This is a genomic window from Blautia pseudococcoides (assembly GCF_001689125.2).
GTDB lineage: Bacteria > Bacillota > Clostridia > Lachnospirales > Lachnospiraceae > Blautia > Blautia pseudococcoides.
Genome location: NZ_CP015405.2, coordinates 2,335,001 through 2,392,671, shown reverse-complemented (window position 1 = coordinate 2,392,671; position 57,671 = coordinate 2,335,001). Strand labels below are relative to the sequence as shown.

Below are 57,671 nucleotides of genomic sequence, written 5' to 3'. Positions count from 1 at the left end.
ATTCAAAATTAAGAAAAAGTACAGAACAATATTATTACGATTGGAAACAGAGATATAAAGATTTAAGTATCTACACAGAGAATACGAAACTAAATAATTATGAATATAAAGATAAAAGTATCGGGTTTATCGGTTCAGGAGTATCTATCCTGCATGCAGCAGAAGCATTTGCTAATGCTAGTATTTTTAAACTGGGAATGACAAATCCATTGCCAGAAAAAAAGATTAGAGAGTTTTGTAATAATGTATCTAAGGTATACATAGTGGAAGAATCACATCCAATTTTGGAAGAAAAAATCAAAGCAATGGGAGTTGATGTTACTGGAAGTGAATTGTTTAAAAGAAAAACAGCTCCTTTTTATATCACGCCGACTAATATATATGAAGCAATAAATAATGTTGATCTAATGCCAATAAAACATAAGTTTATGCTGCCAATGCAGTTGCCAGCTAATTGTCCGGGATGTCCACACTCGTTTCTTTTTGAGTCATTAAAAGAATTAGGAATTAAAGTGATGGGAGACAGTGGGTGTTATGCTTTGAATCTATATCCTCCCGCTAATTCAATGGAAATGTTTTTGTGCATGGGATCTTCGGTTAATATGGCACATGGAATCGAGAAATCATTTGGAAAAAGTAATTGTGTTGCAGTTATGGGGGATGGCGTTTTTTATCATTCTGGAATAAATGGTATTTTAAACCTTATTTATAATAATGGTACATCAACAGTTATAATTGCGGATAATGATTGTATTGCCATGACAGGGGGACAAAATACGTTAGCATCAAAATGCTCAATTGAAAAATTGTGTGAAGCAATTGGAATTAATCGAATTAAGATTATTGATCCATACGATATGGAAGATATGAAAAAAACTATACTAGATGAAATTGAAGTAGATGAGCCATCTATAATTATCAGCAGACATCCATGTATACAAAAAGTTAAAATGAAATCCCATAATTACTTTTATATTGACAAAGAACAATGTAAGGGGTGCCTTAAATGTACACAGGTTGGTTGTCTGGCAATTGCTCAAAAAAATGGAAAGATGTCGATAAATAAACAACTCTGTGTGGGATGTGGACTTTGCTTAGAGGTATGCAAATGTACTGCAATCAAGAAAGGTAGCATGTGATATGAAGAATAACGAAAATATTATAGTATTGGGACAAGGCGGGCAAGGAGTATTAAAGGCTTCAAAATTATTATCTGAATATTACGCTCGGATAGGAAAAGAGGTTAAAACATCAACACTTATCGGTCTGGGAGTTAGGGGAGGAGGCGTGTACAGTCATGTTAAAGCTGGCGAACGGATTGTTTCACCATTGATAATGGCAGGTAAGTGCGACATGATCATTGGATTAGAACAATTAGAGACGCTCAGATGTCTTGATTATTTGAAAACGAATGGTTATTTGGTAGTGAATGATTTGTATATACCACCTACTACAGTAAGCAATGGTTTGGAAAAGAATTTTGAAGGAGACTTTAATGCGATTTTTAGACAACACAGTGAAAATTTTCATCTGTTTAGTGGAGAGCAGATAATAGAGAAAATGGATAATAAACCTGTGTTGAATTCATTTTTCCTAGGCGTTGCTGCGCGGATATTAAAACACGATGAAAAAATATGGTTGCAGGTCTTAGATGAAAATTTATCTATTAAGTATGTAGATATGAATATGAAGGCTTTTATGTTAGGTCTTGATTATGGTCAGGGAGGAAATAATGAAGTATAACGCAACAATTACATCGATAGGTTCATATGTTCCTGAGAGTGTTCTTACAAATGAATACCTTGAAAAAAACTATGACACAACAAAAGAGTGGATTGACACTAAAATTGGTGCAGATAACAGGCACATAGCAGCACCGGGGGAGGCAGCTTCTGATTTAGCATATAAAGCAGCAAGTAAATGTCTAGAAAAAACAGATGGAAAGATTGATTGTATTATTGTATCTACAACATCTCCAGATTATAAATGGATATCAACAGCATCTATTGTTGCTAATAGATTGGGGTTGAAAAATATTTCGGCGTTTGATGTTCGGGAGGGTTGTTCTGGATGTTTACATGCATTAGATAATGCATTTACTCTTATAGAATCTGGCACATATAGGAGAATTCTTGTTATTGCATCAGAAGTATTATCGAGATTTATGGATTACACAGACAGAACTATGCCAGCTTTCTTTGGAGATGGAGCGGGGGCAGTTATTGTTGAAAGATGTGATAGTCATAGACAGGGATTTGAATATTCTTATCTAGATTGTGATGACAGTATCTATGATTCCTTAATAATTAAAACAGGTGCAAGTTCGCAATATTACCGTAAGGATAACTATTTAAATGGTGATATTTATTGGTACATGAATGGAAAAGACATTTTTAATTATGCGGTAAAATCTTTTAAAAAGTTAGTTGAGAAAATAAGCAATGACACCAATATTTCACTTTCGGATATTGATAAATTTATTGTTCATCAGGCTAATAAGAATATTATTGAAGAAAACTTTAAAATTCATAGTATTTCAATAGAAAAAACTAATTTTACAATACAAAAATTTGGTAATACAGGTTCATCTTCCGTTTTTTTATGTCTTGATGATGCAGTGAAAAGAAATTTTATCGTCAGCGGAGACCGTGTAGCACTTTTCTCATTTGGTGCCGGTGGAAATTTCGGAGTTATAGTTCTGGTATGGGATGGAAAAGGAGGATGTTCATGAAAAAATTTATGATGGGTTATGAAGCAATTGCTCAGGCTTGTGTTGAAAATAACGTGAAGTTTGCAGCAGGTTTTCCAGGTTACCCATGTATTGAGATTATTGAATGTATAAGTAAAGAAAATAATGTTTATTGTGAATGGTCAGCTAATGAAAAAGTTGCCTTCGATGCGGCAGTTGGTGCCTCATATGCAGGAAAACGCGCTGTGCTTTCTATGAAAACGGTAGGATTAAATGTTGCTGCAGATTCTTTTTATGCTGTAACAGGAAGCAGAATTAATGGTGGTATGGTAATTTTTATTTGTGATGATATTGGACGTTTAGCTGCTGATGATATGTGTGATTCTAGGGAATATGCATTGAATGCAGAAATTCCTCTATTTTCACCAGGAGATGCACAAGAGGCATACGATTATCTAAAATTCGCTTTTATTATCAGTGAACATTATGAGGTGCCGGTTTTCTATCGTTTGTCATCTGTTGTTACCCATACGGGGATGGCAGTAAATATAGCAGACCATAGTCCAAAATTGTGTGATAAATCATTTGGTACATATAGATATTTCCCTAAGACAATTACCGGCTCAATTGCAGAAATGAATAAAGATAGTAAGTTATATAAATCTTTCGCAGATGCAGCAATTGATATTTCTAAAAGAAAAGAAAACATACTGAATTTTATCAATAATTTTGTACTAAATAGAGTGGAGTATAATTCAAAAGATATAGGATTTATTTGTACAGGTACAGCATATAACTACACAAAAGAGGTATTTCCAGAAGCATCTTTTTTAAGACTTGACGTTTTATGGCCTTTAGAACTTGATAAAATTCGTAACTTTTTTGATAACGTAAAAGATGTTTTTGTTATCGAGGATGGTAAATGTCTGATTGAATCGCGTCTCAGATCGCTAGGTTGTTCCGTGAAAAATAAAAATATGTTTGAACGAAAAGCAGAGATCTATAGGCTTAGTCCTACATATATTAAAAATGAAATTTATAAATACTATGGTAAACCCATAGATGAAAATATTCCGAATGATGATCTGCCCTATAGATTGCCAGTAAACTGTGCAGGGTGTCCTCATAGAAATGTTTTTTATGTTCTTAAAAAATTGGGGGTTAAGGTTTTAGGTGATAGTGGATGCTTCACATTAAATTTATTCCCACCTATAGCAAATATACATTGTTTTGTTTGTATGGGTTCTGGCATGGGATTGGGACATGGATTCTCAAAAGGAAATAAAGGGGGAGAACGTGTTGTTGCTGTATGTGGTGATGGGGGATTTTTACATTCTGGTATAAACAGTCTAATGAATGTATGTCAAAATGATGGCAAAGGAGTTTACATCATATTAGATAATCATGGATTGGCTATGACCGGTGGACACAATACCCCAGGAACCGGAAAAAATATTAACGGGGAAACTGTTAAACCTTTCAGCATTGAACGATTTTGTGAGGCATTAAAAATTGATTGCACTATCCTTGATCCATATGACTTAAATTTAACTGAAAAGGTGATTGAAGACAAATTGTCTATGGATACACCACAAATAATTATTATGAGACATGCTTGTGCAAGGCGTTATCCAAGAGAAGCAAAATATACGTTATCTATAAATTATAACAAATGTAATGGATGTGGTAAATGTTTAGAAATGAATTGTCTCGCCATGTCACGAAATGAATATTCTTCACAAATTAAACCAGTCCTTAATCAAAAAATGTGTGTATCATGTGGCATATGTGAGGCGGTCTGTGATCAAAAAGCCTTTTATAAGGAGGAAACAAGATGAAAAATGATGGAGTGAATATTTTCCTGACAGGTGCAGGAAACCATCCCGTTATGTTGGCAGGAAATTTAATTTCAAGAGCAGCATTTTATGAAGGATATGTTGCTAAAAACACTTCCGTAATCGCTTTAGGAGTTATAGGTGGTGCTGTTGTAAGTCAGGTTAGATTTGGAGAAAAAATTCTATCACCACTATTTTGCAATGGGGAAGGGGATTATATGATTGCATTTGATAAGTTGGAGGCACTTCGTAATTGTAATCAGTTAAAAAAGAATGGAACAGTAATTGTTGCAAATGAGATCGTACCAGTCACAAGCGTATCTGGATTAATTGAGAATCCTATCACGATAGAAGAAATCAGCGAAAAGCTCAAAGCTTCTAGACGAACAATTCTAGATATACCAATAGAGGATAGTATAACCTCAGGTATTGATGGACAAATGTCTTTGATTGGGATTTTGTCCAATAGAATTAGTATCAGTATTGATTCTTGGGAGAAAGCATTTGAAGACATATTTCCTGAAGATATTTTAGAAATCAAAAGAAAGGGGTTTGAACATGGAAGGCAATTATTTTTCAGCTAAAATTTCTTCTGTTGGAGTTGCAGAGGGAGAGGGATACACGACATCTGAACTAGCTATTATGTCATCAGAAAAATGTTTTAAGAACCTAGAAAAATTTAATGAAAATTCTGTAGAGGCGATTCTATTATCTACTGGTTTGCCTGATAATTTTGGAACAAGTACCTCAACACTAATAAAAAAAGCTTTTAAAATTGCAAATTGTGCATGTCATGATCTAACAGCTGGCGATACAGGATTTTTATATGCATTGCAGTTAGGAGCGTCTTATATCGAAAGTGAAAAATACAGTACTGTTTTAGTCGTAGCAGCTGAGACACCGACTGTAATAGTCGAAGAAGATTCTACTTCAACAAAAAGAAATAGAAATGTGGCAGGTGCAATATTGTTACAAAGAACGGATACTCAAACGGGATTTCATGAATTTGCGTTGACTACTAATTATGAGGCGGAAGAAATTTTGAAATATCCTGTTGGGGGGACACGTTATCCTATATCATTTAATGCTGTAATGCGTAATGAATGTAAGGTTAAAATGGATTACCAGCTAATGGATAGAAAAGCTATAGCAAATATAGCTGAAAGTATTAGAAAGAAAAGTAAGTATTTTTCTAGTGAATTTAATACGAAGATTATATTTCCGACATATTTTAAAGAAGAACTAATAAAGCAAATCATGAAAGAGAGTGGTGTATCAGATTCATATGTTTTTTCTTCAATAGAAAAAGGATATTCGGGAAGTGCATCTATTGCTATTATACTAAAAAAGTTTTTTGATAGTTGTGAATATAAAACAACAAATTATATATTGGCTGTTGCAGGAGCTAATATGACATATGGAACTGTAATATATAAAATTTCTTAATGAGGAGACTAAGATATGAATGATAAAAGGACAAATAAAGAACGACTTATAGAAGCTGCAAAAGAAAATGATCTGCAGACTGTAGAGATATGTGCTGAAACTGCAGAAAAAGTGTTTTTGAATGTAAATTATAGCCAAGCTAATTTTTTTTCCTGCTTATTAAGCTATGTAGGAGAAAAATTTGGGGATGAGGCTGTACGGGACGCATTACTATATGTAGCCGACTATACTTGGAAAGATAGCTACAGTGAACTCTTGAAAGATAAACAAAAAGTGATTGATTTTTGGCTGAATAATTATGCTTGTGCGACATTCGATTTTGATGTAGAAGAAGATGAGGAAAAACTGACAATTATAATTAAAGAATGTAAAACCGGTGGCAAAATTTTAAAGGATAGTAAAAAATTTGGTGTATCAAAGGAACCGGCAGACTGGTGTTTTAACAAAAAAAATATCCCTTATTACTGTTCTCACTGTAAAATAAACAAAGAAATAGTTCCTAAAATGATGGGCTATGATTATTGTGAGTTTGAATGTGGCGTATTTAAGGAAAAATCAGGGGAATATGTACAGAATCCATGTAAAATGATTATTTATAAATCCAAATAAGGAGGAATTAAAATGCTTACAATTGATTACAGACTTTTACCAGAAGAAAAAAGAGGAACCTTACAAAATACATCAAACTTAGGTTTTGGAACAAAATTTACAGACCATGTCTTCCTGATGTATTTTAATGAAACAGAAGGATGGCATGATGCACAGATTGTAGAAAATTCATCTATAAACCTAAGTGTATCAGCAGCAGTTTTTCACTATGCACAGGAAATTTATGAAGGAATGAAAGCATATAGGGATAGAAATGGTCAGGTCTTTTTATTTAGACCATGGGAAAATGCAAAACGATTCAACGAATCAGCAAAACGTCTTTGTATGCCAGAATTGAATGAGGAAGATTTTGTTATTGCAATTAGAGAATTAATTAAGATCGAAGAGAAGTGGGTACCATGCACTGAAAATTCAGCTTTATACATAAGACCAACTATGATTGCGATTAGTGATAACATAAATCTGGTAGCTGCTACAGAGTACTTATTCTTTGTAGTTTTATCCCCAGTTGACCCATATTTTAAAACCGAAAAAAAATATCTGGATATTTATGTAGAAGATAAAATGGCTAGATCTGTATACGGTGGAGTTGGCAATGCTAAAACTGGTGGGAATTATGCAGCAAGTTTGCTCTCAACAAAAATAGCTCATTCAAAATCATGTTCACAAGTACTTTGGCTTGATGGAAAAGATAGAAGATTTATTGAGGAAACCGGAGTAATGAATATCTTTTTTGTACAAAACGGTAATCTTTTAACGCCACTTTTAAATGATACAATTTTGCCGGGTATAACAAGAAAATCAGTTTTGCAATTGGCTAAGGATAATGGAATAAAGACTGTTGAAGGAAAAATTAGTATTGAAGAAATAATTGAAGGAATTTTGGATGGTACAGTAACTGAATGTTTTGGTACGGGTACGGCAGCCGGTATTGCTGCAATTGGTACCCTGAATTATAAGAATCATGTTTATGAAATTAATAGAAAATTGATTGGACCGATAACAGAAAAATTACAATACAATCTTGTAGGTATTCAATATAATGTTTTAGAGGACCCATATAATTGGAGGATGCCTTTATGAAGAGTACATCAATTGGAAGTTGATAACTCTCAAAATAATATCTACATCAATCACGGAAATAATTTTACTATGGAACATTTAATATGGAAATAGAAAAGAGGACAAAAATGGAAAAAAATATTGGGATTATAGGAACAGGATCTTACATAGGCGAGAAATTGATTACTAATAAAGATTTAGAGAAAATCTATGATACAAATGATGAATGGATTAGGAAGCATCTTGGAGTAACTGCACGAACCAAGGCAAGAGATGACCAGAATACTTCTGACTTAGCTTTTGAAGCCTGCAAGAAGGCACTTGACATGGCTAAACTAGAGGCAACAGACATTGATTTAATTATTTTGGCAACTTGTTCTCCTGACCATTTAGCGCCAGGTACGTCTCTTCTTGTTCAACGGAAACTTGGTGCCACAAATGCAGCAGTATTTGATATGAAGGCACAGTGCGCAGGATTTGTTCATCTGCTTGTAGTAGGTGCACTAATGGCTCAGGGGAGTTTTAAAAATGTTATGGTCGTAGCGTCTGAACTTTTACTACGTTCAATGAATCCTAGCGATAGATTTAATAATGCATTGTTTGCAGATGGAGCTTCAGCAGCTATATTGACGGAAGTACCAGGAACAGATACTGGCATATTGAGCTATCACTTAGGGGCTAATCCCGACTTTTATGAGGCGGCATTAATTCCTGGCGGTGGATGTGCCAACCCTTTAACACCAGATAAATTAGAAAGAGGTGAACAATATTTAACTTGGGCATTTTCAAATTCGGGTAAAACCAATAAAGATGAAATAGCTCATAATACAGATATGAAGGCAAAAGAATGGGAATTTATTTGCAATGCTGTAGTAAATAGTATGAAAGATAGTTTATCACAAATACATGCCAATGTTGAGGATTTGGACTTTGTACTGGCACATCCTGGAAGTATTAAAGCGTTAGGCGCAATAAAACAGATGCTAAAAATTCCAGACGAAAAAATTGGAGAAGTTTTTACAAAGTATGGTAATTCATCAGGACCACAGGTGGGTATCGCTTTGGATGAAGCAGTTCGCTCAGGAAAGATAAAGAGTGGAAATCTGATTGGGTTGTTTGGTATCGGTATGGGGATGCAGTGGGGGTCAGTGATTTTTAGATGGTGTTAATTGAAAAGAGGAGTATAGTGTGAAAGAAAGCAGAGGTCAGCCAAAAAGTGGCGCACTTATCTAAGCTGCCAGTAGTTGGCAACTTTTTATGGGTATTAAGTTTAGGAAAAATTTTAGGAAGCTATTGGTTTCGGAGGTGGATATAATCCCTCTCGCTGCAATAGTTTCATGGCTTGCTTGATAGCTTTTACTTTCTGTTTTTCCAGTAAAGCTTCAGGCATATCAATTTTATACAAATCGCTTGGATTCCAGGTTTCTCCAGTTGATAACATCTGGTAAATGGCAGTCAGAATCATCCGGGCGATTGCAATAATGGCTCTTTTCTCGCCATGACGTTTCGTAAGAGATTCATATTTCTTTTTGTAGTAAGGAGATTTGTTGGATGTAACGGCTGCATGAGCAAACTGTACTAATGCAGGTTTGAGGTAGACACCGGCACGTGTAACCCGAACAGACTTCTTCTTACCACCAGATTCTTTACTGTCAGGAGTTAATCCAGCCCAGCAGCATAAACGTTTGGAGCTTGAGAACTGAGCCATATCAATACCTATTTCGGAGATGACGGTGATTGCACTGTTACGTTTAACACCCGGAATAGTCATTAGAAACTGGATAGCATTTTCATAATCAGGATCAGAAGAAATCAAAGATTCTATCTCTCGGTCTATCATTGATCTCAGCTGTGATATAATCCATATGTGTACGGACGAGGTGCATACGGTATTTTTGGGAATCAGTCATATGATATCCTCAATGGATTCAATCACTGCATCTTCTTTAGATTTGTGAGACCTAAGAAGTTTAGAAGAAGCTATTTCTTCATGATTGATAGAATTGCCAGACTGTTCAAGCAGATAGTTAATGATGGATGTGGATGACTTCCAAAAGATATCGGAAACAACAGAATCTAGTGCAACATTACAAACAGTAAGCGCATTCTGATATCTATTCTTTTCACTGGAACGGCAGGAAACAAGTTTATAACCATACCTTGTAAACTCACGTAAAATACGAATTTTTTTACAGGGAATATAACTGCCTTTTACAAGTCCAAGACGGAATAAATCTCCAATCCATTTAGAATCCTTTGTGTCATCTTTGTTACCTTTTACTGCTTTTACCCATTTGGGGTTTGCAATGGTAACATTGGTCTTATCTTCTAGGAGATTAAATACAGGGATCCAGTATTTACCAGAGGATTCCATGCAAAGGTCATGACAGTTATTGTTAAGAAGCCATTGACTGAACTGCCACACAATTTAACCAAGGCGTTAAAACAATTCTTAGTGTACGGACTCGAAGTACCACTTATTTGTGCTTGAAAAGGCAGAACTTACACGGATTATTATGCTGTCTAAAACGAGAAAGAATTTACAACTCCTCCTCCCGTGCTTTGTAGTGTAGCTTCTTGAAGCTATTATCTCATGGAGCAGAGGTTTTGAAAATCTTTCATTACTATTTGTGCCGCGCCCGAAGGCGCGCGGAATGGAGATTATTATGATTGAATTTAGATTACATGGTTTAGGCGGACAAGGAATTGTTACGTTTTCTCATTTATTGTCTGAGGCTGCTTTAGAAATGGAGTTATATAGCCAATCGTTACCTTCATTCGGTGTTGAACGAAGAGGTTCATCGGTAAGTGCATCGGTACGAATTAATGATAAGCCCATTTTAATACATGAACAGTGCTCTACACCGGAGTTTCTTGTTATTATGAATGATTCTCTGATACAAAAGGCAATCGATATGGGACTTCATAAAAGAACAAAGCTTATTGTTAATAGTAATGAAAAGCGTTATGAACAAAATGCAATTACCATTAACGCAACACAGATTGCTATTGAAAATAATCTTGTTCACGATAATATTCCTTTTGTAAATATCCCAATGTTTGGGGCAGTTTGTAAAGTTATACAATTTCCACGGGAAGTCGTTGAAATTGTTTTACGAAAAAATTGGAAAGGGAAGATTGCAGAGCTCGATGTAAAAGCGGCTTTGAGTGCATATGATGCAATCTAAGGAGGTATTTGTCGATGGATTCTATTTTACAACCAATTTCAGTACCACAGAAAGGCGCTGCTGGAAATACTGGGGAATGGAGGTTATATAAGCCCATTATTAAGAAAGAAAAATGTGTTAAGTGCTTGAAGTGCTGGATATATTGTCCAGAAGCAGTGATTAACAAAGAAACACTTGAAATTGACTATCAATATTGTAAAGGATGTGGAATTTGTGCAAATGAATGTCCTTGTGAGGCTATTTCAATGGAAAAGGAGTAAATATGGATAAGATATTATGTACTGGAAATTATGCGGCAGCAGAAGCAGTAAAATATGCAAAAGTTGATGTTGTAGCGGGATATCCGATTACCCCGTCTACAAAAATTGTTGAAAAAATAAATGAGGATATAGCCCACGGAATGAAGTGTAAATTTATATCAATAGAAGGTGAACACTCTGCGATGGCTGCAACAGTTGCCGCGTCAGCGGCAGGGGCTAGAGTGTTTACGGCTACATCTTCACAGGGTTTACTTTATATGCATGAAGTTTTGCATATGGCAGCAGGCGGGCGATTGCCAATTGTCATGGCAAACGTAAATAGAGGGGTTTTTGCACCATGGACTTTAAAAGCAGATCATCAAGATGCCTTATCACAAAGAGATACAGGATGGATTCAAATTTATTGTGCATCCAACCAGGAAATATTCAATACAATTTTACAGGCATATAAAATTGCAGAAAAAGCATATTTACCAGTAATGGTAAATTTTGATGGTTTTTTACTTTCTCACTGTGAAGAACCTGTGAGCCTACCAGAAGAAGAAAAAATATCCACATATTTACCTGATTACAAACCCATGTGGTCCTTAAATACTGAAAATCCTACATCTTTTTCCAATGTGACAAATCCTAAGGAATATGCAGATTTTAGAGATAAACTTTCTAAAGACATTTTAAATGTTGGAACGATTATTAAACAAGCCGCATATGAATATCAGGAGTGTACAGAACTATGGGATGGGGATATGATAGAAACATATTGTACAGAGGACGCAGAGATTATTTTAGTAGCTATGGGAAGTGTAGCAGCAGATATTAAATATTGTGTGGATATACTAAGAAAAGAAGGTGTTTCTGTTGGTCTAATCAGAATAAGGGTATTCGTACCATTTCCAGGAATTGAAATTATGAATATTTTAAAAACTGACAGTAAGGTTATTGTTATTGATCGTGATTATCATTTTGGTGCTGAAGATGGAATTGTTATATCAGAACTTCGAAGCTTTTTGTATGGAAAATTAAACTTAAAATGCTTGAAAGGAATGGTGATGGGAATTGGCGGTAAAGAAATCACATGTGAGGAAATTAAACGTGTAATCAAAAAGATGGAGGTTGAAGTTTATGATTAGTACAATTAGAGAAATGCCAGAAGAAGAATTATTATTAAGTGGGTGTGGTTCATGCGCCGGTTGTCCTGCATCACTGGCTTTACGAATTGTTGGAAAAGCTTTAGGGAAAAATGCGGTAATGTTGCTGACTCCGTCTTGTTCTGTGGCTAGTATGGGAATGACCCCTAAAACAGCATATAATTGGCCAAGCATGAATATTACATTTGCCAGTGCTGGTGCATCTGCTGCAGGTGTAAGTGTGGCTCTTGATACTATTAAAGAGAAGAAAAATGATACATGGGAAAAGCCAACTGTTTTTAATTGGACTGGGGACGGTGGAACTTATGATATTGGTTTCCAAGCACTTTCTGCTGCAGCGGAGAGAAATGACGACTTTATACATTTTTGTTACAATAACGAAGCCTATGTAAATACGGGATTGCAACGAAGTGGTGCTACTCCTCGATATTGTTATACAACAACTACTCCGGCGGGAAAGAAGGAGACTAAAAAGAATATGGCATTGCTCATGTTAGAGCATAACGTTCCATATATAGCTACAGCATCGGTTGCATACCCAATAGATTTATATAATAAAATATTAAAAGCTAAATCTATTCCAGGATTTAAGTATATAGAAATTTTCGCGCCATGTAATGTCGGTTGGGGATTTTCAGCAGATAAAACTATAGAAATGGGAAGAATGGCTGTAGAGGCAGGTGCATGTTTACTGTGGGAAGCCCATAATGGTAAAATAGTATTTTCTAAACCAACTGAAAAGTTATTGAAAATGAAAGATAAAAAACCATCTATTGAAAAATATATTAATTCTCAGGGAAGGTTTCAGAAAACTATGAAGGATAAAAAGCTGGAAATCTTGATGGATATTCAAGAGGATATTGATAGAGAAATTCGCTTTATGAAGGAAAGAAGTAAAATATGCTATAGTGTAAACTGAAATAAATGGAATTGTGTTATACATAAGCAATGCAGAGAGGAGAGATGGTTTGCCAATTAAGATACCGGAAGGCTTGCCTGCAAAAGAACTGTTAGAAAAAGAAAATATATTTGTTATGGGGGAAACAAGGGCAATAACCCAAGATATACGACCGTTACGCATCTTAATTTTGAATTTGATGCCTCTAAAAGAAAAAACAGAGTTACAGTTATTACGTTTGTTGTCAAATTCTCCTTTACAATTAGAGATAGAGTTTTTGACAACAAGTAGTCATAATTCTAAAAATACATCAATAATTCATATGGAAAAATTTTATTCCAAATTTGATGAAGTGAAGAGTAAAAAGTTTGATGGAATGATAATTACAGGTGCTCCAGTTGAAAACCTTGAGTATGAAGAAGTTGATTATTGGAAGGAACTTGTAGAAATTATGGATTGGAGTAAAAAAAATGTTATATCTACAATTTATATTTGTTGGGCAGCACAAGCTGCGTTATATCATTTTTTTGAATTAACCAAAAGAAAATTACGCGAAAAGGTTTTTGGAGTATACTGGCATGATATTCTGATCCCTAGCGATCCATTGGTCAGGGGATTTGATGAAAAATTTCTAGCACCACATTCACGATACACAGAAGTTGCAATTGAGGATATTAGAAAGTGTAATGATATTAATATTCTTGCTGCATCGAAAAAAGTAGGATTTTTTTTGGGATCGGCTGAAAATGGAAAGCAAATTTTTGTTATGGGACATCCAGAATATGATAAGTTTACGCTTTTCGAAGAGTATAGACGTGATTTGAGTAAAGGACTAAAAATAAGAAAACCATGTAATTATTTTTCTGAAAACAATCCAAATAAAACTCCACTTTTTTTATGGAAAGCGCATGCAAATAATCTTTATAGCAATTGGTTGAATTATTACGTTTATCAAATGGCTCCGTTTTAAAGGGGGAAACAAATGAAAAGAATTATAGGTATATTCTTAATGCTGGGATTTGTATTATGCCGATTATTTGGCAAAAAGAAGTCATATATTACTATTAAAAAATAAAATATATGGAAAAGAGAGTAATTAAGGGAAGTGGAAACCCCACTTCTCTTTTTCTTTCTAAAGGATATTTTTCTTCCAAAAAGGGACAAACACAACATGAAATATAGTAAACGCAAAATAGCGAGTACCTTTTCAAAATCATCATATGTGAGATAATAGATCCATCACTATATTCCCTGCAAAAAATATCTGGAAAATGATGGAGATGCTGCCGCCTGGGCAGAGTTTCTGTACGGCGCGGGGAAAGGGAGCTGTGATTTCCTTATGGTCACACTGGGTACCGGAATCGGGGCAGGGATCATTATGAACGGGAAGATCAGCAGAGGCTGTTTTGAACGGTATGCTTCTGCCTCTGCACTGGTGAGACAGGCAAAAGCAATGATGAAAAACGACAGAAATAAAGACTCTCTTCTGTGGCAGATATGCTGCGGAAATTGTGGAAGGAAAACAGGTTTTTCAGGCGGTGAGAGAGGGGGATGAGAAAACCAAACAGGTTCTGGAGCAGTATAATCTGGAGGCAGGAATTCGTTATGGAAAATACCTGGGGGCAGGCATGACCGGGACAGAAACATCCTATGGCGTCCTGAATCTGGAAGAAAAAAGAGAGACCAGAAAACAGGTATGGGACACCATCTACAGGCTTCTGGCAACAGCACAGGAACATGGGAATCGAACCGGTTGCCGCTCATACGCTGTATTCTCCGGAATGGACAAAAGAACTGATCCGGGATATGAGTAGTCCCTGGCTGAAAATTATTTTTGATCCGGTAAATCTGCTGACAAAAGACAGGATTCAGGATCAGGAGGAGTTGTGGAAAGAATGTTTTAGACTTTTGGGGAAAAGATAGGAGTAGTACATTGCGTCATGTTCCGGGGAGATGCGGAACTGGTACTGAAAAAGCTGCAGGAGGTGGAAGAATTGGTGAAAACATTTGAGGTACATATCGAATAAAAGATTGCGGATTGGTCAGGATATGGATATAATAAAGGAAAATTGTGAGGGGGATACAGAGGAAGGAGGAAAACAAAGTGGATGAACGATACTGCCTGATGAATAAGGATAAGGTGCTTCTGACATTTGCCTGCACCAGCGGAGCTTTGGGAAGTATCCTTTTCAAAGAGGAGGCTTGCAACGTTTCAGCTGAGGAACTGCCGATTGGTTTTTCATCCATCCATACATGGGTGGAGCAGCGGCAGGCACCGAAGCATAGGGAGCACATTGCGGAATTGATGCGGCAGTGCGGCTGCTCCCGAATTGACGGCTTTTTAAAGATCACACATGCATTGAGCCTGAACGATACTTTCTGGGTGAAGCCAATAGACAGCTCTTTTAAGTGGGCAGATGTGTCTCTGTATAGAAACCCATTCAATGACGCGATCGCAAAGATCGCTTTTGAGGGCGGCCTATACGGAGAGCAGTTTTCTACGACTTCACCAGAATTTGAAACGAGCGGTGCCTATGCGAAATGCTGGGTACGGGAAGAGGAAGGAGATATCTTCCTGTACAAGCGTGGGAGTACAGGCGGCAGGAATACAGGGCTGGAACCTTTTTCTGAAGCCTATGCCGCAGAGATTGCCAGCAGGATCTGCAGACGGCATGTTCCGTATACCGTTGTCCGGTATCGGGGAAGCCTGGCCTCTAAGTGCCCGTTGTTTACCAGTGAGCAGGAGGGCTTTGCTCCAATCTATCGCTGTATCCAGGGAGAGTATAACCTGACAAATGTGATGGATTATATGTCCCGGCATGATGCAGAAGAAGATTTCCGTAGGATGCTGGTATTGGATGCGCTTGTCCTGAATACGGATCGCCATGCCGGCAATTATGGGATGCTGTTTGATGCAGATACGATGCAGGTTTCGGGGATGGCGCCAGTATTCGATCACAACCAGGCACTGCTTCCTTATGCGGAGCAGGCGGAGTTTGATCACCTGCAGGAATATCTGTCTACCCGGCCTACCCGGATTGGGGAAGACTTTAATGAGGTCGCCCATGCGGCCCTTACCCCGTCCATCCGGGCGGATCTGATCAACCTGAAAGGGTACCGGTTTGACCGGGAACATCCCTGCCATCTTCCGGAGGAGCGGCTCAAAATCTTAGAAGAGGTTGTAAATGAGCAGATTGATGGCATATTGAAGCTAAAACGGCTGTATATGCCCAGTATGCCCGAGGAAGAAGAGCCTGAAAAGAAGGAAAAGATGAAAAAACCAGTAAAAAGGCTATAAGAAAAAGGCATTGGAGAGGATCCAGTGCCTTTTTTCGTGGAACGGTGGAAAAACGTGGACGATTATAGATGCTTTTTGCGTCTGAATGACGGATTCCAAAGATACAACCTGGAGTTCCTCAGACGAATCTGTTGCTGCTGTAGATAAAAATGGTGTTGTAACTGCTATATCTGAAGGTATAGCAACCATTACTGCTATAACTGCAAATGGAACTACAGACGAGTGCAAAGTAACAGTGTCGATTCCATGTATACCTGCTGATAGTCTGACATTAAATAAAGATTTTTCCATTATTAATGTAGAACAACAGGATACACTTGCAGCCACTTATGGCCCTGAGGATACTACAGATACATTAACATGGAGTTCATATGATGAGTCTGTTGCCATAGTAGAAGACGGTGTGTCGTGATGATATGGGGGCGGCATATGTAAGCGGAACTTCATTTGCAGCACCGTGGATTTCAAGAAAACTAGCATATTTAATTCACATTTTGGGATTGAGTAGAGAAGTTGCGAAAGCGTTATTTTTACGATGGTAATGGACGCACAGGAAGGATCATTCTTTTCAGGGAATACTTCGCCATAGAATACTGCCATTCATAATATTGGATCAGGCAAAGGCAGAGTATTATGCTGCGTTGAATACAAATGATGCTGATAGATTGGAAGCATTCTTTATAAAAGAGCAAATAGAATAATTTAGACTTGTGAAGTATTTTATGTATGAATATATACAAGCATAATAAATAAGTGAGGGTGTAGTAACTTATAAAAATCAACAGTAAAGTCACCCTGACCACCAGAAAAAGCAGCGGCAGTGGAACCGAAATCAATACTCTGGTCAATGTTCATATCCTTCTGCGGGTCAAGTCCGTTCTGTTTCAGGATATATTCAAATACCATTTCCGGCATACCGCCTGCCCGACCGCCCAGAATATCTTTGCCTTTCAAATCGCTCCATTTGAAATCAGGCATCTCTTTTCTGGCTACCAGGAAATTTCCTGCCCGCTGTGTAAGCTGTGCAAAGTTGACGACAGCGTCATTGGCACCTTCCTGGTAAGCATACACGGAAGCCTCTGCGCCCATAAAGCCGATATCCGCATCGCCGGAGAGGACGGCGGTCATAGTCTTGTCTGCGCCAAAGCCGGTCACACACTCTAAGCGGATCCCTTCTTTTGTAAAGTACCCTTCCTCAATTGCCACATACTGAGGTGCATAGAAAATGGAATGGGCAACTTCATTTAATTTTACATCCACCAGTTCTTTTTCCGTATTGGAATCTTTGGAATTTTTCTCACTCTTATCTGACTTTTGACAGCCTGTAAGGCATATGGAAGTACAGAGTGTGACGGCGAGTAAAACGGATAAAATCTTTTTCATAGTTCCCTCCTGTTTTGGTACTACCACGCAGAATCGCCTTTAGAGATAGGGTTTTTGCCTGGCTGCTGAATAGTTACCATAAAATACAATATGAAAAAGGCTTGCCACAGGTTCCGATGCGGATTTGTTTAAAACCGACTTGTCCCCACAGATGAAAAAATTTATAATGAGGATAGAAAAGAAAACAGGAGGAAGGATATATGAGCAATCAGCGATATTCCATGGAGACGCCTCCAGCGTCATTGCCTGTCCAGCTTTTGTATGTAACCTGTGCCAGGTCGGATAAGGACTGGCACAGCATGGAACATTCCCATTATTTTGCGGAACTCTTCTTTATCACAAAAGGGGAGGGCTGTTTTATCATTGACAATGAAAGAGTTCCTGTGCGGGAAAATGACTTGGTTTTAGTAAACCCCGGCGTCTCACATACAGAGCTGGGAAATAAGAAAAGCCCCTGGGAATATATTGCCCTGGGCATTGAAGGTCTGCAGTTTCATTCCCGGGAGGACAGTGGGACTTATGATTACAGTGTCCACTTTCTGGGGCAGAGCCGTAAGGAGATAGGGGATTGTCTGACACAGATGGTAATGGAGGCACGTCTGGGTGAACAGGACAGCGGGGCAGTCTGCCAGAAGCTTTTGGAATTGCTGCTTCTGTATATTACCAGACATACCCGCCAGAATATTCTGGCTGCACCTCCCAATAAGGCAACCAGGGAATGCCGGGTGGTGGAACAGTATATCAATGAGCACTATGCGGAGGAGATCACCCTGGAAACACTAAGCCTTACGGCACATATCAACAAATACTATCTGGTACATGCTTTCAAAGCCTACAAGGGCATATCCCCCATCAGCTATCTTGCTGAGAAACGGCTGACAGAGGCCATGCATCTTCTGGAAACAACCAATTATCCTGTTACAAAAATATCAGGTATGGTAGGATACTCCTCCCAGTCTTATTTTTCCCAGGCTTTCCGTAGAATGACATCTATGTCACCGAATCAGTACAGAAAGAAAAATGAAAAGAGTGCCGCGGGCTGCAGTATTGTAAAATAACTGCGGCTCGCGGCACTTTTTGCGGTCTTATTTTTGCAGACGTTTCGTTAATGTCCATAAAAGCTGAAGGTCATCGTGTCTCAGCTCTTTCATATCCTGACAAAGATTCTTGAATTGTTCAGGACAAATTATACTTTCGTCAAAAAATTCTTTCGGTGTGACATTCAGGTAATCACAGATATAAAAAAATACTGTCATGGAGGGAAGCCCTTTTTTGTTTTCCAGTCCATTAATATAGCCCGGATTTTGTCCAATGGAAAGACTCATATCTCTTGCAGAGACCTTCTTCGCTGACCTTAGCTGTGTCAGACGGTTATAAAATAAATCTTCATAGCTGTTTTCTTCAAAAGTATTCTCACTGTGCATATTTTTCACCACCTATTATATGACATTGTACATGATACTATGTCCCGAAATATCGTTTCTGATACGTGATATGTCTTGAAATATCGTATTGTATCTGATATTATAAAAAGAAATATTAGATTCATTAAGATATTACTAAAATACAGGGAGCGGGAGTAAATATGACAAGAAATGAGAGAATACATGCACTGGGATACTGCAGGTCATGCCTGAACGAAACATATGGTCTGAAACTGAAGCAAGAGGATGTGCTGGTATACGAATTTTTAGGACAGTGTATGAAATGCGGAAATACCCGGCATATTGTCCATAGAGTTAAGAAATATAAAATCTGGAAGCTTATGAGTTCCCGAAAACTGGGAAATGAGTGTTAGATAAAAAAGAGGGGCCGCCGCATGGTATTCATGCGTGCGGCCCCTCTTTGCAGCTAAGGAAAAATCCCAACACTGAAGGAAATTCTGCCGGGATAGGTGTCCGTAACTGTGAAGGCAGGAAAAAGATTCCTGAATTTAAAGCCTGGGGATTTTCTTTTCTCTGTTATTCAGATAGTCTTTTACTCCATCTACATCGCTGTAGGCAAAGTGGCGCAGCTCTTTTTCTGTCATCTGCCCCAGTTCTTCCAGGTCGGAGTTTCCGGTGACAGGACAGATGGGAAGAAGCTCCTCAGCGGTCAGACCGAATTCCTCCATCTGCTGGGGAGATATGTACTGTGTCACTTCTATTTTATTGCAGGATTTGCAATGATACACAGAAAATACTTGGTTGGTCATGGTTTTGTCTCCTTTGTCAGAATAATATTATCATAATACAGGAAGGAAAAAATGTATAGGGGGAAAGTGAGTTTTTGGGATGGGGGGATTGGCCCCGGCCTCCTCCCATCCGCTTCCTGGTATCTGTGAACCGTAAATAATTTGGTGAATGCAGTGTTTATATCATATGCTTATACCATAAAAAAGATAGAAACGACGGTGAAGACGGCCAGCAGGATATAGAGGGCTGTCTGATTAAGGCGGCATAGGGTATCAGGAAGTTTCTTTTTTCGGAGGCTGTAGGAGAGCAGGTATGTGATTAGAACGTTGAGTATGAAAATTGTGATATCGACCCACAGAAAGCTTTTTTTGGTGAATAATGTGTAGCCGTAGAAGAGGAGGGGCATGGAGAGGAGCCCGGCGTATAGTCCTGTCAGATTTTTGCAGAGAAGGTCAGGACAGCGGTAAGACAGCAGGCGCTGTTCCAACAGCATAAATAGAAGTGCCGGGAAGAAAAGCAGTTTCAGGTGTTCCCATACGCTCTCATTAACAGGACTGAATAGCCCTACCAAAAAAAAATTGCCGGACCATTCATAGAAAAAGTGGGATAGGGAACCAAGCAGGACCGTGAACAGAATGCCGATTACCGTAAAAACCTTATAAGATTGCTGCATAAACAGACCTCCGGGGATTTAACTTGCATTATGTTTAAAAGTATGCTGCGAATTGAAAAAATATTTGTATCACTCTTGAAAAAATAAGGGGAACGGAGGATAATGATTAGGAAAAGGCTGCGAAGGGACTGAACAGTTACAGGAAAAGTAAAAACGAGGAGGATTACAGATGAAACTTGGATTTATTGGATGCGGCAATATGGCCTCTGCTATTATTGGCGGTATTTTGGAAAAAGAGATTGTAAGCAGGGAGGATATTACGGCTTCAACAAAGTCGCAGGAATCTGCTGCTAAGATAAAGGAAAAACTGGGGATTGCCTGTAGTACAGATAACCGGGAGACTGCAAAAATATCGGATGTGGTGTTTCTGGCTGTGAAGCCGCAGTTTCTGGAGGAGGTGATCGCAGAGATCAAGGATGTGCTTGGTAAAGAAAAGGTGATCATCTCCATCGCTGCAGGTAAGACTATGAGCTGGCTGGAGGAGCGTATCGGGGAGGATAGGAAAATAATCCGTACTATGCCCAATACGCCTGCACTGGTAGGAGAAGGGATCACAGGTGTATGCAAAAATGCTCTTGTGGAAGCAACAGAGCTGGAGGAGGCTTTGGTGCTGCTCCGTTCTTTTGGAAGAGCGGAGGTTGTGACAGAACCCATGCTGGATGTGGTGGGAGCTGTCAGCGGAAGTTCTCCGGCATTTGTTTTCATGTTCATTGAGGCCATGGCGGATGGCGCAGTGGCTGAGGGAATGCCGAGGAAAAAGGCATATGAATTTGCGGCACAGGCTGTATTAGGAAGTGCAAAAATGGTTCTTGAGACAGGTATGCATCCCGGAGAACTTAAGGATATGGTGTGTTCACCTGCGGGAACTACAATTGAAGGGGTGGGAGTTCTGGAAAAGAAAGGCATGAGGAGTGCTGTGACAGAATGTATCCGTGCATGTGTGAAGAAGACAAGAGAACTGTAAAACAGGCAATGTCTTGACGGGGATTAGCAATATTTCTCATTGCAAGAAATGCAAACTGCTGTTAAAATAAAAGAAAAGGCAAAAAAGCGCATATGTGCTGCTTTAGCCGAGACAAAAGAGGTCATATCATGGATTGTATTTTTGAAATCAGTATATGGTTGCTAGACAGCGGCAATGCGTTTCTGCGGTTTTGGGGAAAGCTGCTCTATAAGATTCCCAGAGCATATACGAAAAGACTGGAGAAAACCAGAAAAGGGGACGAACTTCTGGAGGAGGAGATTGAGAAGCGCCGGGAAGCCACCTGGCACAGTATCATGAAAAGCCTCGGTGAAGAATGACTCAGAGGAAAGACAGGCCGGCATTACTGCGGCCTGTCCTTTCCTGCGGAGAGCGTGCTGTTGTGGTATTTGGATGAGAAGGTTACATCTTCACCAAACCAGCAGGGCGGCGTAAAGGAATTGGCGGACTCTACATCCCCAAATTCCACCTCCGCCAGACAGAGTCCCTCGTAGGGTGCTCCAAATACATCCAGCTCAATGGTAAGTCCTCCTTCAAGAGGAAGCAGATATCTGGTTTTTGTAAGAATGATGCCGTCTGCCTTTTCTTTCAGATGACAATAGGATGTTTCATTCAGAGGCAGGTTATACTCCTCCCGTACCATATGGCCCTCCCCTTTGTAGGTGAGGAAATAAGCGTCATCCTGCCTGCGGATGCGGATAACCGGGTTGGTGTTCAGATAAGCCTGTTCTATTTTGTGACAGGGGTAGCTTGCCAGATCAGCGGGCAGCTCTTTCATAAGAAATTTTCTTTCTATTTCCATTTCTGTGCAGAACCTCCTTTTTCTATTTAATAAGTGCACTCTGAAGGGCGCCCCGTAAGATATGCAGCAGTGAGTGCTGCTTCCAAATAAAAGTATACCCATAGGGTATCCCGCAAATCATGCAGCAGTGAGCGCTGCTTCTAAATAAAGGTATACCATAGGGCATCCCGCAAATCATGCAGCAGCGAGTGCTGCTTATTATTAAGGTATAACATAATTTTTATAAAAAAGAAACGGAAGTTTTAGAAATATCAGGTGATCCTATGGTATAATAAGCTGGTATGCAGGATTTTATACTCGTTTTATTTAAATTAAGGGAGGGACTCATATGGCAAAAGTTTGTGTATTTACCGCAGATGGTTTTGAGGAAGTGGAAGGTCTGACCGTGGTGGATCTTTTGAGAAGAGCCGGGGAAGAAGTGCTCATGGTATCCATCTCCGATAATCTGAGTGTGACAGGTTCCCATGGAATTGAGATAAAAGCAGATGTCTTCTTTGATGATGTGGACTACAGTACCGTAGATATGCTGGTACTGCCGGGTGGTATGCCGGGCACACGGTATCTGGGAGAGCATCAGGGGCTTGCAGCCCTGTTAAAGAGCTTTGCTGCATCAGATAAAATGGTGGCGGCAATCTGTGCAGCGCCCAGCGTACTGGGAGGCCTTGGGATTTTAAAAGGCAGAAAGGCTGCCTGCTATCCGGGATTTGAGGAGAAACTGGAGGAAGCCGTAATTTTTACAGATCCGGTGGTAAAAGACGGGAATATCACCACCAGCAGAGGCGTGGGAACAGCAATCCCCTTTGCGCTGGAGCTGATTTCACAGCTGGAGGGAGAAGTGAAGGCCCGCCAGATCAAAAAATCCATTGTTTCATAAAAAAATGCTGGTGTTTTTAAACTCCTTGTGCTATACTGTGATAATGACTGTAAGTATGATAAAGTGTCCGTTTTGGGCAGGAATGCATGAATACTCAAAATGCATGAATACATATAGAATTCAAGGAGGAATCATTTAAAATGAGCGTACAGGTAGAAAACTTAGAGAAGAACATGGCGAAGCTTACTATTGAGGCTTCCGCTGAAGATTTTGAAAAAGCAGTACAGGCTGCTTACCAGAAAAACAAAAACAAGATCACCATCCCGGGATTCCGTAAAGGAAAAGCACCCCGTGTGATGATTGAAAAAATGTATGGAGCAGGTATCTTCTATGAAGATGCCGCCAACGCACTGATCCAGTCTGAATACCCAAAGGCAGCAGATGAGTGCGGCCTGGATATTGTTTCCCAGCCGGAAATTGATGTGGTACAGATCGAAAAAGGCAAACCGTTCATCTTCACAGCAGAAGTAGCTGTAAAACCTGAAGTGACCCTGGGTGACTACAAAGGTGTAGAAGTAGAAGTTGCCAAAGCAGAAGTAACAGAAGAAGAAATTGCAGGAGAACTGAAGAAAGAGCAGGAGAATAACTCCAGAACTATCGACGTAGATGACAGAGCAGTTGAAAACGGCGATATGATCACTCTTGATTTTGAAGGATTCGTGGACGGAGAGGCATTTGAAGGCGGCAAAGGCACAGACTATCCTCTGACGATCGGTTCCAACTCCTTCATTCCGGGATTTGAAGAGCAGTTAGTGGGCGCTGTGATCGGCGGTGAAAAAGAAGTCAATGTGACTTTTCCGGAAGATTATCAAGCCGAAGATCTGGCTGGAAAGGCAGCAGTGTTCAAATGCAGCGTAAAAGCCATCAAAGTGAAAGAACTTCCTGAACTGGATGATGAATTTGCAAAAGATGTCTCTGAGTTTGATACTCTGGAAGAATACAAAAACGACATTGCGCAGAAGCTGAAAGAGCGCAAAGAGGACGTTGCAAAACGTGAAAAAGAAGATAAAGTAGTAGATGCGATCATCGAGAACGCACAGATGGATATTCCGGAAGCAATGATCCAGAACCAGATCCGTCAGTTGGTGGATGATTTTGTAAGAAGACTGCAGTCCCAGGGATTATCTATTGACCAGTATTATCAGTTTACAGGTCTTGATAATGCCAAGATCCAGGAGCAGATGAGACCTCAGGCATTGAAGAGGATCCAGAGCCGTCTGGTACTGGAGAAAGTTGCAGAAGTAGAGAACATCCAGGTTACCGAAGAAAAAGTAAATGAAGAGATCGCAAAGATGGCTGAAATGTACAAAATGGAAGCCGACAAATTAAAAGAATTAATGGGCGACTACGAGAAAGAGCAGATGAAGAAAGATATCGCTGTTCAGGAAGCTGTTACCTTAGTAGCTGACGCTGCAAAAGTGACAGAAGTAGTGGAGAAGACAGAAGGGTAACGGACAGACAGTTCGTTTCTTACGCCCGCGTGACAGAATAGGAGGAGTTTCATGAGTTTAGTACCATACGTCATTGAACAGACCAGCAGAGGAGAGAGAAGTTATGATATCTACTCCAGGCTGTTGAAGGATAGAATTATTTTTCTGGGAGAAGAAGTGAATGACACAACAGCAAGCCTGATCGTGGCACAGCTTCTGTTCCTGGAATCAGAAGACCCGGGAAAGGATATTCATCTGTATATCAACAGTCCGGGCGGTTCTGTGACAGCAGGATGGGCTATTTATGATACCATGCATTACATTAAATGTGATGTGTCCACAATCTGCATCGGTATGGCTGCAAGCATGGGTGCATTCCTGCTGGCAGGCGGTACAAAAGGAAAGAGATTCGCGCTCCCCAACGCGGAGATCATGATCCATCAGCCGTCCGGCGGTGCAAAGGGACAGGCTACGGAAATTCAGATTGTTGCCGACATGATCTTGAAGACCAGGAAGAAACTGAATGAGACTCTGGCCGCCAACACAGGTCAGCCTTTTGAAGTCATCGCCAGAGATACGGAAAGAGATAATTATATGTCCGCAGAAGAGGCAAAGGCTTATGGTCTGATTGACAGTGTAATTGAGCACAGATAAGAACGAATGATAAGACTCCTGCGGTTTAGCTGCGGGGGTCTTTCGGCATTAATACGGAGAACAAGAAAGGAATAGAAGAATGGCGATAAAAGGAAACGAGCCAAAGATCCGCTGCTCTTTCTGCGGAAAGACAGAAGAACAGGTACGGAAACTGATTGCAGGACCCAGCGGTACTTATATCTGTGATGAATGCGTGGAAATCTGTGCAGAGATCATAGATGAGGACAGCGCAGGTTACACGGAGGACAGCAACGGAGAGATCAATCTGCTGAAACCACAGGAGATCAAAACATTTCTGGATGACTATGTGATCGGACAGGATGAGGCGAAAAAAGTGCTGTCTGTAGCCGTTTACAATCACTATAAGCGAGTTATGGCCGGAAAAGATTCCGACATTGAACTTCAGAAAAGTAATATTTTGATGCTGGGACCAACCGGTTCCGGTAAGACGCTGCTGGCCCAGACACTGGCCAGGCTGTTGAATGTGCCTTTTGCCATTGCAGATGCCACAACTCTGACAGAGGCCGGATATGTAGGCGAGGATGTAGAAAATATTCTGCTGAAGATCATTCAGGCCGCTGATTACGATATTGACCGTGCGCAGTACGGTATCATATATATTGATGAGATTGACAAGATAACAAGAAAATCGGAAAATGCGTCAATCACCAGAGATGTATCAGGGGAGGGTGTACAGCAGGCACTTCTGAAAATCCTGGAGGGCACAGTTGCCAGTGTTCCGCCCCAGGGAGGAAGAAAGCATCCACATCAGGAATTCCTGCAGATTGATACCACCAATATTCTCTTCATCTGCGGCGGTGCTTTTGAGGGACTGAACAAGATCATTGAAAACAGAATGGATACAAAAGCCATTGGTTTCAATGCTGTGGTGACAGATAAGAAAGACAGAAACGTGGGAGAGATTCTCAAAGAGGTAATGCCTCAGGACCTGGTTAAATTCGGTATGATCCCCGAGTTTGTAGGCCGTGTCCCGGTAGTGGTATCCCTGGATGCCCTGGACGAGGAGGCGCTGGTGAAGATTCTGAAAGAGCCGAGAAACTCTCTGATCAGACAGTATAAAAGGCTTTTTGAAATTGACGGCGTGGACCTGGATTTTGACGATGATGCCCTGGTGGCGATCGCCAAGAAATCCATGGAAAGAAAGACAGGAGCCAGAGGACTGCGGGCTATTATGGAGTCAACCATGATGGACCTTATGTATACAGCACCCTCTGACGAGACCATCCGCTCCTGTAAGATCACAAAAGACTTGGTAGAAGGTAAGGGGCATGCCTTAATTGAACATGGGGAAATGCAGCCGCCCACAAGGAGAAACAAGGGTGGACGCAAGAGGGGAACACCAGAAACTGCATAAATATGCATAACGATTAAGGAGGCGCGGGAATGAGTGACATAATCTATAATCTGCCGGCCATCGCCCTTAGAGGTACAACCATCCTTCCTGACATGATCGTCCATTTTGATGTGAGCAGGGAAAAATCCATACAGGCCATTGAGAAGGCCATGATGCAGGATCAGAGGGTGCTTCTGATCACCCAGAAGGATCCTGCAGTGGAGGACCCGGGCCAGGAAGATTTATATAAAATTGGAACCGTTGCGGAGATAAAGCAGCTTGTAAAACTGCCCAAGGATATTGTCCGGGTCCTGGTAGAGGGAATGGAGCGGGCTGAACTGCTCCGTTTTACGGAAAGTGAATACTATCTGAATGCCGAGGCAGCTACATTTGATGTGGAAGAACTGAAAAGTGCGGAGGAGAGTGTGGAGGAAGCCATGCTCCGCGGCATGAAAGAGATCTTTGTCAAATACTGCAATGTGAATCCAAAGATGAGCAAAGAACTGGCAGGCCAGATACTGGAGCTGGATGATGTGAGCAAAGTCATTGACCAGATATCCATACATCTTCCCATGAGATATGTGGACAGGCAGAAGGTTCTGGAAGCGGTATCTCTGGAAGACCGTTATGAGGAACTGGGAATCATTCTCTCCAATGAGATCGAGGTCCTGGAAATCAGTGCAGAACTGCAGAGCAAAGTAAAAGAGCGGGTGGACAAGAATCAGAGGGAATATATCCTGAGAGAACAGCTTAAACTGATTCGGGAAGAGCTGGGCGAAGATGATACCCGGTCCGAGGCGGACCAGTTCCGTGAGGAAGCCAGGAAGCTGAAAGCTTCCCGGGAAGTAAAAGACAAGATAATAAAAGAAGTGGAAAGATTCAAGAAAACTGCAGGCAGTCAGGCGGAGTCCAGTGTGATGCGCAGTTATATTGAGACTCTTCTCTCTCTTCCCTGGGATAAGATGACCAGGGATAATAAGAACTTAAAAGAGGCCGGCAAGGTTCTGGAAACAGACCATTACGGCCTTAACAAGGTGAAGGAACGCATCATGGAATTTCTGGCGGTGCGCACACTCACCAAAAAAGGTGAAAGCCCCATTTTGTGTCTGGTGGGTCCTCCCGGAACAGGAAAGACATCTATTGCCAAGTCCGTGGCGCGGGCGCTCCGCAAGGAATATGTCCGCATCTGTCTCGGCGGCGTACGGGATGAGGCTGAGATCCGGGGACACAGAAAAACCTATATCGGCGCCATGCCCGGCAGGATCGCCAATGGGCTGATACAGTCAGGTGTGAAAAACCCCCTGATGCTTCTGGATGAGATAGACAAAGTCAGCAGCGATTATAAAGGTGACACATCTTCCGCACTTCTGGAGGTACTGGATTCAGAGCAGAATAACAAGTTCAGAGACCATTACGTGGAAATTCCACTGGATTTGTCAGAGGTGTTGTTTATTGCCACAGCCAATGACCTGCAGACCATTCCAAGGCCGCTTCTGGACCGTATGGAAATCATTGAGGTGAGCAGCTATACGGAAAATGAAAAATGGCACATCGGCAAAGAACATCTCGTTCCAAAGCAGATGAAGATCCATGGCCTGAAAGAGGGGCAGCTCGTTCTGGAGGATGAGGGTCTGCGGGAAATGATCACCGGCTATACAAAGGAAGCCGGAGTCAGGGAATTGGAGCGGAAAATCGGTGAAATCTGCAGGAAGACCGCAAGACGGATCCTGGAGGATAAGCAGGAATCCGTCACAGTGAATAAAGAGAATCTGGAGGCGTTTTTAGGCCGGGCCAAGTTCACCTGCCAGAGGAAGAACAACACGGATGAAATCGGAATCGTACGCGGGCTTGCGTGGACCAGTGTAGGTGGTGATACCCTGCAGATCGAGGTAAACCTCATGCCCGGAAAAGGGGAGTTCATGCTCACCGGACAGTTGGGGGATGTGATGAAAGAGTCAGCACAGACCGGGGTCAGTTTCATCCGTTCCATTGCGGATAAATATAATATCACACCTGAATTTTTCCAGGAACATGATTTACATATCCACATTCCTGAGGGGGCGGTTCCCAAGGACGGTCCGTCCGCGGGAATCACCATGGCCACTGCCATGCTCTCCGCAGTGACCGGAACACCGGTGAAGGCAGATCTTGCCATGACCGGTGAAATCACTTTAAGGGGACGGGTCCTGCCGATCGGGGGCCTGAAGGAAAAGCTTCTGGCAGCCAAGAGTGCAGGGATTGAAACGGTGCTGGTTCCAGGGGAGAACAGGCCGGATATTGAAGAGATGGAAAAAGAGATCACAGACGGCATGACCATTGTATTTGTCAGCACCATGGAAGAAGTGCTGGCACAGGCTTTTGTCTGAAACCAAATTCGGAGGATGAATGATGGTAATTAAGAATGTATCACTGGATATTGTTTGCGGTGTCACAAGCACGCTTCCCGTAACGGAGCTGCCCCACATCGCATTTGCGGGGAAATCAAACGTAGGGAAATCTTCCCTGATCAATGCGCTTATGAACAGGAAATCCCTGGCAAGGACCAGCGCATCCCCCGGAAAGACGCAGACTATTAATTTTTATAATGTGAATGATGCGTTATATCTGGTAGACCTGCCGGGGTACGGCTACGCAAAAGTAGCCCAGGCAGTAAAGGAACAGTGGGGAAAGCTGATAGAGAGATATCTGCAAAATACAAAGGAATTGAAAGCAGTATTTCTGCTGATTGATATCCGCCATGACCCATCTGCTAACGATAAAACCATGTATGACTGGATTGTGCACAACGGATATGAGCCGATTATCATAGCAACAAAAGTGGACAAATTAAAGAGAAGCCAGGTACCGAAGCATGTAAAAGCCTTAAAAGAAGGGCTTGCGCTGCCTCCGGGCACTAGAGTGATCCCATTCTCTGCTGAGACAAAGCAGGGAAGAGAGGAAATCTGGGAGCTGGCGGAAAGTTTGCTGTTTGAGCCGGCGTAGGACCGTGTAGAGATACGAGGGAGTGTCGCTTTGACAGCGGCGCTCCCTTGTTTTGCGGGAAAACACAGGGTAAAGTTCCGTTAAAAGGGAGATAGTATGTTAAAAGGAATTATTTTCGATATGGACGGCGTGTTGATCAACAGTGAGCCGGTCCACTACAGAGTCTGGAAGCAGGCGCTTGCAGCGCGGGGGATTGAACTTGATCATGAGATTTACAAACCATGTATCGGTTCCACCAATGGTTTTTTAATGGATATACTGCATGACAATTATGGGATTTCCAGGGATGATAAAGAACTGGTTGAGACTATGGAACAGATTAAAAAGAAGGTCATTGCAGAGGAAGGCTTTCCTATGATAAAGGGTGTGCCCCAGCTGCTTGGACGGCTCAAAGACAGCGGATACCGTCTGGCCATAGCCTCCTCCTCCCCTCCGGCCTATATCCGGCAGGTGGTGACAAGTCTGGGGATTGACGGTTATTTTGAACTTCTTGTGAGCGGGGAGCAGGTGAAAAACCCTAAACCGGCACCGGATGTATTTTTGGAAGCCGCCAGGCAGATGAAACTTGACCCGGAGGAGTGCCTGATCCTTGAGGACTCCAGCAACGGATGCAGGGCAGCAAAGGCGGCAGGGATGGTCTGCTGCGCCTACTTCAACCCGGATTCCGGAAAGCAGGATTTAAGCCCTGCGGATGTGGTGATCGAGGGATATGAAGAGATTGACGGTGCTTTTTTAGAGAAAGTATACTGCCATGGCAGACATCTTCCCGCATTGGTGTGTGAGACAAAAAGACTGCGGATACGGGAAATGACGGAACAGGATATTCCTAAAATGATGGAGATCACCAGCCAGGGAACCCCGGATACCGCAGAAGGAATGGCAAAGAGCCTGGAGGAGGAACTGGAGGCCTTTCCTTCCTACCGCAAATACATGTATGAAATGTGTGATATGGGCTACTGGGTCCTGGAGGAGAAAGAGAGCGGGATGATCGTAGGCCGTGCAGGGGTGGAGCCAAAAATATGGAACCACAACAGCTCGGTGGTGGAACTGGGATATCTCATTGATGAAAAACACAGAGGAAAAGGATTTGCCTATGAAGCCTGCCGGGGTATTTTGGAGGAGGCAAAGAGAAGAGGGGCTGTGTACCTGTACTGCAGGATTCGCAGTGCCAATCTGGCCTCTAAAAAACTGGCCCGCAAGCTGGGATTTTCTAAAATTGACTACCGTTTGGAGGATGACAGCGAGGATATGGAGGTCTACAGATATACCTGCAGTGAATAGAAATCCTCCCATCGAAGAGTGATTTTATTGGGGGGATACCCGTGATTATTCAGTTGACTGGATCGTTACTAATCAGGTACAATGGAAAGGATATAAAATGGGAATTGTAAAAGCCATTAAACTGGTGCATGACTATTATAAATACGATGAAAGCGGCCATGTGGAGGGCACCTACAGGGCCCTTGACAATGTGGAGCTGAATATCGAAGCAGGACAGTTTATTGCTGTCCTGGGACATAACGGCTCCGGAAAATCCACTCTGGCAAAGCATATCAATGCCCTTTTGTTTCCTACGGAGGGCGCACTGTGGCTGGACGGCGTGAACACCATGGAGGAGGAGGAGATCTGGAAGATCCGCCAGAAGGCAGGAATGGTTTTCCAGAATCCCGACAATCAGATCATCGGTACCGTGGTGGAGGAGGATGTGGGATTCGGCCCTGAGAATATGGGGATTCCCACAGAGGATATCTGGAAAAGGGTGAATGAAAGTCTGGAGGCGGTGGGCATGACAGCGTACCGCCATCATTCACCCAATAAGCTGTCCGGCGGACAGAAGCAGAGAGTTGCCATAGCCGGTGTGATGGCTATGCATCCCCAATGCATCATACTGGACGAGCCTACAGCCATGCTGGACCCGAACGGCAGAAAAGAAGTGCTCCGCGCGGTAAAGGAGCTGAACGAAAAAGAGGGCATCACAGTTGTTCTGATCACACATTATATGGAGGAAGTAGTGAATGCGGACCGTGTGTTCGTCATGGACCAGGGGAAAATAGTGATGCAGGGAACACCGAGGGAAGTTTTTTCCAGGGTGGAAGAGTTGAAATCCTACCGCCTGGATGTGCCCCAGGTGACACTCCTTTCTTATGAACTGAAACAGGCAGGAGCGAAGCTGCCTGCAGGAATCTTGACAACAGAGGAATTGGTGAACGCATTATGTCAATAAAATTAGAGCACATCACATACACATACAGTCCGGGAACCGTCTATGAAATGCACGCCTTAAAGGATGTGGATATGGAAATACCCGACGGTCAGTTCATGGGCATTATCGGTCACACAGGCAGCGGAAAATCCACACTGATACAGCACTTTAACGGTCTTATGAAACCTACATCAGGCACTGTTTTCTATAATGGTCAGGATATATGGGAGGAGAAATACGACAGGCAGAAGCTGAGAAGCCAGGTGGGCCTGGTATTCCAGTATCCGGAGCACCAGCTTTTTGAGGCAGAGGTCCTGGAGGATGTCTGCTTTGGGCCAAAGAACCTGGGGCTGTCTAAAGAAGAGGCAGAGGAGAGGGCAGTCAGGGCACTGACCCAGGCGGGCTTACCGGAAAAGTTTTATAAGAGTTCTCCCTTTGAACTGTCAGGCGGACAGAAGCGGCGGGCGGCCATCGCAGGTGTTTTGGCCATGGAGCCGGAAGTGCTGATCCTGGATGAGCCAACAGCAGGTCTGGACCCCCAGGGACGGGATGAGATACTGGATCAGATCGCAACCCTGCACAGCCTGCGGGGGATCACCGTGATCCTGGTATCCCACAGTATGGAGGACATCGCCAAATATGTGGAGCGAATCATCGTGATGAATAAAGGGGAAAAGGCATTTGACGGTGTACCCAGAGAAGTCTTTTCCCATTATAAGGAGCTGGAGGCCATGGGGCTTGCAGCGCCGCAGATCACATATATCATGCACGCGCTTGGTGAACGCGGTCTGCATGTGGACACCCAAGCCACCACGGTGGAAGAGGCAAAGGCAAGTATATTACAGGCACTGGAGAGATTGGACAAATGATAAGAGATATTACGATCGGACAATATTACCCTGCGGATTCACATCTCCACAGGCTGGACCCCCGAGTGAAGTTTGTAGGGACTATCATGTTTCTGGTATCCCTTTTCGTGGCAAATTCCTTCTGGGGATATCTGCTGGCAACTGTATTTCTGGTGACGATCATCATCATGTCCAAGGTTCCTGTAAAGTTCATGCTGAAAGGTCTGAAACCTCTGTTTTTCATACTTTTGATCACAGTTGCATTCAACCTGTTTTTAGTACCGGGCAAGGTGCTGTGGCAGTTCTGGATCTTCGAGATCACAAAGGAGGGGATCCTGCAGGCTGTGAGGATCGGCATCCGGTTGATCTACCTGGTCATCGGCTCCTCGGTCATGACCCTGACCACAACGCCGAACCAGCTTACAGACGGTTTGGAAAGGCTCATGAGGCCCTTAAATAAAATCAGGATCCCCGTGCATGATATCGCCATGATGATGTCGATCGCCCTCAGATTCATCCCCATCCTCATGGAGGAGACAGATAAGATCATGAAGGCCCAGATCGCCAGAGGCGCTGACTTTGAGAACGGCGGTCTGATCCAGAAGGCCAAGAACCTGCTGCCGCTTCTGGTGCCCCTTTTTATCTCCGCTTTCAGAAGGGCGGATGATCTGGCTATGGCTATGGAGGCGCGTTGCTATCACGGCGGTGAGAACCGGACATCCATGAAACCTCTCATATACCACAGCAGGGATATCTCAGCCTATGTGTGTATCTTCCTTTATCTGGCCGCGGATATTGCCATCCGCGTACTTGTCTAGGAGGGGCCGGTATGAAGCGTATTATGCTGGAGATTGCCTACGACGGCACAAATTACTGCGGCTGGCAGGTACAGCCCAACGGAATTACAGTACAGGAAGTTTTAAACCACCATCTGTCGGAGCTGCTGAAGGAGCCTGTGGAGACCATAGGGGCAAGCAGGACCGATGCAGGCGTACACGCCCTGGGCAATGTGGCGGTGTTTGACACAAATGCCAGGATGCCCGGGGAAAAGATAGCCTATGCGCTGAACCAGCGCCTCCCTGCGGACATCCGTATCCAGATGTCAAAGGAGGTTCGCGCAGATTTTCACCCCAGGTACCAAGTCAGTGAGAAGACCTATGAGTACCGGATCTTAAACAGAAGATTTCCGGTGCCCACAGAGCGGTTTTATTCTCATTTTACCTACATTCCCATGGATATCGGGAAGATGAGAAAAGCGGGGGAATATCTGCTGGGAGAACATGATTTTAAAAGCTTCTGCGGTACCGGGGCCCAGGTAAAGACAACGGTCAGGACCATTCACAGGTTTTCGGTGGAACGTGAGAATGACCTGATCACCATGCGTATTACCGGCAGCGGATTTTTGTACAATATGGTGCGGATCCTGGCCGGCACGCTGATGGAGATCGGCGGCGGGGCCTATCCCCCGGAAAAAATGCAGGAAATACTGGCTGCCAAAGACAGGAAGGCGGCCGGCCCCACCGCACCGGCACGGGGGCTTACCCTGATAAAAATCGACTATAAAAACGGCAAGGAAGAGGAATAGTGATATGAGAAGAAGTGGAATGCTGCTGCCAATCGCCAGTCTGCCGTCTCCATACGGCATTGGAGCATTTTCAAAGGAGGCATATGAGTTTATTGACCTTTTGAGGGATACCGGTCAGAAGCTCTGGCAGATATTGCCGCTGGGACCTACCAGCTACGGGGATTCCCCCTATCAGTCCTTTTCCACTTTTGCAGGCAACCCCTATTTCATAGATTTGAATGTGCTGATCGGAAAAGGATGGCTGACAAAAGAAGAGTGTGATGCCTGCGACTGGGGAGACCATCCCTCCTATATTGATTATGGGAAAATATACGAGAGCCGTTTTCCTCTCCTTCGGAAGGCATTTGAGAGAAGCAAAATCCTTTCCGACGGCAATTTCCTCACTTTTTGCGTGGAAAACAACCACTGGCTGGATGACTATGCCCTCTACATGGCTGTGAAGAATAAATTTGGCGGCAAAAGCTGGATCGAATGGGATGAGGAAGTGCGCCTGAGAGAGCCTGCTGCCCTGAAAAAATATCAGGACGAGCTGCGTGAGGACATTATTTTTTATCAATACCTGCAGTTTGAATTTTTTGAACAGTGGAAAAATGTGAAGAATTATGCCCATGAAAAGGGGATTCAGATTGTTGGAGATATCCCAATCTATGTGGCATTTGACAGCGCGGATACCTGGGCGAATCCGGAACTGTTCCAGTTGGATGAAAATAATCTGCCCATAGCAGTGGCCGGATGTCCGCCGGACGGGTTTTCTGCCACAGGCCAGCTCTGGGGCAATCCCCTGTACCGCTGGGATTACCACAGGAGAATGCACTATGGCTGGTGGATGCGCAGGATAAGCCACTGCTTTAAGCTCTTTGATATTGTGCGTATTGACCATTTCAGGGGATTTGATGAGTATTATTCCATCCCTTACGGAGATGATACGGCACAAAACGGCCACTGGGAAAAGGGGCCGGGCATGGACTTGTTCCATACCATGAAAGAAGAGTTGGGAGAGCGGAACATTATTGCGGAAGATTTGGGATTTCTCACGGAGACCGTGTATAAGCTGCTGCGTGACAGCGGGTATCCGGGCATGAAAGTGCTGCAGTTTGCCTTTGACACCAGTGAGAACAGTGATTATCTCACCTATAAATATGATAGAAACTGTGTGGTCTACACAGGAACCCATGACAATGACACTACAGTGGGCTGGTATGAGCACATGACAGACTGGGACAGGGATGTTGCCCTCAGATACATGAACAGCTTTCATACACCAAAAGAGGAGCAGCACTGGGATCTGATAAGCCTTGCCATGCGCAGCGTAGCAGATACTTGTATAATACCGGTGCAGGATTATCTGGGCATTGGCAGTGAGGCGAGGATCAATACCCCCTCCACATTAGGGGACAACTGGAAGTGGCGGATGGAAAAAAATGCATTTTCAGACGAATTAAAAGGCAGGATTTGGCATATGACAAAGTTATACGGCAGATTATAGGCCGCAGAAAGGAAGGAATCATTATGGCATTTAAAGAAGTAAAAACAGAGGAATTACAGTTCAATCCATTTACCAAGATTGGAAAAGAGTGGATGCTGATCACAGCGGGAACAGAGGAAAAATACAATACCATGACTGCAAGCTGGGGCGGCGTTGGTGTGATCTGGAGAAAAGATGTGGTGACAGCTTACATCCGTCCCCAGCGGTACACAAAGGAATTCGTGGATGCAAACGATACCTTTACTATCTCCTTCTTCCCTAAGGAGTACAAAAAAGCCCTGAGTCTCTGCGGCAGCGTGTCCGGACGTGACAGGGATAAAATCACAGAGGCCGGTCTGACCGCCTGCTTTGTGGACGGCACTCCCGTGTTTGAGGAGGCCAGTCTGGTGTTTGTCTGCAAGAAAATGTATCACGGAGATATTTTCCCGGAAAACTTTGATGCACCGGAGAATGACGAAAAGTGGTATCCTGAGAAAGACTATCACACCATGTATATCGGAGAAGTTTTGAAGGTACTGGTGAAGGAAGGCTGAATGCATTGGAAAATCTCATATTCAGCCTGAATGCCACGCTGCCCATCTTTCTCACTATGCTTCTGGGGCTTCTGTTCCGGTATCTGGGACTGATGAGCGCTGATTTTGTGGCAAAGCTCAACCGTTTTGTCTTTGTGGCAGCCATACCGGCGCTGGTATTTCAGGACATTTCTTCTGTGGATGTACGGGAAAGCTGGGACGGCGGATTTGTCCTGTTTTGTTTTCTGGCTACCCTTGTAAGTATTACGGTGATCACCCTCCTCGCCAGGTTTCTGGTGGAGGAGGATATCCGGGGGGAGTTTGTGCAGGCGTCCTACAGAAGCAGTGCCGCTATTCTGGGTATTGCGTTTATCCAGAATATCTATGGCAGTTCCGGAATGGCGCCTCTTATGATCGTTGGAACGGTTCCCCTCTACAATGCGGCGGCGGTGGTGGTGTTGTCCCTCATGAAGCCCGGACGAAAAAAGCTTGACAGAAAGCTTTTGCTTCAGACAGCAGAGGGGATCGTGACCAATCCTATTATACTGGGTATCCTGGCCGGCATTCTATGGTCTGTACTCCGAATCCCCCAGCCGGAAATCATGCAGAAAACAGTGAAGAACGTGGCAGTCCTGGCAACCCCTCTGGGCCTTATGGCTATGGGGGCTTCCTTTGAAGGAAAGAAGGCCTTGGCAAAGCTGCGTCCTTCTGTACTGGCGGGTGTGATAAAACTGGTGGTTCTGGCTGCCGTTTTCCTTCCCCTTGCTGTCCGCCTTGGGTATAGCGGGGAACGCCTGATCGCCATACTGGTCATGCTGGGGTCAGCCACAACCGTGAGCTGCTTCGTCATGGCGAAAAATATGGGGCATGAGGGCGTGATGACTTCCAGCGCAGTTATGCTGACTACGTTTTTTTCGGCGTTTACACTGACCGGATGGCTGTTTTTATTGAAGACCCTGGGACTGGTCTGAGAGAAAAGGAAGTGGTTCCATGTGTTGTTCCTTATGACCGTGCGGCCATGAAGCCTGTGGTCAGATCCAAGCATCTGCACCGGATAGCAGGTGGCAGGGTTCAGAGATCTAAAAACAGGAAAATTCCAGGAGGTATGCCTGATCAAAAACGGGGGAAGAAGAAATTTCAAAAGAGTGGTAAAATAAAAAAAGATGTGCTATAATTAAAAACCAGAGAATATTCATTACTTTACATAAGGAGAAGCATCATGAGCCAGGAAAAAGTCGACAAATATAAAAACAATAAGAATAACCGCGACAAGATCCAGAAAAAAGAGGCACGTGCCCTTTTACTGGAGAAAGTGATCGTTTCCGCAGTTTGTCTGTTGATCGTGGGATGGATTGGCTATTCTGCTTACAGCCTTGCCACAAAAGATGACACGGAGGGGGAGGCTGTCACCACGGAAATGAACGTAACAGCCATGACAGATTATCTCCAGGAGCTCTCTGCAGGAGAAGCGGCTGAATAAGCATACAGGGAAGGCAGAATTGGAAATGCAGAAATGCATTTCCTTTTTTCGTGATTCGGGAAGATACGCAGCCGTGTTTGGGGCGTTTGGATGGAGGGATTGCCGGTGAGGGAAAAAGGGATCAGAGGGATCTGGCGCTGGATTTTGATTTTTACGGCTGTGTTCATGGCAGTGCTGCTTGTTCTTACCGCACTGCAGGCAGGGCCTATGGACTTTTCGGAAAAAAACAGCAGTGTATATAAGTGGGATACAGGCTGGCATTATAATGCAAAGGATGGTGCAGAACAGACATGCCGGGTGCCGTCCAGGATCAGCATCAGCGAAGGCAGTTTTATCCTCCGCCAGAGGGTACCGGACTTTTTGGAGCAGGAAAAGTACCTGGGATTTTTAAACCATTACCAGCAGGTGGAGGTTTTTATTGACGGTGAGAGCAGATTCCGGTATACAGAGGAGCAGACGGGACGGTTCCGCAGTATGATGGGAAATACACTGTGCATGATAAAGCTTAACAGGGAGGACGCCGGAAAAGACATAGCGATCAGGTTTGAAGTTTTTTTTAGGGATATGCAGGGCCAGATACCTGTGATCTACCTGGACAGCAGAGAGAGTCTGTTTTTGCACTTCTGGATGCAGGAGCAGCCCAAGCTGATCTTTTGTCTGGTGCTCCTGGTGCTGAGTGCAGGACTTTTCCTTTTGTGGCTCCTTTTGAGAGTCAGGGAGGAGGTACGGGTATCCAGTGTGTTCCATGCTTGGGTCTTTATTCTGGTATCAGCCCTGTGGATCCTCACGGATTCCAGAATCACCATATTTTTCATTCCTTGGCCCCGGTTTATCTGTCTTTTATCCTTTTACGCGTTTTATATGATTCCGATTCCCATGCTTTCCTTCATCGGTGAAGTATGCGGCAGAAAGTCGGCTATGCTGGACTGGATGAGGACAATTCTGGCCTGCAATGTACTGGTGCAGAGCCTTCTGTACCTGGCCGGGGTATGTAAGCTGATGCATATGCTGCCAATTACCCATGTGCTCTATGGGGCAGCTATAATCTGTTCGGTCCTCTACATGGCAAAGGAGCTTAGGAGCAGCAAAGCCCAGTATGCCAAGATCTTTTTTGCGGGAGTGTTTTTTCTAATGCTTATGGCAGCCGTATCTCTGCTTTCTTTTTATACAGGAGTGGGAAGCAGATATGCCATGTATTATCAGCTTGGCCTTATGGGATTCATGTGCGCACTGATCTGCATGACCATACGGCAGGTCAATGAGATCCTGGAGGACAGGACCGGGGACAGGATCTTGGAGGAACTGGCGTATATGGATATTATGACAAAGCTGGGAAACCGTTCCGCCTATGAGATACGCCTGCAAAAGCTGCAGGAGACCATGACTCCGGGGCAGGAGTTGTCAGTAGTCATGGCGGATTTGAACGGCCTGAAGAAAGTGAACGATACCCTGGGACACAAAGCAGGGGACGAGATGATCAGGGGATGTGCCAAATGTCTGCAGGAGGCGTTCTGCGGCTTTGGGGAGATATATAGGATCGGGGGAGATGAGTTCCTGGTCCTGCTGGGGCATCTGCAGAGCATCCGGACCTGGGAGGCTAATCTGAAGGATGCCCAGGAGAAATACAATTCTGAGCATAAAGTAAAAATTTCTATCGCGGCAGGACTGGCCACAGGCAGGAAAGCGGGAGCGTCAGATCAATGGCTGCATGAGCTGATCGGGCAGGCGGATAAGAATATGTATGAAAATAAAAAAAACAGCAGGGAATAAAAATAGGGGAAGCCGGCAGAGCTTTCCTTAACAACAAAAAGCGGCTGGACAGAATCTTCTGTCCAGCCGCTTTTTTCGTACAGTTTATCCGGAAATTATAATTTTTCTACGTTAGCTGCCTGCATTCCACGAGCGCCTTCAGTTAAATCATAAGATACAGCCTGTCCTTCTTCCAGGGATTTAAAACCATCTCCATTGATAGCGGAGAAGTGTACGAATACATCCTGTCCGTCTTCACCTGTGATGAATCCGTAGCCTTTTTCTGCATTAAACCATTTTACAGTTCCCTTGTTCATAGTGTTACCTCCATAAAATAAAAAAATAAAAATTAGGATTGGATAAAGAAAACAGGAAGTACGCTTCGTGGAAAGTTCCCATTATTTATGAAAAATAAGCGGTCTTTAGAGAGGGTATTATAAATAAGAAAATAATACAATCTCTAAAAACCGCTTAACATCACGATAACCGGAAGCTTATTAAATGCACTTTCAATTATTTATATCCAATATTCCTTTAACAAATTCAGTATATTCGCAAATCGAAAAAAAGTCAAGTAAAAATGTATAATTGACGAAAGAAATTGTGTATGTTACTATTAAAATCAAAAGATGTAAAGTCCCGGAGGAAGAATTTATGAATATTTTGATCAGGAACGGACGTATCATCGATCCGGCAACAAAAACAGACGAGATAAGCGACCTCTATATAGAGGGCGGCAAGGTTAAAAAGACAGGCAAGGGCTTAAAGCCCAAGGACAAGACAGATAAGGTCATTGATGCTTCGGGCTGTTATGTGATGCCCGGTCTCATTGACCTGCATGTACATCTGCGTGACCCGGGGCTGACATATAAAGAAGATATTGTATCCGGATCCAAGGCAGCGGCCAGGGGCGGATTTACCACCATTCTTGCCATGCCCAACACCAAGCCGGTCATCGACAGTGCGGACCGTGTGAAATATGTGCAGAATAAAGCGAAGGAATTGTCACCCATCCATGTGATGCAGATCGGTGCCATAACAAAAGGCCAGGCCGGTGAAGAACTGGCGGATATTGAGGAGATGATCGAGCAGGGAGTGCCTGCCATCAGCGAGGACGGCAAGTCCGTTATGAATGCCAGATTATATAAGAACGCAATGGGGATCGCAGCGAAATACGATGTCCCGGTGTTTGCCCACTGTGAGGACCGGAATATTGTGGGGAAAGGCTGCGTCAATGAGGACGAGCATTCCAGAAAGATGGGACTGCCGGGAATCAGCAATGCGGTGGAGGACATCATTGCGGCAAGAGATATCATTCTGGCAAAAGAGACAGGGGCAAAGCTCCATCTGTGCCACTGCTCCACCAAGGAGAGCGTCCGCATGGTAGAACTTGCAAAAAAAGAGGGGATCAAAGTGACAGGTGAGGTCTGCCCGCACCATTTTACACTGACCTCTGACGATGTGGACCCCAATGATGCCAACTATAAAATGAACCCGCCCCTGCGCACCAAAGAGGACAGGGATGCACTGATCTGCGGTCTGAAGAATGATATCATGGACGTGATCAGCACAGACCATGCGCCCCACAGCCGCGAGGAGAAAACCATGCCTATCACCAGAGCACCGTTTGGTATTGTAGGGCTGGAGACATCCGTTGCCCTTACGATCACAGAACTGGTGGACAAAGGGATCCTGACCCCTATGCAGATGGCTGAGAAAATGAGCTACAACCCGGCCAAGATCATTGGTCTGGACAGAGGTTCCCTGGAAGAGGGAAAAGCGGCGGATGTGACCATCATCGACCCGGATGCGGAATATGTCATAGACTCTATGACATTTCTGTCAAAAGGAAAGAACACCCCATTCCACGGACGCAGGGTCAAAGGTCTGGTAAAAGCCACGATCTGTAACGGTAAGATCGCCTATATCCAGGATGGTATGACCAGATGACAAAGAATTATCCATAAGAGAAATACGGAGGAAAAACCATGATAAATAAACTTACAGAGAAAATCAGAAAGACCCACGCACCTATTGTGGTGGGTCTGGATCCTATGCTTAATTATATTCCTAAACACATCCAGGAGGCAGCATTCAAAGCGTGCGGTGAGACGCTGGAAGGTGCAGCCGAAGCGATCTGGCAGTTCAACAAGGAAATTGTGGATGCCACTTATGATCTGATCCCTGCAGTAAAACCACAGATCGCCATGTATGAACAGTTTGGCATTCCGGGCCTTATGGCTTTCAAAAAGACAGTGGATTACTGTAAGGAAAAAGACCTGGTGGTCATCGGAGATATCAAACGCGGTGATATCGGTTCCACTTCTGCGGCTTACGCTGCCGGACATATCGGCAAAGTACAGGTGGGCAGCAAGGAATATGCCGGGTTTGACGAAGATTTTGTGACAGTGAATCCTTATCTGGGTTCCGATGGGGTGAACCCATTCATTGATGTGTGTAAGAAAGAGAAAAAGGGCCTTTTCATTCTGGTGAAGACCTCCAATCCTTCCAGCGGTGAGTTCCAGGATCAGCTTGTAAACGGAAGGCCTCTCTACGAACTGGTCGGCCAGAAAGTGGCAGAGTGGGGACAGGAATGCATGGGTGACACCTACAGCTATATCGGCGCTGTGGTAGGTGCCACTTATCCGGAGATGGGAAAAATCCTCCGCCGCATTATGCCGAAAGCCTATATTCTGGTACCGGGATACGGTGCGCAGGGCGGACAGGGAAAAGATCTGGTGCACTTCTTTAATGAAGACGGTCTGGGAGCTATCGTCAATTCATCCCGTGGCATTATAGCTGCCTACAAGCAGGAAAAATATGCAAAGATGGGCGAGGCTGACTTTGCAGATGCTTCCCGCAAGGCAGTGGAAGATATGATCGCAGATATCGACGGCGCCCTGCAGGCTGCAAAATAAGGAGAGGACCATGGCAAAAGCAAAGATAACAAGTACAGTGTTAAAACAGGAAAAGCTGGCAGAAGGTGTGTACAGTATGTGGCTTGCGGCTGATGAGATTGCCGCAGTTTCCGTACCGGGACAGTTTATCTCAATCTACAGCAATGACAAAAGCAGGATGCTCCCCCGCCCCATCAGTCTGTGTGAAATAGACAGGGAGGCGGGAAGCCTAAGGATCGTATACAGAGCCGTGGGAAAGGGGACAGAAGAGTTTTCAAATGCCTGTGCAGGCGACACCCTGGATATCCTTGGCCCTCTGGGAAACGGTTTTCCTATGGAAGAGATCAAGGGTAAACATGTGCTTATGATAGGCGGGGGTATCGGTGTGCCTCCTATGCTGCAGACAGCAAAGGAGGCGGAGGCGGACGTTACCATTATATCCGGTTACCGGAATGCGGACCTCTTTCTTGAGAAAGAACTGGAGGCAGCGGGCAGGCTTTTTATTGCTACAGAGGATGGAAGCGTGGGCACCAAGGGAAATGTCATGGATGCGATCCGTGAGAACAAAATAGAACCGGACGTTATCCTTGCCTGCGGCCCCACTCCCATGCTGCGGGCGCTAAAGGCTTATGCGGATGAGAAGAATATAACATGCTACATTTCTCTTGAAGAGAAGATGGCATGTGGAATCGGTGCCTGCCTGGCATGTGTCTGTCAGTCAAAGGAAGTGGACGGGCATTCCCATGTGCATAATAAACGAATCTGCAAGGATGGCCCGGTATTTTTGAGCACGGAGGTAGAGCTTTGATGAATACAAAAGTAAATCTGGCCGGTGTGGAACTGAAAAATCCGGTTATGACAGCATCCGGAACTTTTGGTTCCGGGGCGGAATACAGTGAGTTTGTAGAACTGAGCCGTCTGGGCGCTGTTGTGACAAAAGGCGTTGCCAGTGTGCCCTGGCCCGGAAACCCCACACCGCGTATTGCGGAGACTTCCTGCGGAATGTTAAACGCCATTGGACTGCAGAATCCCGGGATTGATGTATTCTGCCAGAGAGACATTCCCTTTCTGAAAAAATATGATACAAAAATCATTGTCAATGTATGCGGCAAGAGCACAGAGGAATACTGTGAAGTAGTGGAGCGTCTGGCTGATGAAGAAGTGGATATGCTGGAGATCAATATTTCCTGTCCTAATGTAAAAGAGGGCGGCATTGCGTTCGGACAGGATCCCAAAGCAGTGGAGGCTATCACAAGAGAAGTTAAGAAATACGCCAAACAGCCCATCATCATGAAGCTTAGCCCGAATGTTACGGATATTACGGAGATGGCAAGAGCAGCCCAGGCAGGCGGCGCGGATGTGCTTTCCCTGATCAATACCCTGACAGGCATGAAGATAGATATCAATAAGAGAACCTTCGCTCTGGCAAACAAAACCGGAGGTATGTCGGGACCTTGTTTAAAACCAGTTGCTGTCCGCATGGTCTATCAGGTAGCCCGCGCGGTGAAGCTGCCCATTATCGGTATGGGCGGTATCTGTAATGCGGAGGATGCCCTGGAATTCATCTTGGCCGGTGCCACAGCCGTGTCCATAGGAACTGCCAACTTCACCAACCCATATGCAACGGTGGAGACTGTGCAGGGGATTGAAGCGTATATGAAGAAAAATAAAATTGAGGATATTCAATCCCTGATAGGTGTGGTAGAATAAACGGGAAGAGAAAACTAGGAGGAAATTCGATGGAAGCGTACAAACAGGAATTTATTGAATTTATGGTGGACTGCCAGGTGCTGAAATTCGGAGACTTCGTCACAAAGAGCGGACGGAATACCCCGTTTTTCGTAAACACCGGATTTTATAGAACAGGAGCACAGCTTCGCAAGCTGGGAGAATACTATGCCAGAGCCATTGCGGACAAGTTCGGATTTGACTTTGATGTACTGTTCGGACCGGCCTACAAAGGAATACCGCTGACAGTGGCTGCGACCATGGCGATCAGTGAGTTTTACGGTAAGGATATTCGTTACTGTTCCAACAGGAAGGAAGTTAAGGACCATGGGGACAAGGGGATCCTTCTGGGAAGTCCCATTACAGACGGCGATAAGGTGGTCATCATCGAGGACGTGACAACCGCAGGAACCTCCATTGCTGAGACACTTCCCATTATCCGGGCACAGGGTGATGTAAGCCCCATCGGCCTTGTGGTTTCTGTGGACCGCATGGAGCGGGGACAGGGCGAGAAGAGCGCACTCAAAGAGATAGAAGAAAAGTACGGCCTTGCAACAACTGCCATTGTAACTATGGAGGAGGTTGTGGAGCACCTGTACAACAAAGAATACAAAGGAAACGTTATCATTGATGATAAGATGAAAGCGGCCATTGATGCATATTATGAGAAATATGGCGTAAAAGAATAAGACAATCATCAGATTTTGTCGGGACGGAAGGAAGTGTGCTGGATGAACGAAAAGATTTACAAGACTATGTCATGTGCCGGAGTTACCTCTCTGGTACTGGGAATCGTCGTTATGGTTACAAGTATTGTTAGCGGAGTTATGCTTATTATAAACGGAACCAGACTTTTAAAAAAGAGAAGTGAAATCACATTCTAGCCGGACAGAATAACACCAGAACAATAGAAAGGGCGATGAACAGACTTTCTGTTGTCAAGAATAAAGAAGAGGGCGTTTTAGGCGGCCCTCTTCTTCATACATAGGAGAGACTATGCAATAGGAGTTTAGAACATTGAAAAATAAAACAAAAAGGAAAATTAAAGCGGCAGGAACTGTTTTGTTCCTGATTTATATACTTGCGCTTATTTATTTCCTGTTTTTCGCGGAGCGGTTCAGCGGTGTGGAGTTTGCCCAGAGGGAATACCACTACAACCTGACTCCATTTCAGGAAATTAGAAGATTTTGGATATACAAAGAGCAGCTTGGAGTTTTTGCAGTGGTATCTAATCTGTTTGGTAATGTAATAGGTTTTGTTCCTTTTGGCCTGATCCTTCCCATCATATGCAGAAATGCAAGGGGATTCTTTTTTATCACTTTTTCCGGTTTTGCACTGAGCCTTTGCGTGGAAACCATACAGCTTATCACTAAGCTGGGATGCTTTGATGTGGATGATATGATTTTGAATACAACTGGCGCGGCATTTGGATATATTCTTTTTGCTGTCAGCCATTTTATATATAGAAAAAACAGGAGGAAACAGCATGGCAAAGAAACGCTATAAATATTCATTTACGAAAAAAAGACATACCAGAGGTGGAGTGGAATCCTCTATCCTGGCGCTGGTGTCCGGCCTGCTGTTTTTGGGAGCAGCCGTCTGTGCCCTTGCACTGAACGGACAGGGAGGCATGTATCTGGGAGCACTTGGAATCCTGGCTCTCGGTTTGTCAGTATTTGGGTTTGTTCTGGGACTGAAAAGTTTTTCCGAACAGAATCGTGCATTTCTTTACAGCAAGGTTGGCTCTGTGGCCAATGGTGTGCTGATGGTCATTTGGATCGCACTTTTTCTGGTAGGAATCTCATAGTTGTTGATCACAGAACTGCGTTTTTGCAGGGCTGTGGACCGTAACATCTCATAAGGAGGATAACATGGAAGATAGACTGAAAAAACAAATGGAATTTATGCTGGAGGTGGACAAGAGTAAATTTGTACGCCGCCAGACCTATTTATCAGACGGGATCCGCAGGGAGAATGATGCGGAGCACTCCTGGCATCTGGCGCTGATGGCAGCCCTTTTATCAGAACATGCCAATGAGACCATAGATGTGGCCAGGACCATGCTTATGGTTCTGATCCATGATATTGTAGAGATAGATGCAGGGGATACTTATGCCTATGACGATGCCGGTCATATGGATAAACGGGAGCGTGAAGTCAAGGCGGCGAACCGCATCTTCGGGCTTCTGCCAAAAGACCAGGCGGAAAAAATGATGGATTTGTGGGAGGAGTTTGAGACATTTGAGACTCCGGAGGCAAAATTTGCCCACTCTCTTGACTGCGTGCAGCCCCTTATGCTCAATGATGCCACAGACGGCAAGTCCTGGAGAGAGCATGAAATAAAAAAATCACAGGTCATGAAAAGAAACGCGAAAACAGCCCAGGGTTCTGAAAAACTGATGGAATATGTGAACGGGATCCTTGACAAAAATGTGGATAAAGGAAACCTGAAAGATGAGTAGAGATACTTTTTTGGAGGAGCGTTTTGAACTGGTAAAAGGAAGGATCCGGGAGATGCGGCAGGACATGGATGTGCCGGAGAGGTTTTGTGGTTTTTTTAAAGAGATGACTACATACCTGAACTATGTGCTGACCCTTCACGAGAAGATCAGGGAGGGGTGGCTGGAACATGCCGCCCTTTCGGAACTGCAAAAAAACAATGAGGAGCTTTACGCAGGTATACTGCCCGGTGCCTATGAGACATCCTATACAAATCCGGCCTATGCGGTGCGTATGCTTTCAGAAGATTACGGCAGGCTCCTATCCTTTCTGGCAGCGGAGGTGCGCGGGATCGTGGCCTATGCGTATGAGGACCGTCTTTTTGATATGACGGTGCTCATGGAGCTGTATGTACAGATCTATAATCTGCTGGAGGAACCCACTGTGCCGGCACAGGAGATAAAAGATACACTGTACTGGTATGTGAGTGATTACAGTGAGGAGATGGTTGGGAGAAGAATCCGGGAAGCTGTGGACCCTTCTCTTGATTTTGCTGTGCGCATAATCTGCGGAAGTGACCTTACGGATATAAGGTATTTATATAAGTATGGGGAATACGTGACGGAGAACGAGATTTCCATGGCAGAATACCTGAATGATTTTTCGGAAGAAGAAATAAAGGCCATGGCCCGCACATTTACAGAAGGCTACAGAATTGGATTCATCAACGGAAGAAAAGATATCTCCAAAAAGAACAGTGTGAATATCCGTTATCAGCTTGGCTTTGAGCGTATGATAAAGGAAGCTGTCTGCCAGTTTGAAGAGATGGGGTTAAAGCCTGTGATCTACCGGAGCGCGGTTCATGCGGTGAATAAAAAACAGCACCACAGGATCGGCTATTACGGGGCAATTCCCAACAAGCAGCTGGATTATGACCACAAGGATGACTCAGCCCTTTATTTGGACCAGGAATTTGTGCAGCGGAAGCTGCGGGTCATGCAGGTGGCCTATGAGCAGGTGAAAGAGCTTGCCAATACCCACGGAGGTCCGGCTGTGATCGAGACCTTCGGTGAGAAGCCTTTTACACCTGTCAGCAAGAAAGAAGCCTTCTCCCTGACGCCGCACCAGCAGAGACTACAGGTAAATTATGACAATGAGGCAGGACAGATCGTGAACCGCTATATCAAGGGGGAAGAGCGCAGTTTCACCATAATTGCATATCCGGTGTGTGAAATAGGCCCACAGTTTAAGGAGATATTCCGGGATACCGTTTGTCTGAACACTCTTGACTATGGTCTTTATCAGGATATCCAGCAGAAGCTTATCAATGCCCTGGATGAAGGGTGTAAGGTCAGGATAAAAGGCAGAGGGTCTAACCAGACCGATATGACTGTGCGTCTGCACGAACTGGAAAATCCGGAAAAACAGACAAACTTTGAAAATTGTGCGGCAGACGTGAACATTCCTGTGGGTGAGGTTTTCACAAGCCCGGTCCTTGGGGGCACGAACGGCGTGCTTCACGTGTCGGGCGTGTATCTGGACGGCCTGTACTACAAGGATTTGAAGATGACTTTTCGGGATGGAAAAGTATCAGATTATATTTGCAGCAATTTTTCCACGGAGGAGGAGAACAGGGATTATATGAAAGAAAATATCCTGTTCCACCATGATATGCTGCCCCTGGGGGAATTTGCCATAGGCACCAACACCACTGCGTATGTGATGGCAAAGAAATATCATATCGAAGATATCCTGCCCATCCTCATTGCGGAGAAGATGGGCCCCCATTTTGCGGTGGGTGATACCTGCTACAGCTGGTCTGAAGATACGGCGGTGTACAATCCTGACGGAAAAGAGATAATTGCCAGGGATAATGAAGTGTCTATCCTCAGAAGGATTGACCCGGGCAGAGCATATTTCGGATGCCATACAGATATCACCATTCCCTATGAGGAGCTGGGGGAGATCACTGCTGTGAAAAAAGACGGAAGTCTGATACCGATCATAAAAGACAGCCGGTTTGTACTGAAGGGAACAGAGGAACTAAACCGGGTATTGGAAGAATTATAGTATATTTGCAGCCGCCAGCCAGTGCTGCAGCAAATATTATTTTGGGAAGCCGAAGAAAAACGGCTTCCTTTTTCCGTGAAAAACGGCCATTTTTCTTCATAAGCTGCCATCAAAAATGAGATATGAGGTTGACAATGTTTAGAACTCTATGTAAAATTGTTCTGTAAAGAAGAAGCAGCAGAATAGCTGTTGCAGCCATTCTGAATTTGCTTTTTGGATTTGGAATGAGGATAGAGATAATTATAAAGGAGATAGGTCATGGCAAAAGTTGGAATTGTTATGGGAAGTGACTCTGATATGCCTGTTATGAAAAAAGCAGCAGACATGTTGGAAAAGTTTGGGATCGAGTATGAGATGAAGATCATCTCAGCCCACAGAGAACCGGACGTATTCTTTGAGTACGCCAAGACAGCGGAGGAAAAAGATTTCAAAGTCATCATTGCAGGTGCAGGAATGGCAGCTCACCTTCCAGGCATGTGTGCAGCGATTTTTCCCATGCCGGTAATCGGTATCCCCATGCACACCACATCATTAGGAGGAAGAGACTCCCTGTATTCCATCGTACAGATGCCGTCCGGAATTCCGGTTGCAACAGTTGCAATCAACGGAGGAGCCAATGCAGGTATTCTGGCAGCCAAGATTTTAGCAACTTCGGACCCGGCACTTCTTCAGAAGTTAAAAGACTACAAAGAAGAGCTGAAGGACCAGGTCGTTGCAAAAGACGCAAGACTGCAGGAAGTTGGATATAAAGAGTATTAATACAGAAAACGTAACTGTTTGGACGTTTACCCCCAAAGGGGACTTTCCCCTCCCAGGGATTTTCTTACGGTCAGCGCAGTGAATGCGTAGACCTACTGAATAGTTACCGGAAAACAAACTTTTGGAGGATGAAAATGGATTACAAGAATGCCGGTGTAGATATTGAAGCAGGCTACAGATCAGTAGAGTTGATGAAGGAACACATTAAAAAGACCATGAGACCGGAAGTGCTCACCAATATCGGTGGATTCTCCGGTGCATTTTCCATGGATGCATTCAAGAACATGGAGAAGCCGACTCTGGTATCAGGAACAGACGGTGTGGGTACCAAGTTGAAACTGGCTTTCATCATGGACAAGCACGACACCGTAGGAATCGACTGTGTGGCAATGTGCGTGAATGATATTGCATGTGCAGGCGGAGAGCCGCTGTTTTTCCTGGATTACATTGCCTGCGGCAAGAACTATCCGGAAAAGATTGCGGAGATCGTCAAAGGCGTGGCAGCAGGCTGTGAGCAGTCAAATGCAGCGCTTATCGGCGGTGAGACAGCAGAGATGCCCGGGTTCTATCCGGAGGACGAATACGACCTGGCAGGATTTGCTGTAGGTGTAGTGGACGAAAAAGACCTGATCACAGGCAAAGAGTTAAAAGCCGGCGATGTACTTGTAGGCATGGCGTCCTCCGGTGTACACAGCAATGGATTTTCCCTTGTCAGAAAAGTGTTTGATATGACAAAAGAGTCTCTGGACACTTACTATGATGAGCTGGGGAAAACTCTGGGAGAGGCATTGATCGCTCCCACTAAGATCTATGTAAAGGCATTGAGAAGCGTAAAAGAAGCCGGTGTCCGCATCAAAGGCTGCAGTCATATTACGGGCGGCGGATTCTATGAGAACGTGCCGAGAATGCTGAAAGACGGCGTATGTGCAGTGATTGAGAAGGACAGCTACCCCATTCCCCCGATTTTCACCCTGATGGCAAAAAAAGGTGAGATCGACGCAAAAATGATGTACAACACCTACAACATGGGAATCGGCATGGTGATGGCTGTGGATGAGGCAGACGTGGAGAAGACCATGGAAGCCGTGAAGGCAGCAGGTGAGACTCCGTATGTCATCGGCCGCATTGAATCTGGAGACAAAGACGTTAAATTAGTGTAGTACGATATAAGGTAACCATTTAGCCGACTGAATAGTTACGATAATAAGTTCCCGCAGATTCCTACATATACAGGCAGTCTGCGGGCTTTCCGCTCATTGAGAAAGAGAAAGGTGGGTACACGATGCTGAGACTGGCAGTTCTGGTGTCCGGCGGCGGCACAAACCTGCAGGCCATAATAGACGCCATTGACAATAAAACAATTACGAATGCGGAGATTTCCGTGGTGATCAGCAACAACCCCGGCGCCTATGCGTTGGAACGCGCGAAAAACCGTGGAATGGACGCTGTTTGCGTATCCCCGAAAAACTATGAAAACAGGGCAGCTTTCAATCAGGCTCTTCTCGAAACCCTGCAGTCCTATAACCCGGATTTGATCGTGCTTGCGGGTTGTCTTGTGGTGATTCCGGAGATCATGGTAAAAGCGTTTCCAAATAAAATCATCAATATCCACCCGGCGCTGATCCCTGCTTTCTGCGGAACCGGCTATTATGGGCTCAAGGTCCATGAGGCTGTGTTGAAAAGAGGGGCGAAAGTGACCGGAGCTACAGTACACTTTGTGGATGAGGGCACAGATACCGGCCCGATCATCCTGCAGAAAGCAGTGGAAGTAAAAGAAGGGGATACCCCGGAAATCCTTCAGTTAAGAGTTATGGAGGAAGCAGAGTGGGTCATCATGCCCAGAGCCATTGATCTGATCGCAAATGACAGGATAACAGTGGAAGACGGTATTGTGAAAACGAAAGAATAAATGGAAGGAAGAGGCGCAATATGAAAGTATTAATTATCGGAAGCGGCGGAAGAGAGCATGCCATTGCATGGAAAGTGGCACAGAGCCCAAAAGTGGATAAGATTTACTGTGCACCGGGGAATGCGGGAATCGCGGAGTTTGCCCAGTGTGTGGATATAAAAGCCATGGAATTTGAAAAGCTTGCTGCATTTGCAAAGGAAAATGCCATTGACCTTACTGTTGTGGGTATGGATGACCCGCTGGTAGGGGGCGTTGTGGATGTTTTTGAGAAAGAGGGTCTGCGTGTATTCGGACCCAGAAAAAATGCTGCCATTTTGGAAGGCTCCAAAGCATTTTCCAAAGACCTGATGAAAAAATATAATATCCCCACAGCAGCCTATGAGAACTTTGAGGATGCAGAGGCAGCTTTGGCGTATCTCCGCGAAAAGGCGGAGTTCCCTATTGTGCTGAAGGCAGATGGCCTTGCGCTTGGGAAAGGCGTATTGATCTGCAGTACCTTGGAGGAGGCAGAGGAAGGTGTTAAAACCATCATGCTGGACAAGAAATTCGGTTCCGCAGGCAATACGCTGGTTGTGGAGGAATTTATGACAGGCCGTGAAGTTTCTGTGCTTTCCTTTGTGGATGGTAAGACAATTAAGACTATGACTTCCGCACAGGACCATAAACGAGCAAAAGACGGAGACCAGGGCCTGAATACCGGCGGTATGGGAACTTTCTCCCCAAGTCCTTTCTACACCAAAGAGGTGGATGATTTCTGTGAAAAATACATTTATCAGGCAACCGTGGATGCCATGGCTTCAGAGGGAAGAGAGTTTAAGGGAATTATTTTCTTTGGGCTTATGCTCACAGAGAAAGGGCCGAAGGTTCTGGAATACAACGCGCGCTTCGGCGACCCGGAAGCGCAGGTGGTGATCCCGAGACTGAAAAATGACATTGTGGAAGTGTTTGAGGCATGTGTGGACGGCAGACTGGATGAAATAGACCTGCAGTTTGAGGATAATGCGGCTGTCTGTGTGGTCCTGGCTTCTGACGGATACCCGGTATCCTATGAAAAAGGATTTCAGATCAAGGGTCTGGAGACTTTCAAGGACAAGGACGGCTACTATGTATTCCACGCGGGAACTGCTTTTAAAGATGGCCGGATCGTTACAAACGGAGGCCGTGTCCTGGGTGTGACGGCAAAGGGAACAGACTTGAAAGCGGCCCGCGCCAATGCGTATAAGGCAGTCGAATGGATTTCCTTTGACAACAAATACATGCGCAATGATATTGGCAAAGCAATCGACGAGGCATAAAAAGGATTTGATTGATACCAAAGAAAGGAAACGCCGCAGACGCCGGACGTTTCCTTTTTTTGTCACACACTTGAACAAATACCTTATTTGTGCTATTCTATATATAACAAATTCCAAAAGAGAAAGCAGGTGGAAGAATGTTGATAGAAATTGATTTCAACAGTGAAGAAGCAATTTATATTCAACTGTGTAATCAGATCATATTGGGAATTGCCACCTCCAAGCTTCAGGAAGGTGAAAATCTTCCTTCTGTGAGACAGCTGGCTGACACCATAGGCATTAATATGCATACGGTAAATAAAGCCTATTCTGTTTTAAAGCAGGAAGGCTTTGTCACGATCGACAGGAGGAGAGGCGCTGTTATTTCCATAGATGCGGATAAGATACGTGCCCTGGAAGAGATGAAAGAAGAACTGAGAGTTCTTTTGGCAAAAGGAAGCTGCCGGAATATTTCCAGAGCAGAGGTCCATCAGCTGATAGATGAAATCTATGAAGAATATGAGTAGTTAAGGAGACTTGCATGAAAGAACGTTATTCAAAGCAGGCAGTAAGTGCGCTGAAAGCCGCTGAGAAAACTGCCGAGGGAAGCAGCCATAATTATGTGGGCACAGAGCACCTGCTCGTGGGGCTGCTGAAAGAAACGTCGGGAACAGCAGGGCTGGTCCTGGCAGAAGCCGGTGTGGAAGAAAAAAAACTGCTGGCGCTGATTGATAAACTGATTGCCCCACAGGGGGATGTGGTGCTGGAAAATCCCCAGGGATATACACCCAGGGCCCAGAGGGTCTTAGATAGAGCCAGAGAGGAGTCAGGCAATTTAGGCGGCGGTGTCATAGGCACAGAACATATCCTGATCGCCATGCTCAAAGAATATGACTGCGTGGGAACCAGACTTCTCCATACGCTGGGAATCAACATACAGCAGCTTTATCTGGATGTGCTGAAAGCCATGGGAAAAGATAAGATGATTCCCAAGGAGGACCTGCAGAGCGGCAATCTGATGAAAGCGTCCACAGGAAGCCAGACCCCCACTCTGGACCAGTACAGCCGTGACCTTACCAAAATGGCAGCGGATGGAAAACTGGACCCTGTTATCGGCAGGGAGAAGGAAATCTCACGTATTATCCAGATCCTGAGCAGAAGAAGCAAGAATAATCCCTGTCTGATCGGTGAGCCGGGAGTTGGCAAGACGGCCATCACGGAAGGGCTTGCACAGAGGATCGTGTGGGGGCTTGTACCGGAGAATATGCTGGATAAGCGTGTGGTGGTCCTGGATTTGTCCGGTATGGTAGCAGGCAGCAAATACAGAGGCGAGTTTGAAGAGAGGATTAAAAAAGTGGTACAGGAAGTCATGAACAACAAGGGTATCCTTCTGTTCATAGATGAACTGCACACCATTATCGGCGCAGGCGGTGCGGAGGGCGCTCTGGATGCGTCCAATATCCTGAAGCCATCCCTCTCCAGGGGAGAAATCCAGCTTATCGGTGCTACAACCATAGATGAATACAGAAAATATATAGAAAAAGATGCGGCACTGGAGCGTAGATTCCAGCCTGTCATGGTAGAAGAACCCTCCAAAGAGGAAGCAGTGGAAATATTAAAAGGCCTTGCGCCTTACTATGAAAAACATCACGGGGCAGTGATTGAGGAGTCAGCCATAGAGGCAGCCGTAACCATGGGTGTCCGGTACATCAACGACAGATTTCTGCCGGATAAGGCGATTGATCTTCTGGATGAAGCTGCATCCAAGGTGCAGCTGGCGGGTTATAAGACACCGGAAGGCATTGTGCAGACTGAGAACCATCTCCGCAGCATTTATGCAGCCAAGGAGGAGGCTGTTAAGTCCCAGGATTTTGATTTGGCGAAGGAACTTCAGGCAGAGCAGGATAAAGCTGAGGGAGAGCTTACGAAAGCCCGTGAGCGCTATGAGAAACAGTGCCGCAGCAAAAAACTGGTGGTAAAGGCAGAGGACATTGCAGAGGTGGTTTCCGAATGGACAAAAATACCTGTGAAGAAACTGGCTGAGGGAGAGTCCAAACGCCTTGCCCGCCTGGAACAGATCCTTCACAGGCGTGTCATCGGCCAGGAAGAAGCGGTATCCGCAGTGGCAAAAGCGGTCAAGAGGGGACGTGTGGGACTCAAAGACCCCAAACGCCCCATTGGTTCCTTCCTGCTGTTAGGACCTACAGGTGTGGGCAAGACAGAGCTTTCCAAAGCACTGGCGGAGGCTGTGTTCGGCAGCGAGCAGTCCATGATACGGGTGGATATGTCTGAGTATATGGAAAAACACAGTGTGTCCAAACTGATCGGTTCACCGCCGGGATATGTGGGGTATGAGGAGGGCGGCCAGTTCAGTGAAAAGGTGCGCAGGAACCCTTACAGTGTGATTCTTTTTGATGAGATCGAGAAGGCACATCCCGATGTGTTCAATATCCTGCTCCAGGTTCTGGATGACGGGCATATTACAGATGCACAGGGAAGAAAGGTGGATTTCAAGGAGACCATTATCATTATGACCTCCAATGCCGGTGCACAGGCCATTATAGCTCCCAAAAAGCTGGGATTCGGGGCTGTAGAAGATGAAAAACAGGATTATAAGAGGATGAAGGAAGGGGTCATGGAAGAGGTAAAACGTATGTTTAAGCCGGAATTCCTGAACCGGATCGACGAGATCATCGTCTTCCACACCCTCAACAAGGAGGAGATCAAGAAGATAGTCGGAATCCTGATGAGGGACCTGATCAAACGCTGCAAAGACCAGATGAACATTAACTTGAAGGTGCGTGACAGCGTGAAAGAACTCATAGCCAAGGAAGGGTTTGACCCCAAATACGGGGCAAGGCCGCTGAAACGGGCGATTCAGAGTAAAATCGAGGATGCCATGGCAGAGGAGATCCTGGAAGGGAAAATCAAGGAGGGGGATGAGGTTACCCTCGGAATTTCTAAACAGGGAATAAAATTTGTGGTAAATCCCTCGAATGACTAGAAAAAGATCACGAATTATGGTAACATGCATATAAGGTTTCCATTGAGAAATATAACCAAAGACACCGGAAGGCCAGGAAGTCTTTCCGGCCCCGGTGAAAGACATAAGTGGGAGGACATTGAGATGTCAGTAGTAAAAGAGTTAATACGAACAGAGGAAAACGGTAAGATCAGCTTTGGAAATTATGAATTGGCAGCGAAATCCAAACTATCCGACTTTGAGCATGACGGAGACATGTATAAAGTAAAGACATATAATGAAATTACAAAGCTGGAGCGCAACGGTATGTTTGTGTATGAGTCTGTTCCGGGAACTGCAGTTCTGGATCTTGATGTAGTGGAGGACGGCATGAGCTTTGCGGTGGAAGGCCCAAAGGATGCGCAGATCACCGTAGAACTGGAAGAAGATACAGAATATGCGGTTACCATAGATGGAGTAAATGCAGGTCAGATGAAGACGAATCTGGGCGGCAAGCTGTCCTTCAGCGTTGAGCTTGAGCAGTCCGAGCAGGTATCTGTAAATATTAAGAAGCTGTAAGCAAGGATGCGGCCGGATCAGGCAGTGGTTTAGCTTAAAGCAGCGGGTCGGGGTGTGGTGCCCCGGCCCGTTTTATCTTTGCAAAGGAAAGGACAAACATATGGCAAAGGCGAAAAAGACAGTTTTCTTCTGTCAGAACTGTGGATATGAGTCTGCAAAATGGATGGGGCAGTGTCCCGGATGCCGGGAGTGGAATTCATTTGTGGAGGAGACTGTTTTCCAGGGGACTAAAAAAAGCCCGGGACAGGCGGCAGGAAGCGCAGCGGGCGGCCGTGCAGGCAAACCTATGATGCTCTCTCAAATAGATATCAGGGAGGATAACCGGATCAAGACCAGTATGGAGGAATTAGACCGGGTTCTGGGCGGCGGTGTGGTCCAGGGCTCTATGGTGCTGGTTGGGGGAGATCCCGGAATTGGAAAATCCACCCTTCTTCTGCAGGTATGTAAACTGCTTTCTGATGCAGGTCATAAAATTCTATATATCTCAGGAGAGGAATCCCTGAAGCAGATTAAAATGCGGGCGCAGCGTATCGGGGAATTCAATGAGAATCTGCGCCTTCTCTGCGAGACGAACCTGGAGATCATCAGCACAACCATAGAAAATGAAAAGCCGGAGGCGGTCATTATCGACTCTATCCAGACCATGTATCATGAGGAGGTGTCCTCCGCACCGGGCAGTGTTTCCCAGGTCCGGGAATCCACAGGTATCTTGATGAAGATTGCAAAAGGAATGGGAATATCGGTCTTTATTGTAGGCCACGTGACCAAGGATGGAAGTGTGGCAGGCCCCCGTGTACTGGAACATATGGTGGATACGGTACTGTATTTTGAGGGGGACAGACATGCGTCCTACAGAATCTTAAGAAGTGTGAAGAATCGTTTTGGCTCCACCAATGAAATCGGTGTATTTGAGATGCAGGAGTGCGGGCTTGTGGAGGTGAAAAACCCCTCTCAGGTTATGTTAAACGGCCGTCCTACGGATGCGTCAGGGACTGTGGTGGTTTGTTCTTTAGAGGGGACGCGTCCGATATTGATTGAAATCCAGGCTTTGGTCACAAAGACTAATTTCGGTTTGCCGAGGAGAACCTCTGTCGGTATTGATTATAACCGGGTTAATTTACTTATGGCAGTTTTGGAGAAGCGTGCAGGCTTGGCACTGGGAAACTGCGATGCGTACGTCAACCTTGCGGGCGGTATGAAGCTGGGGGAACCGGCTATTGATTTGGGCATTGTGGCTGCCATTATATCCAGCTATAGGAACAGAACGGTGGACCCGGATACCTTGATTTTTGGTGAAGTGGGTCTGTCCGGTGAGGTGCGGGGAGTCAGCCAGGCACAGCAGAGGGTGAAAGAGGCGGAGAAAATGGGATTTACAACCTGCATAATGCCGAAAGCAAATCTGGAAGGATTGCAGGGAAAATTCAAAATCTCCTTGATCGGAGTAGGTAAT

Annotated in this window: 61 protein-coding genes and 2 pseudogenes (2 of these 63 running past the window's edge); 56 read left to right on the top strand and 7 right to left on the bottom strand. The window is 44.4% G+C overall.

Going from position 1 to position 57,671, the window contains the following annotated elements; all coding sequences use genetic code 11:
- From A4V09_RS11420 to A4V09_RS11380, 9 genes are all read left to right on the top strand, one after another.
- Positions 1–1,139, top strand: partial view of a thiamine pyrophosphate-dependent enzyme gene (locus A4V09_RS11420; RefSeq protein ID WP_065542461.1) — the 3' portion only. It extends 607 nt beyond the left edge of the window; 1,139 of the gene's 1,746 nt are visible here — the last part of the coding sequence; its start codon lies beyond the left edge, outside the window; it ends in the stop codon at positions 1,137–1,139.
- Between the two features lies 1 nt (position 1,140).
- Complete coding sequence (locus A4V09_RS11415; protein ID WP_065542460.1) at positions 1,141–1,743, top strand: 2-oxoacid:acceptor oxidoreductase family protein; 603 nt, start codon at positions 1,141–1,143, stop codon at positions 1,741–1,743.
- A complete protein-coding gene (locus A4V09_RS11410) occupies positions 1,733–2,731 on the top strand; it encodes a 3-oxoacyl-ACP synthase III family protein (protein ID WP_065542459.1) in 999 nt (332 codons plus the stop codon). The genes A4V09_RS11415 and A4V09_RS11410 overlap by 11 nt, the downstream gene beginning before the upstream one ends.
- On the top strand, positions 2,728–4,527 hold the full coding sequence (locus tag A4V09_RS11405; protein WP_065542458.1) for a thiamine pyrophosphate-dependent enzyme: 1,800 nt from the start codon (positions 2,728–2,730) through the stop codon (positions 4,525–4,527). The genes A4V09_RS11410 and A4V09_RS11405 overlap by 4 nt, the downstream gene beginning before the upstream one ends.
- Positions 4,524–5,108, top strand: a complete 585-nt coding sequence (locus A4V09_RS11400) for a 2-oxoacid:acceptor oxidoreductase family protein (RefSeq protein ID WP_065542457.1) — start codon at positions 4,524–4,526, stop codon at positions 5,106–5,108. Before A4V09_RS11405 ends, A4V09_RS11400 begins: the two co-directional genes overlap by 4 nt.
- Complete coding sequence (locus A4V09_RS11395) at positions 5,083–5,970, top strand: 3-oxoacyl-ACP synthase III family protein (protein WP_065542456.1); 888 nt, start codon at positions 5,083–5,085, stop codon at positions 5,968–5,970. The genes A4V09_RS11400 and A4V09_RS11395 overlap by 26 nt, the downstream gene beginning before the upstream one ends.
- Before the next feature lie 15 nt (positions 5,971–5,985).
- A complete protein-coding gene (locus A4V09_RS11390; protein WP_065542455.1) occupies positions 5,986–6,579 on the top strand; it encodes a hypothetical protein in 594 nt (197 codons plus the stop codon).
- Positions 6,580–6,591: 12 nt separating this feature from the next.
- A complete protein-coding gene (locus A4V09_RS11385) occupies positions 6,592–7,662 on the top strand; it encodes a branched-chain amino acid aminotransferase (protein ID WP_065542454.1) in 1,071 nt (356 codons plus the stop codon).
- Between the two features lie 107 nt (positions 7,663–7,769).
- Complete coding sequence (locus tag A4V09_RS11380) at positions 7,770–8,810, top strand: 3-oxoacyl-ACP synthase III family protein (protein WP_065542453.1); 1,041 nt, start codon at positions 7,770–7,772, stop codon at positions 8,808–8,810.
- 113 nt (positions 8,811–8,923) lie between these two features.
- On the opposite strand, the pseudogene A4V09_RS26460 reads toward A4V09_RS11380, so the two are convergent.
- Positions 8,924–10,066, bottom strand: a pseudogene (locus A4V09_RS26460) (IS110 family RNA-guided transposase); the annotation flags it as partial.
- A gap of 241 nt (positions 10,067–10,307) precedes the next feature.
- Here A4V09_RS26460 and A4V09_RS11370 point away from each other — a divergent pair.
- The 9 genes from A4V09_RS11370 to A4V09_RS11330 all read left to right on the top strand — a co-directional run bounded on the left by A4V09_RS11370 (position 10,308) and on the right by A4V09_RS11330 (position 16,845).
- Entirely contained in the window at positions 10,308–10,829 is a 522-nt protein-coding gene (locus tag A4V09_RS11370) for a 2-oxoacid:acceptor oxidoreductase family protein (RefSeq protein WP_065542452.1), read from the top strand.
- 14 nt (positions 10,830–10,843) lie between these two features.
- Positions 10,844–11,089 carry a 4Fe-4S binding protein gene (locus A4V09_RS11365; RefSeq protein WP_065542451.1) on the top strand — a complete coding sequence of 82 codons (246 nt, stop codon included), beginning with the start codon at positions 10,844–10,846 and terminating at the stop codon, positions 11,087–11,089.
- Positions 11,090–11,091: 2 nt separating this feature from the next.
- Complete coding sequence (locus A4V09_RS11360; RefSeq protein ID WP_065542450.1) at positions 11,092–12,219, top strand: hypothetical protein; 1,128 nt, start codon at positions 11,092–11,094, stop codon at positions 12,217–12,219.
- Positions 12,212–13,156 carry a thiamine pyrophosphate-dependent enzyme gene (locus A4V09_RS11355; RefSeq protein ID WP_065542449.1) on the top strand — a complete coding sequence of 315 codons (945 nt, stop codon included), beginning with the start codon at positions 12,212–12,214 and terminating at the stop codon, positions 13,154–13,156. Before A4V09_RS11360 ends, A4V09_RS11355 begins: the two co-directional genes overlap by 8 nt.
- Positions 13,157–13,205: 49 nt before the next feature.
- Entirely contained in the window at positions 13,206–14,105 is a 900-nt protein-coding gene (gene metA, locus A4V09_RS11350) for a homoserine O-acetyltransferase MetA (RefSeq protein WP_065542448.1), read from the top strand.
- A gap of 264 nt (positions 14,106–14,369) precedes the next feature.
- A complete protein-coding gene (locus A4V09_RS11345; protein ID WP_084043541.1) occupies positions 14,370–14,690 on the top strand; it encodes an ROK family protein in 321 nt (106 codons plus the stop codon).
- A complete protein-coding gene (locus tag A4V09_RS11340; protein ID WP_162291112.1) occupies positions 14,647–14,949 on the top strand; it encodes a hypothetical protein in 303 nt (100 codons plus the stop codon). Before A4V09_RS11345 ends, A4V09_RS11340 begins: the two co-directional genes overlap by 44 nt.
- A 290-nt stretch (positions 14,950–15,239) precedes the next feature.
- A complete protein-coding gene (locus tag A4V09_RS11335) occupies positions 15,240–16,433 on the top strand; it encodes a HipA domain-containing protein (protein WP_065542445.1) in 1,194 nt (397 codons plus the stop codon).
- An 85-nt stretch (positions 16,434–16,518) separates the two neighbouring features.
- Positions 16,519–16,845 (top strand): Ig-like domain-containing protein, encoded by a 327-nt coding sequence (locus A4V09_RS11330; protein ID WP_065542444.1) that lies wholly within the window; start codon positions 16,519–16,521, stop codon positions 16,843–16,845.
- Positions 16,846–17,207: 362 nt separating this feature from the next.
- On the opposite strand, the pseudogene A4V09_RS11325 reads toward A4V09_RS11330, so the two are convergent.
- Positions 17,208–17,816 (bottom strand): annotated as a pseudogene (locus A4V09_RS11325) (ABC transporter substrate-binding protein); the annotation flags it as partial.
- A gap of 200 nt (positions 17,817–18,016) precedes the next feature.
- Here A4V09_RS11325 and A4V09_RS11320 point away from each other — a divergent pair.
- Positions 18,017–18,874 carry a helix-turn-helix domain-containing protein gene (locus A4V09_RS11320; protein ID WP_065542443.1) on the top strand — a complete coding sequence of 286 codons (858 nt, stop codon included), beginning with the start codon at positions 18,017–18,019 and terminating at the stop codon, positions 18,872–18,874.
- Positions 18,875–18,901: 27 nt separating this feature from the next.
- On the opposite strand, the gene A4V09_RS11315 is transcribed toward A4V09_RS11320, so the two are convergent.
- A complete protein-coding gene (locus tag A4V09_RS11315) occupies positions 18,902–19,240 on the bottom strand; it encodes a helix-turn-helix domain-containing protein (RefSeq protein WP_065542442.1) in 339 nt (112 codons plus the stop codon).
- Between the two features lie 161 nt (positions 19,241–19,401).
- Between A4V09_RS11315 and A4V09_RS11310 the strand changes: the two genes are divergently transcribed.
- Complete coding sequence (locus tag A4V09_RS11310; protein ID WP_065542441.1) at positions 19,402–19,614, top strand: hypothetical protein; 213 nt, start codon at positions 19,402–19,404, stop codon at positions 19,612–19,614.
- 135 nt (positions 19,615–19,749) lie between these two features.
- On the opposite strand, the gene A4V09_RS11305 is transcribed toward A4V09_RS11310, so the two are convergent.
- Together A4V09_RS11305 and A4V09_RS11300 are read right to left on the bottom strand one after the other, a co-directional pair.
- Positions 19,750–20,010: a toxin PIN gene (locus A4V09_RS11305; RefSeq protein ID WP_065542440.1), complete on the bottom strand. Its 261-nt coding sequence runs from the start codon at positions 20,008–20,010 to the stop codon at positions 19,750–19,752.
- 170 nt (positions 20,011–20,180) lie between these two features.
- Positions 20,181–20,663, bottom strand: a complete 483-nt coding sequence (locus A4V09_RS11300; protein ID WP_065542439.1) for a DUF6512 family protein — start codon at positions 20,661–20,663, stop codon at positions 20,181–20,183.
- Between the two features lie 169 nt (positions 20,664–20,832).
- Here A4V09_RS11300 and proC point away from each other — a divergent pair, with 169 nt between their 5' ends.
- Positions 20,833–21,627, top strand: a complete 795-nt coding sequence (proC, locus tag A4V09_RS11295) for a pyrroline-5-carboxylate reductase (RefSeq protein ID WP_065542438.1) — start codon at positions 20,833–20,835, stop codon at positions 21,625–21,627.
- Between the two features lie 128 nt (positions 21,628–21,755).
- Positions 21,756–21,965 (top strand): hypothetical protein, encoded by a 210-nt coding sequence (locus A4V09_RS11290; RefSeq protein ID WP_065542437.1) that lies wholly within the window; start codon positions 21,756–21,758, stop codon positions 21,963–21,965.
- Positions 21,966–21,988: 23 nt separating this feature from the next.
- Here the strand turns inward: A4V09_RS11290 and A4V09_RS11285 are convergent, their stop codons facing one another.
- The gene (locus A4V09_RS11285; RefSeq protein WP_065542436.1) at positions 21,989–22,447 is read right to left on the bottom strand and encodes a CYTH domain-containing protein; all 459 of its coding nucleotides are present in this window, start codon (positions 22,445–22,447) and stop codon (positions 21,989–21,991) included.
- Positions 22,448–22,775: 328 nt separating this feature from the next.
- Here A4V09_RS11285 and A4V09_RS11280 point away from each other — a divergent pair, with 328 nt between their 5' ends.
- From A4V09_RS11280 to A4V09_RS11205, 16 genes are all read left to right on the top strand, one after another.
- On the top strand, positions 22,776–23,321 hold the full coding sequence (locus A4V09_RS11280; protein WP_065542435.1) for a DJ-1 family glyoxalase III: 546 nt from the start codon (positions 22,776–22,778) through the stop codon (positions 23,319–23,321).
- 140 nt (positions 23,322–23,461) lie between these two features.
- Positions 23,462–24,772, top strand: coding sequence for a trigger factor (gene tig, locus A4V09_RS11275; protein WP_065542434.1), 1,311 nt, complete (start codon positions 23,462–23,464; stop codon positions 24,770–24,772).
- A gap of 51 nt (positions 24,773–24,823) precedes the next feature.
- A complete protein-coding gene (gene clpP, locus A4V09_RS11270; RefSeq protein WP_065542433.1) occupies positions 24,824–25,405 on the top strand; it encodes an ATP-dependent Clp endopeptidase proteolytic subunit ClpP in 582 nt (193 codons plus the stop codon).
- A gap of 79 nt (positions 25,406–25,484) precedes the next feature.
- Positions 25,485–26,780, top strand: coding sequence for an ATP-dependent Clp protease ATP-binding subunit ClpX (gene clpX, locus A4V09_RS11265; protein WP_065542432.1), 1,296 nt, complete (start codon positions 25,485–25,487; stop codon positions 26,778–26,780).
- A gap of 29 nt (positions 26,781–26,809) precedes the next feature.
- Positions 26,810–29,125, top strand: coding sequence for an endopeptidase La (gene lon, locus A4V09_RS11260; RefSeq protein WP_065542431.1), 2,316 nt, complete (start codon positions 26,810–26,812; stop codon positions 29,123–29,125).
- Between the two features lie 22 nt (positions 29,126–29,147).
- Positions 29,148–29,741 carry a ribosome biogenesis GTP-binding protein YihA/YsxC gene (gene yihA / locus A4V09_RS11255; protein ID WP_065542430.1) on the top strand — a complete coding sequence of 198 codons (594 nt, stop codon included), beginning with the start codon at positions 29,148–29,150 and terminating at the stop codon, positions 29,739–29,741.
- Between the two features lie 96 nt (positions 29,742–29,837).
- Positions 29,838–31,022, top strand: a complete 1,185-nt coding sequence (locus A4V09_RS11250; protein WP_065542429.1) for a GNAT family N-acetyltransferase — start codon at positions 29,838–29,840, stop codon at positions 31,020–31,022.
- A gap of 97 nt (positions 31,023–31,119) precedes the next feature.
- Positions 31,120–31,965: an energy-coupling factor transporter ATPase gene (locus A4V09_RS11245; protein WP_065542428.1), complete on the top strand. Its 846-nt coding sequence runs from the start codon at positions 31,120–31,122 to the stop codon at positions 31,963–31,965.
- Positions 31,956–32,813, top strand: coding sequence for an energy-coupling factor transporter ATPase (locus A4V09_RS11240; protein WP_065542427.1), 858 nt, complete (start codon positions 31,956–31,958; stop codon positions 32,811–32,813). Before A4V09_RS11245 ends, A4V09_RS11240 begins: the two co-directional genes overlap by 10 nt.
- Positions 32,810–33,610: an energy-coupling factor transporter transmembrane component T family protein gene (locus A4V09_RS11235; protein ID WP_065542426.1), complete on the top strand. Its 801-nt coding sequence runs from the start codon at positions 32,810–32,812 to the stop codon at positions 33,608–33,610. Before A4V09_RS11240 ends, A4V09_RS11235 begins: the two co-directional genes overlap by 4 nt.
- Before the next feature lie 11 nt (positions 33,611–33,621).
- Positions 33,622–34,377: a tRNA pseudouridine(38-40) synthase TruA gene (gene truA, locus A4V09_RS11230; protein ID WP_065542425.1), complete on the top strand. Its 756-nt coding sequence runs from the start codon at positions 33,622–33,624 to the stop codon at positions 34,375–34,377.
- A 4-nt stretch (positions 34,378–34,381) separates the two neighbouring features.
- Entirely contained in the window at positions 34,382–35,863 is a 1,482-nt protein-coding gene (malQ, locus tag A4V09_RS11225; RefSeq protein WP_065542424.1) for a 4-alpha-glucanotransferase, read from the top strand.
- Between the two features lie 23 nt (positions 35,864–35,886).
- Positions 35,887–36,396 carry a flavin reductase family protein gene (locus A4V09_RS11220; RefSeq protein WP_065542423.1) on the top strand — a complete coding sequence of 170 codons (510 nt, stop codon included), beginning with the start codon at positions 35,887–35,889 and terminating at the stop codon, positions 36,394–36,396.
- Positions 36,397–36,401: 5 nt separating this feature from the next.
- Positions 36,402–37,346 (top strand): AEC family transporter, encoded by a 945-nt coding sequence (locus A4V09_RS11215; protein ID WP_065542422.1) that lies wholly within the window; start codon positions 36,402–36,404, stop codon positions 37,344–37,346.
- 248 nt (positions 37,347–37,594) lie between these two features.
- A complete protein-coding gene (locus tag A4V09_RS11210) occupies positions 37,595–37,855 on the top strand; it encodes a hypothetical protein (RefSeq protein ID WP_065542421.1) in 261 nt (86 codons plus the stop codon).
- Between the two features lie 105 nt (positions 37,856–37,960).
- A complete protein-coding gene (locus A4V09_RS11205; RefSeq protein ID WP_065542420.1) occupies positions 37,961–39,625 on the top strand; it encodes a GGDEF domain-containing protein in 1,665 nt (554 codons plus the stop codon).
- Positions 39,626–39,720: 95 nt separating this feature from the next.
- Here the strand turns inward: A4V09_RS11205 and A4V09_RS11200 are convergent, their stop codons facing one another.
- Positions 39,721–39,921: a cold-shock protein gene (locus A4V09_RS11200; protein WP_018596689.1), complete on the bottom strand. Its 201-nt coding sequence runs from the start codon at positions 39,919–39,921 to the stop codon at positions 39,721–39,723.
- A 337-nt stretch (positions 39,922–40,258) separates the two neighbouring features.
- Between A4V09_RS11200 and A4V09_RS11195 the strand changes: the two genes are divergently transcribed.
- The 18 genes from A4V09_RS11195 to radA form a co-directional block, all read left to right on the top strand.
- Complete coding sequence (locus tag A4V09_RS11195) at positions 40,259–41,554, top strand: dihydroorotase (RefSeq protein WP_065542419.1); 1,296 nt, start codon at positions 40,259–40,261, stop codon at positions 41,552–41,554.
- 38 nt (positions 41,555–41,592) lie between these two features.
- The gene (gene pyrF, locus A4V09_RS11190; protein ID WP_065542418.1) at positions 41,593–42,522 is read left to right on the top strand and encodes an orotidine-5'-phosphate decarboxylase; all 930 of its coding nucleotides are present in this window, start codon (positions 41,593–41,595) and stop codon (positions 42,520–42,522) included.
- 10 nt (positions 42,523–42,532) lie between these two features.
- Entirely contained in the window at positions 42,533–43,309 is a 777-nt protein-coding gene (locus tag A4V09_RS11185; protein WP_065542417.1) for a dihydroorotate dehydrogenase electron transfer subunit, read from the top strand.
- Positions 43,309–44,211, top strand: a complete 903-nt coding sequence (locus tag A4V09_RS11180) for a dihydroorotate dehydrogenase (RefSeq protein ID WP_171285294.1) — start codon at positions 43,309–43,311, stop codon at positions 44,209–44,211. The genes A4V09_RS11185 and A4V09_RS11180 overlap by 1 nt, the downstream gene beginning before the upstream one ends.
- Positions 44,212–44,240: 29 nt before the next feature.
- Positions 44,241–44,918 carry an orotate phosphoribosyltransferase gene (gene pyrE / locus A4V09_RS11175; RefSeq protein ID WP_065542415.1) on the top strand — a complete coding sequence of 226 codons (678 nt, stop codon included), beginning with the start codon at positions 44,241–44,243 and terminating at the stop codon, positions 44,916–44,918.
- Between the two features lie 42 nt (positions 44,919–44,960).
- Positions 44,961–45,113 carry a hypothetical protein gene (locus A4V09_RS24915; protein ID WP_167388438.1) on the top strand — a complete coding sequence of 51 codons (153 nt, stop codon included), beginning with the start codon at positions 44,961–44,963 and terminating at the stop codon, positions 45,111–45,113.
- Between the two features lie 133 nt (positions 45,114–45,246).
- A complete protein-coding gene (locus A4V09_RS11170) occupies positions 45,247–45,735 on the top strand; it encodes a VanZ family protein (RefSeq protein WP_065542414.1) in 489 nt (162 codons plus the stop codon).
- Positions 45,716–46,036 carry a DUF6142 family protein gene (locus tag A4V09_RS11165; protein WP_065542413.1) on the top strand — a complete coding sequence of 107 codons (321 nt, stop codon included), beginning with the start codon at positions 45,716–45,718 and terminating at the stop codon, positions 46,034–46,036. The genes A4V09_RS11170 and A4V09_RS11165 overlap by 20 nt, the downstream gene beginning before the upstream one ends.
- Positions 46,037–46,100: 64 nt before the next feature.
- Positions 46,101–46,691 carry an HD domain-containing protein gene (locus A4V09_RS11160; protein ID WP_065542412.1) on the top strand — a complete coding sequence of 197 codons (591 nt, stop codon included), beginning with the start codon at positions 46,101–46,103 and terminating at the stop codon, positions 46,689–46,691.
- Positions 46,684–48,738: an aminopeptidase gene (locus A4V09_RS11155; RefSeq protein ID WP_065542411.1), complete on the top strand. Its 2,055-nt coding sequence runs from the start codon at positions 46,684–46,686 to the stop codon at positions 48,736–48,738. The genes A4V09_RS11160 and A4V09_RS11155 overlap by 8 nt, the downstream gene beginning before the upstream one ends.
- Before the next feature lie 258 nt (positions 48,739–48,996).
- Positions 48,997–49,497, top strand: a complete 501-nt coding sequence (purE, locus tag A4V09_RS11150) for a 5-(carboxyamino)imidazole ribonucleotide mutase (RefSeq protein ID WP_065542410.1) — start codon at positions 48,997–48,999, stop codon at positions 49,495–49,497.
- Positions 49,498–49,631: 134 nt separating this feature from the next.
- Complete coding sequence (gene purM, locus A4V09_RS11145) at positions 49,632–50,657, top strand: phosphoribosylformylglycinamidine cyclo-ligase (protein ID WP_065542409.1); 1,026 nt, start codon at positions 49,632–49,634, stop codon at positions 50,655–50,657.
- A gap of 122 nt (positions 50,658–50,779) precedes the next feature.
- Positions 50,780–51,406 (top strand): phosphoribosylglycinamide formyltransferase, encoded by a 627-nt coding sequence (gene purN / locus A4V09_RS11140; RefSeq protein WP_065542408.1) that lies wholly within the window; start codon positions 50,780–50,782, stop codon positions 51,404–51,406.
- Positions 51,407–51,426: 20 nt separating this feature from the next.
- Complete coding sequence (gene purD / locus A4V09_RS11135) at positions 51,427–52,701, top strand: phosphoribosylamine--glycine ligase (RefSeq protein ID WP_065542407.1); 1,275 nt, start codon at positions 51,427–51,429, stop codon at positions 52,699–52,701.
- A 137-nt stretch (positions 52,702–52,838) separates the two neighbouring features.
- Positions 52,839–53,207, top strand: coding sequence for a GntR family transcriptional regulator (locus tag A4V09_RS11130; RefSeq protein WP_065542406.1), 369 nt, complete (start codon positions 52,839–52,841; stop codon positions 53,205–53,207).
- Positions 53,208–53,221: 14 nt separating this feature from the next.
- A complete protein-coding gene (locus tag A4V09_RS11125; protein ID WP_065542405.1) occupies positions 53,222–55,684 on the top strand; it encodes an ATP-dependent Clp protease ATP-binding subunit in 2,463 nt (820 codons plus the stop codon).
- Positions 55,685–55,807: 123 nt separating this feature from the next.
- Positions 55,808–56,221, top strand: a complete 414-nt coding sequence (locus tag A4V09_RS11120; RefSeq protein ID WP_065542404.1) for an endosialidase — start codon at positions 55,808–55,810, stop codon at positions 56,219–56,221.
- A 100-nt stretch (positions 56,222–56,321) separates the two neighbouring features.
- Positions 56,322–57,671 carry the 5' portion of a DNA repair protein RadA gene (gene radA / locus A4V09_RS11115; RefSeq protein WP_065542403.1) on the top strand. The gene runs 27 nt beyond the window's last position, so the window shows 1,350 of its 1,377 coding nt (coding positions 1–1,350); its start codon is at positions 56,322–56,324; its stop codon lies off the right edge, out of view.

Bases quoted from the DNA above. Each gene is read 5' to 3' on its own strand.
- A4V09_RS11395 (WP_065542456.1), top strand. From the start codon at position 5,083: ATGGAAGGCAATTATTTTTCAGCTAAAATTTCTTCTGTTGGAGTTGCA.
- A4V09_RS11245 (WP_065542428.1), top strand. From the start codon at position 31,120: ATGGGAATTGTAAAAGCCATTAAACTGGTGCATGACTATTATAAATAC.
- yihA (WP_065542430.1), top strand. From the start codon at position 29,148: ATGGTAATTAAGAATGTATCACTGGATATTGTTTGCGGTGTCACAAGC.
- A4V09_RS11160 (WP_065542412.1), top strand. From the start codon at position 46,101: ATGGAAGATAGACTGAAAAAACAAATGGAATTTATGCTGGAGGTGGAC.
- A4V09_RS11305 (WP_065542440.1), bottom strand. From the start codon at position 20,010: ATGACCAACCAAGTATTTTCTGTGTATCATTGCAAATCCTGCAATAAA.
- A4V09_RS11355 (WP_065542449.1), top strand. From the start codon at position 12,212: ATGATTAGTACAATTAGAGAAATGCCAGAAGAAGAATTATTATTAAGT.
- A4V09_RS11360 (WP_065542450.1), top strand. From the start codon at position 11,092: ATGGATAAGATATTATGTACTGGAAATTATGCGGCAGCAGAAGCAGTA.
- A4V09_RS11390 (WP_065542455.1), top strand. From the start codon at position 5,986: ATGAATGATAAAAGGACAAATAAAGAACGACTTATAGAAGCTGCAAAA.
- truA (WP_065542425.1), top strand. From the start codon at position 33,622: ATGAAGCGTATTATGCTGGAGATTGCCTACGACGGCACAAATTACTGC.
- A4V09_RS11365 (WP_065542451.1), top strand. From the start codon at position 10,844: ATGGATTCTATTTTACAACCAATTTCAGTACCACAGAAAGGCGCTGCT.
- A4V09_RS11285 (WP_065542436.1), bottom strand. From the start codon at position 22,447: ATGGAAATAGAAAGAAAATTTCTTATGAAAGAGCTGCCCGCTGATCTG.
- A4V09_RS11165 (WP_065542413.1), top strand. From the start codon at position 45,716: ATGGCAAAGAAACGCTATAAATATTCATTTACGAAAAAAAGACATACC.
- A4V09_RS11240 (WP_065542427.1), top strand. From the start codon at position 31,956: ATGTCAATAAAATTAGAGCACATCACATACACATACAGTCCGGGAACC.
- A4V09_RS11200 (WP_018596689.1), bottom strand. From the start codon at position 39,921: ATGAACAAGGGAACTGTAAAATGGTTTAATGCAGAAAAAGGCTACGGA.
- pyrE (WP_065542415.1), top strand. From the start codon at position 44,241: ATGGAAGCGTACAAACAGGAATTTATTGAATTTATGGTGGACTGCCAG.
- A4V09_RS11370 (WP_065542452.1), top strand. From the start codon at position 10,308: ATGATTGAATTTAGATTACATGGTTTAGGCGGACAAGGAATTGTTACG.
- A4V09_RS11415 (WP_065542460.1), top strand. From the start codon at position 1,141: ATGAAGAATAACGAAAATATTATAGTATTGGGACAAGGCGGGCAAGGA.
- clpP (WP_065542433.1), top strand. From the start codon at position 24,824: ATGAGTTTAGTACCATACGTCATTGAACAGACCAGCAGAGGAGAGAGA.
- A4V09_RS11125 (WP_065542405.1), top strand. From the start codon at position 53,222: ATGAAAGAACGTTATTCAAAGCAGGCAGTAAGTGCGCTGAAAGCCGCT.
- lon (WP_065542431.1), top strand. From the start codon at position 26,810: ATGAGTGACATAATCTATAATCTGCCGGCCATCGCCCTTAGAGGTACA.
- A4V09_RS11330 (WP_065542444.1), top strand. From the start codon at position 16,519: ATGACGGATTCCAAAGATACAACCTGGAGTTCCTCAGACGAATCTGTT.
- A4V09_RS11250 (WP_065542429.1), top strand. From the start codon at position 29,838: ATGTTAAAAGGAATTATTTTCGATATGGACGGCGTGTTGATCAACAGT.
- A4V09_RS11220 (WP_065542423.1), top strand. From the start codon at position 35,887: ATGGCATTTAAAGAAGTAAAAACAGAGGAATTACAGTTCAATCCATTT.
- A4V09_RS11300 (WP_065542439.1), bottom strand. From the start codon at position 20,663: ATGCAGCAATCTTATAAGGTTTTTACGGTAATCGGCATTCTGTTCACG.
- purN (WP_065542408.1), top strand. From the start codon at position 50,780: ATGCTGAGACTGGCAGTTCTGGTGTCCGGCGGCGGCACAAACCTGCAG.
- A4V09_RS11180 (WP_171285294.1), top strand. From the start codon at position 43,309: ATGAATACAAAAGTAAATCTGGCCGGTGTGGAACTGAAAAATCCGGTT.
- A4V09_RS11235 (WP_065542426.1), top strand. From the start codon at position 32,810: ATGATAAGAGATATTACGATCGGACAATATTACCCTGCGGATTCACAT.
- A4V09_RS24915 (WP_167388438.1), top strand. From the start codon at position 44,961: ATGAACGAAAAGATTTACAAGACTATGTCATGTGCCGGAGTTACCTCT.
- A4V09_RS11155 (WP_065542411.1), top strand. From the start codon at position 46,684: ATGAGTAGAGATACTTTTTTGGAGGAGCGTTTTGAACTGGTAAAAGGA.
- A4V09_RS11290 (WP_065542437.1), top strand. From the start codon at position 21,756: ATGGATTGTATTTTTGAAATCAGTATATGGTTGCTAGACAGCGGCAAT.
- A4V09_RS11410 (WP_065542459.1), top strand. From the start codon at position 1,733: ATGAAGTATAACGCAACAATTACATCGATAGGTTCATATGTTCCTGAG.
- A4V09_RS11400 (WP_065542457.1), top strand. From the start codon at position 4,524: ATGAAAAATGATGGAGTGAATATTTTCCTGACAGGTGCAGGAAACCAT.
- A4V09_RS11320 (WP_065542443.1), top strand. From the start codon at position 18,017: ATGAGCAATCAGCGATATTCCATGGAGACGCCTCCAGCGTCATTGCCT.
- purE (WP_065542410.1), top strand. From the start codon at position 48,997: ATGGCAAAAGTTGGAATTGTTATGGGAAGTGACTCTGATATGCCTGTT.
- A4V09_RS11120 (WP_065542404.1), top strand. From the start codon at position 55,808: ATGTCAGTAGTAAAAGAGTTAATACGAACAGAGGAAAACGGTAAGATC.
- purD (WP_065542407.1), top strand. From the start codon at position 51,427: ATGAAAGTATTAATTATCGGAAGCGGCGGAAGAGAGCATGCCATTGCA.
- A4V09_RS11195 (WP_065542419.1), top strand. From the start codon at position 40,259: ATGAATATTTTGATCAGGAACGGACGTATCATCGATCCGGCAACAAAA.
- A4V09_RS11185 (WP_065542417.1), top strand. From the start codon at position 42,533: ATGGCAAAAGCAAAGATAACAAGTACAGTGTTAAAACAGGAAAAGCTG.
- A4V09_RS11315 (WP_065542442.1), bottom strand. From the start codon at position 19,240: ATGCACAGTGAGAATACTTTTGAAGAAAACAGCTATGAAGATTTATTT.
- A4V09_RS11380 (WP_065542453.1), top strand. From the start codon at position 7,770: ATGGAAAAAAATATTGGGATTATAGGAACAGGATCTTACATAGGCGAG.
- A4V09_RS11385 (WP_065542454.1), top strand. From the start codon at position 6,592: ATGCTTACAATTGATTACAGACTTTTACCAGAAGAAAAAAGAGGAACC.
- A4V09_RS11210 (WP_065542421.1), top strand. From the start codon at position 37,595: ATGAGCCAGGAAAAAGTCGACAAATATAAAAACAATAAGAATAACCGC.
- clpX (WP_065542432.1), top strand. From the start codon at position 25,485: ATGGCGATAAAAGGAAACGAGCCAAAGATCCGCTGCTCTTTCTGCGGA.
- tig (WP_065542434.1), top strand. From the start codon at position 23,462: ATGAGCGTACAGGTAGAAAACTTAGAGAAGAACATGGCGAAGCTTACT.
- proC (WP_065542438.1), top strand. From the start codon at position 20,833: ATGAAACTTGGATTTATTGGATGCGGCAATATGGCCTCTGCTATTATT.
- purM (WP_065542409.1), top strand. From the start codon at position 49,632: ATGGATTACAAGAATGCCGGTGTAGATATTGAAGCAGGCTACAGATCA.
- A4V09_RS11310 (WP_065542441.1), top strand. From the start codon at position 19,402: ATGACAAGAAATGAGAGAATACATGCACTGGGATACTGCAGGTCATGC.
- A4V09_RS11405 (WP_065542458.1), top strand. From the start codon at position 2,728: ATGAAAAAATTTATGATGGGTTATGAAGCAATTGCTCAGGCTTGTGTT.
- A4V09_RS11280 (WP_065542435.1), top strand. From the start codon at position 22,776: ATGGCAAAAGTTTGTGTATTTACCGCAGATGGTTTTGAGGAAGTGGAA.
- pyrF (WP_065542418.1), top strand. From the start codon at position 41,593: ATGATAAATAAACTTACAGAGAAAATCAGAAAGACCCACGCACCTATT.
- A4V09_RS11130 (WP_065542406.1), top strand. From the start codon at position 52,839: ATGTTGATAGAAATTGATTTCAACAGTGAAGAAGCAATTTATATTCAA.
- malQ (WP_065542424.1), top strand. From the start codon at position 34,382: ATGAGAAGAAGTGGAATGCTGCTGCCAATCGCCAGTCTGCCGTCTCCA.